Here is a 52,641-nt window from a genome sequence, read left to right on the forward strand (position 1 = left end):
CACCGCGCACCCCTACACCCACGATCCGGCGGCGGCCAGCTATGGCATGGAGGCGGCGGAGGTGCTGGGCATCGACCCGGCCCGGGTGTTCAAGACCCTGATGGTCGACGTCGACGGCCGGCTCGCCGTCGGCGTGGTGCCGGTGAGCGGCAACCTGGACCTCAAGGCCCTCGCGGCGGCCCTCGGCGGGAAGAAGGCTGCCATGGCTGACCCGGCGACCGCAGAGCGCCGCACCGGATATGTGCTCGGCGGCATCTCCCCGCTGGGCCAGCGGCAGGCCTCCCCTACCGTGCTGGACGAGAGCGCCCTGGCCCTCGAGACCATCCTGGTCTCCGGCGGCCGGCGCGGACTGGACCTGGAGCTCAGCCCGCAGGACCTGATTCGGCTAACCGGCGCCCGCACGGCCCGGATCGGCACCGGCCGCTGACGGCCGGGCGTTCCGCCTAGTCCACCGGGGTGGCCCGCGGGGCCAACCGCTGTCCCAGCCAGGCCGTCACCAGGGCTTCCCAGCGTTCCGGGTCCACGTTCCATTCCTTGGTGTGCCGCGCGGTGGTGAACGATTCGAACGTGACCATCTCCGGGTTCTTCTCGGCCAGCACCGCAGAGGGGCCGTACGGAACATACTCGTCGTCCACCGAGTGGATGATGAGCGTGGGCGTCCGCAGCTCCACGGCGCGGGACACCCAGTCCATCGCCTTGAGGTCCACCGGCGCGGCCAGCCCGGTGAGGCGCCGGCCCAGCGGATGGCTCATCATCAGCTGCCCGTAGCGACCGATGCCCGAGGGAATCCGGTTCAGCTGGGCGTGGTGGGCCAGCACATCCACCCAGTTGATCACCGGAGCGTCCAGCACCATGGCCCGGATCAGGTGGTGGTAGCGGGAGAGATCCGCGGTCTGCAGGCTGATGGCGCCGCCCATGGACCAGCCAAAGAGCACCACCTCGCGGGCGCCGTGCTCCAGGGCGTAGCCGATGGCCGCCTCGACGTCGCGCCACTCGGTCCAGCCCAGACCGTAGCGGCCGTCCGGGGCGGAGGGGGCCTGGCCGTCGTTGCGGTAGGTGATCAGCAGGCTGGTCAGGCCCAGGTCGCGGGCAACGCGGACGGCCCGCAGGCCCTCCTGCCGTGAGGCGCCGCGGCCGTGGACCATGATCGCCCACACGTCCGACGACGGCGCCGATTCCCTTGACGGCGCCCCGGAACCGGGAGCGGCGTGGGCTTCACCTGCGGCGGGCGAGAAGGATGCGTCGGGATCTTCTCCGGCAGCAGGGGCTGCGGTGGGAGCGCCGGACGGGGCGTCGACGGCTGGGGCGGGGCGGACCAGCCACGCCGGCGCCGTGCCGCCGTCGACCTCGATCTCGACGTCTTCCGCGGGCAGGCCCAGCGCCGCGGGATCCGGATGCACGGCGCCGCTCCAATAGGCGCGCCGGACCTGGCTGAGGTCGCCGCCGTAGACGGCCTCCACCTCGCGCAGTACGGTCTGTTCCGCCGGGGAGTAGGAGACGATCCGGCCGATCCGGGCGTGACCGCGGCCGCCGTCGAAGAACAGCCCATAGACGCCGTCCACCACGGCGTCCGGGGTGGCCTTGAGGATCACCTGCGGCTGCCCGCTGCCGTCGCGGATCACGGCCAGGACCTCCTGGTCCTCCTCCCGCACCCGGACGGGGGTGACCACGCGGCGGGCGAAGTACACCGCCAGCGCCGACGAGCCGGCGGCCAGCAGTCCGGCAGCGGCTCCGCCGCCGGCAATCCCGGCTGCCGCCCACTTCGCGTTGCGGGTCAGGGACGCGGCCGGCGCGGGGGCAGCCGCCACCGGGACGGGCAGGACGCGGCGGCTGGTGCCGCGGCGGAATGCTCCGCCGGAGAAACGCTGCATGGCGCGCGACGCCGGAGGCGGACTCTGCCAGGCGAGGGCGGCTGACATCGGTACCGGCACCGGACGCCGGGAGGGACGCGGAAGGGAGACCATGCCATCATTCTCACCCACCCGGCACGCCAGTCCGGCATCGGGCGCGGGACCCGCCCCGATGCTTACCGCGGGGACTAGGCTGGGGGCATGAGCGACCCGATTGTCATCCTGACAGAAGAGCCCCTGAACGCGGACGACCGCGTCAACATCGAGACCCTGGTCGCCGACGGCGACATGCCGCTGGTGGTCCTGGTCCCGGCCAACACCGAACGGCACCTGCTGGTGGACTTCCTGGAGAACCTCTCCATGCTGGAGTTCGCGAAGGCATTCCGCGAGCTCTCCGGCAAGCAGCCGGATCCGGAGCACGAGCGCACGGCCGCCGCGGAGACCCTCGCGGCCTCGCTGACCGCCCTGGGCGGCATCGGCGGCGGCGTGACCGGAGAGGTAGTCGAAGGCAAGCCGGTGGACGCGTTGGTTGCCAAGGCACGGGAGCTCAACGCCGGCCAGGCCGTGGTCATCACCCGCCCGCACGCGGTGGCGGACACCTTCCACACCGATTGGGCCAACGAGGCGCAGGACAAGCTGGGCCTGCCGGTGCTGCACCTGTACGCCGGCTCGGGATTTATCGGGGACTCCTAAGCGTTATGGATGCCATGAGTATCTTTGGCAACAAACCCAAGAATTCACCCGTCCCCTCCCCCGTCACCGACGCCGAACCCGACACGGAGCAGACTGCCGGCACCGGCGTGCGGCCGGTGGTCAAGTCCGAGGATGAGTGGCGCCAGGAACTGAGCCCGGCCGAATACCAGGTGCTCCGTCAGTCCGGCACCGAACGGCCCTACACCGGCGAGTACTGGGACACCCACACCCAGGGCGTCTACAAGTGCCGCGCCTGCGGCACCGAGCTCTTCACCAGCGCCGAGAAGTTCGACTCGCACTGCGGCTGGCCCTCCTTCTGGGCACCGCTCGCGGAGGGCAACGTCCGCTACATCCGTGACCGTACCCTGGGCATGGAGCGCATCGAGGTCCGGTGCGCCGCCTGCGATTCGCACCTCGGCCATGTCTTTGAGGGCGAGGGCTACGGCACCCCCACGGACCAGCGATACTGCATCAACTCCGTGTCGCTGACCCTGGTCCCGGCCGAGGACTAGCCAAGGGCGCGGACAGCTTGAGCTGGAAGACTGGGGCAGCCACGATTGCCCCAGTCTTTCTTATGCTCGCGCTAATTTTGCGTTAGGAATGCTGCTTGCTTGCTACGCTCGCCGTAGATTCCCGAGCAACCAGAAAGGCCGCCGACGTGACCGCTACCGCCCTCACCGTTTCCGCCCCGATCACCGCCGAGTCCCCGGACTGGCAGCGCCTGAAGTCCGCCGCCACCGCCCTCCAGGCCCTGCAGATCAAGGACGGTTCGGTCCCCGAGGCCGCGGACCACGCCGCCGCCGCGGACCACGTCGCCACCATCACGGACGCCGTCGCCGCACTGGCCCCGGCCTTCCCGCACGACGCCGCCTACCTGGACCTGCTCGTCACGGATTTCCGCCGCTGGGCCGACGGCGGGTTCGGCGTCCCGGACTTCCTGGACTCGCTGCAGGCCTTCCAGCCGCAGCAGCACCGGGTCAACGGACTCCAGCACCTGGTGGTCTTCCCGATGTACACCCAGAACGGCAGCACCAACCGGCTGGTCGAAGCCGTCCTGACCGAGGTCATCTGGCCGGAATTCATCGACGGCCTCGAGGCGGGCGAGTACTCCAACAAGCTCTTCGTGCCGATCCGCTTCCTCGACTTCACCCCCGGCTACGACACCAACTCCGCGGTGCTCTTCCCGGAAACCGTCGCCGTCCGCGAGACCCCCACCTTCACCTGGGGCGCCATCTTCGCCGACCGTGAGGCCGCCCGCTTCCGCCGGGTGCTGCGCGCCGCCGCGGAGATCACCTCTTTGGAGCTGCCGGCCGACGCCGCGGCCCTGCTCGAGGACCAGGAGCTGACCCAGGAAACCTTCGTGATGTGGGACCTGATCCACGACCGCACCCACATGCGCGGCGACCTGCCCTTCGACCCGTTCATGATCAAGCAGCGCATGCCCTTCTTCCTCTACTCCCTGGAGGAACTCCGCTGCGACCTGACCGCCTTCCGCGAATCCGTGAAGATCGAAAAGGACGAGGACGCCGATCCGGAGGCCCGCCGGCACGCCAAGCTGGTGCAGTACGCCGTGATCTTCGACCGCATCTTCCGCTTCGCCATCACCGGCAGCCGGGTCCGCAACTACGACGGCCTCGGCGGCCAGCTGCTCTTCGCCTGGATGCACCAGCACCGTGTCCTGCACTGGACCGACAGCAAGCTCAGCATCGACTGGGACGAGGCCGCCGACGTCGTCGTCGAACTCGGCGCCCGGATCGAGGAACTCTACTGGCGCTCCATCGACCGTCCCAAGACCGCCCACTGGCTGGCCGCATATGAGCTCATCTCCTCGACCGTCACGCCCAACCCGGCCTCGGTCTGGGCGAAAGGCCCGGAGGCGCTCCCCCTGGACGGCCCGCCGCGCGGCCTGACCGACCAGGTCCTGGACGATGAGTTCCCGCTCTCGATGTTCTACGAGGCGCTGGAGAAGAAGATGCGCACCGTCATCGAGTCCACCGCGGGCATCACCGGCACCTCCGAAACCGCCGCATGAGCGCTGACGTGCTGAACGTCCTGGTCGCGGGCGGCAGCGGCGCCTCCGGCATCGCCGTCGCCCGCGCCCTCCGCGGCGCCGGGCACGCGGTCTTCACCGTCGGCTCCGACGCCGCCCGGATCACGGCCGCCGCGGCCGCCGCCGGGGAGGGCGTAGTTCCGCTGACCTGCGACCTGGCCGACCCGGCCGCCGTCGCCGCCCTGCGCGAGGACCTCGCCGGGCGGGGCGTCCGGCTCGACGGCGTCATCCACCTGGTGGGCGGCTGGCGCGGCGCCAAGGGCATCGCGGACCAGCCGGATGAGGACTGGGACTTCCTGGAACGGAACGCCGTGACCACGCTCCGCAACGTCAGCCGCGCCTTCTACGACGACCTCGCCGCCTCCGGCACCGGCCGGCTGGCGATGGTCTCGTCCACCACCGCGGCCGCCCCGACCGCGGGCGCGGCCAGCTACGCCGCGGCCAAGGCCGCCGCCGAGGCCTGGACCCTGGCCGTGGCCGACGGCTTCCGGCGGGACCAGTCCGGCCACAAGGAACACCCGGTGGAACAGCACAGCGCCGCGGCGGTCTTCGTGGTCAAGTCGCTGGTTGACGACGACATGCGCGCCGCGGCGCCGGAGCGGAAATTCCCGGGCTACACGGACGTCGCCGACCTGGGCGCCGCCGTCGTCCGGCTCTTCGACACCCCTGCCGGGGAACTCAACGGCCGGCGCCTGCCGCTTAGCCGCTGAACCGGCACCTGCCTACACTGAAAGCGTGAACGAAACGATGACCAGCGCGGTCCACACCCCCGAACAAGCACCCACGATCGCCCGGCTGCACAACCCCGCGGTCCGCGGCTTCGCCTCCGACAACTACTCCGGCGTGCACCCCGAGGTGCTGGCCGCCCTGGCCGCCGCCAACGAGGGCCACCAGGTCTCCTACGGCGAGGACGACTACACCGCCCGCCTCCAGCAGCTGATGGAGGAACACTTCGGCACCGGCATCGAGTGCTTCCCGGTCTTCAACGGCACCGGCGCGAACGTGCTCTCCCTGCAGTCGCTGCTGCCCCGCTGGGGTGCGGTCATCTGCGCTTCCACCGCCCACATCAACATGGACGAGAACGGCGCCCCGGAGCGGATCGGCGGCATCAAGCTGCTGCAGGTCCCGACGCCGGACGGCAAACTGACCCCTGCGTTGATCGACCAGGAGGCCTGGGGCTGGGGCGATGAGCACCGCGCCCAGCCGCTGGCCGTCTCCATCACCCAGACCACCGAACTGGGCACCTGCTACACCCCGGAGGAAGTCCGGGCCATCGCCGAGCACGTGCACGCCAAGGGCATGAAACTGCACATGGACGGCGCCCGGCTGGCCAACGCCGCCGCCCACCTGGGCGTGCCGCTGCGCGCCTTCACCCGCGACGCCGGCGTCGACATCCTCTCCTTCGGCGGCACCAAGAACGGCCTGCTGTTCGGCGAGGTGGTGGTGGCCCTCAACCCCGAGGCCGCCCACGGCCTGATCTACCTGCGCAAGATGAACATGCAGCTCGCCTCCAAGATGCGGTTCATGTCCGCGCAGTTCATTGCCCTGCTGGAGGGCGACCTGTGGCTGCGATCCGCCTCGCACGCCAACGCCATGGCGGCCCGGCTGCGCGCCGGCGTCGAGTCCGTCCCCGGTGTCGAGCTGAGCCAGAAGACCGAGTCCAACGGCGTCTTCGCCATCCTGCCTCCCGGCGTGGCGGACCGGCTCCGCGCCTCGTTCCGGTTCTACGACTGGGACGAAGCGCGGCGCGAGGTGCGCTGGATGTGCTCCTTCGACACGACCGAGGACGACGTCGATGCCTTTGTCGCCGCCATCCGGCACGAACTCGCGGACCACTAGGCGTCCCTCCGCTCCGGCCCGGCGGCGAGCCTGCCCGGCCGGGGCGGACCCCGTGCTTACCCTGTCCCTGTGACTGCACTCGACCAGGCGCCGGCGGATTTCCTCTTCGCCCTGGGCACCCTCCGCGAAGCCCGCTGCCGCAGCGAATTGCGTCTCGACGAGATCCCCGCCCCCGCCCGGCTGGCCCCCTTCGCCGTCGCCCTCGGCGCCGAGGTAGTGGGACCCGGCGACGGGGCACCGGTCCACGGCCCCGCGGCTGCGGCGCTGCCACCGGCCGCCGGGAGCGACGACGTCGAACTCGCCACCGGGCGCTTCATCCTCCTGCACGACCCGGACGGTTCCGAGGTCTGGGACGGCGAATTCCGGATCGTCACCTACATCCGCGCCCAGCTCGAACCCGACATGGGCAACGACGAAATGCTCGGCTCCGTGGCCTGGACGTGGTTGGTCGAGGCGCTGGAAAACCACCGGGCCCCGTACCGCTCCGCCGGCGGGACCGCCACCCGCGTCCTCTCGGAAAGCTTCGGCACGCTGGCGGACCGTCCCGGCACCATCGACATCGAGCTGCGGGCCTCCTGGACCCCGGAGGGACGGGACATCGGCGCCCACCTGGAGGCCTGGGCCGACATGGTCTGCACCTTCGCCGGACTGCCGCCGCTTCCCGAGGGCGTGGCCGTGCTCCCGCGCCGGCGCCCCCGGCTCGCCTGAGCACCCCTCCGGCGCCCCTGGGAGCACCGTTTACGCCCCTTGCCGGACCCTGCCGCGGTGTCCCGTCAAGCGGCTTTCGGCCTGCTCAGCGGGGTTATCGGTAAACTGGAGTTACCATGACCGCTCAGATACCGGACTCCAGCCCCGCAGACACGGCTGACGCACCAGCCGCCGCCCCCACCGCCGCCGCCACAGCGGGCGGCACGCCGGAGCCCGGAGGAGCCGAGCACATCACCGTCGAGGGCTTCGACAGCCTGGTTCCCGCGGTCATCGACCTGGACGCCCCGCGCGACGGCGTCCCCCTCGTGATCGAAACGCAGGCCGGCCTGGAACGGTGCGCAGCGGCCCTCGCCGCCGGCCACGGCCCCGCCGGCGTCGACGCCGAACGGGCCTCCGGCTTCCGCTACGGCCAGCGGGCCTTCCTGGTCCAGATCCGCCGCGAGGGGGCCGGAACCTGGCTGATCGACCCGGAACCCTTCCGCGACCTGACCATCATCAACGACGCGCTCCGCGGCGTGGAATGGATCCTGCACGCGGCAAGCCAGGACCTCCCCTGCCTCTCCGAGCTGGGCATGTGGCCGGACAAACTCTTCGACACCGAACTCGCCGCCCGGCTGGCCGGACTTCCCCGGGTGGGCCTGGCCGCCGTGATCGAACAGCTCCTGGGCTTCGGCCTGGCGAAGGAACACTCCGCCGCAGACTGGTCCACCCGGCCGCTGCCCGAGCCCTGGCTGCGCTACGCCGCCCTCGACGTCGAGGTCCTCACCGAGCTCCGTGAGGAACTGATCGAACTGCTGACCGCGGACGGCAAGCTGGAGTACGCCGAGCAGGAGTTCACCGCGATCCTTGAGGCCGGACAGGCGCCGCCGCGGGTGGACCCGTGGCGCAAGACCTCCGGCCTGCACCAGATCCGCGACCGCCGGCAACTCGCAGCGGTCCGCGAACTCTGGCTCGAACGTGACTCCCTGGCCCAGAAGCGCGACGTCGCCCCCGGCCGGCTGATCCCCGATTCCTCCCTGGTGGCCGCGGCCAAGGCGATGCCCACCACGGTCCCGCAGCTGCTGGGCACCAAGGGCTTCCACGGCCGTGCCGCCCAGCGCGAGGCCCCGCGCTGGCTCCGCTGCATCAGCACCGCCCGCAACCTTGAGGACCTGCCTCCGCTGCACCTGCCCACCAACGCTCCCCCGCCGCCGCGCGTCTGGGCCGATCGTGACCCCGAGGCCGCGGCACGCCTGGCCACCGCACGTCCCCGGCTCCAGGCGCTGGCCGAGGAACTGAACCTGCCGGTGGAGAACCTGCTCACCCCCGACTTCCTGCGCCGCGTGGCCTGGCGCCCGCCGGCCGAGGTCAGCGAGGAGGGCATCGCCGAGGAGTTGCAGAACCTCGGCGCCCGCCAGTGGCAGATCGAGCTCACCGCCGGGCTGATCGCGGACTCGTTCCTCAACCCGCAGCCGCTGCCGCCCAAGGAACCCAAGCCGGTCACGCCGCCCGCCGTCTGACGGTATGGAGACACTCCGACGTCATTGAACGCTCCGACATCGTTGAACAGGCTCCTTGCTTGTGATGTTACTCACGAGTAACATTGCTAGCGATGCCGCCAGGGCCGTCCTGCGCACCAGCCGTCACCGGCCGCGGGGACGGGCCCGGCACCCCTGTCTCAATGAGGAGTTACACGTGAGCCAAGACAGCCCCAGCGGAGCCCGCAGCAGCGGCACCCCCCGCTCCGCCCACCGCGCCGTGCGCGACGTCGTCTTCGTCGACGGCGTGCGCACCCCGTTCGGCCGCGCCGGCGAGAAAGGCATCTACGCCGGGACCCGCGCCGATGACCTGGTGGTCAAGTGCATCCGCGAGCTGATGCGCCGCAACCCCTCCCTCCCGGCCGGGCGGATCGACGAGGTTGCCATCGCCGCGACCACGCAGACCGGTGACCAGGGCCTGACGATCGGCCGCACCGCGGCCCTGCTTGCCGGCCTGCCCCGCACCGTTCCCGGCTTCGCCATCGACCGCATGTGCGCGGGCGCCATGACCGCCGTGACCACCACGGCCAGCGGCATCGGCTTCGGCGCCTATGACGTCGTCATCGCCGGCGGCGTCGAGCACATGGGCAACCACCCGATGGGCGCCGGCGCGGACCCGAACCCGCGGTTCATGTCCGAGCGGATCGTGGACCCCGCCGCCCTGAACATGGGCAACACGGCCGAGAACCTGCACGACCGGTTCCCCGCCATCACCAAGGAGCGCACCGACGCCTACGCCGTCGCCTCCCAGGACAAGCTCGCGGCGGCCTACGCCAAGGAGCAGATCCAGCCGGACCTGGTCCCCGTGGCCACCATGAAGCCGGGCCAGGGCTGGACCGTGAACTCCGTGGACGAGCCTCCCCGCCCCGGCACAACGGTCGAGGACCTCGCCGGGCTGCGCACGCCGTTCCGCGCGCACGGCCGGGTCACCGCCGGCAATGCCGCCGGCCTCAATGACGGCGCCACCGCCGCACTGCTGGCCTCCGCCGACGCCGCCGAGGAACTGGGCCTGCCGGTCAAGATGCGCCTGGTCAGCTACGCCTTTGCCGGCGTCGAACCCGAGGTCATGGGCATCGGCCCGGTCCCGGCCACCGAAAAGGCGCTGAAGAACGCCGGCCTCGGCATCGAGGACATCGGCCTGTTCGAGATCAACGAGGCCTTCGCCGTGCAGGTGCTCAGCTTCCTGGACCACTTCGGGATCGCCGACGACGACCCCCGGGTCAACCGATACGGCGGCGCGATCGCCGTCGGCCACCCGCTGGCCTCCTCGGGCGTGCGCCTGATGAACCAGCTGGCCCGACAGTTCGAAGAGGACCCGTTCGTCCGCTACGGCATGACCACCATGTGCATCGGCCTCGGCATGGGCGCCACCGTCATCTGGGAGAACCCGCACCACGCCGACTACGGCACCGAGACCACCACCACGGGCGACACCGCCACCGAGACGGGAGCAGCAGTATGAGCGCCGCCGATTTCCAGAAACTAGCCACCCTGTTTCCGAACGAGACGGTGACCCACTCCTACGTCCAGGACATCGAGCTTCCAGCCGTGAACGGCACCAGCCCGGGCACGTTCGCGCTGGTCACCCTGGACAACGGCCTGGACCACTCCAAGCCCACCACCCTGGGCCCGAACACCCTGGTGGAGCTGGGCACCGTCCTCGAAGGCCTGCGCGAGCGGGCCGCCCGCGGCGAGATCGTCGGCGTCGGCGTCACCGGCAAGCCGTACTTCCTGGTCGCCGGCGCGGACCTGTCCACGGTCAAATCGGTCAGCGGCCGCGAGCAGGGCCTCTGGATGGCCCAGCTGGGCCACGAGGTCTACTCCACCCTGGCGAACCTGGGCGTGCCGAGCTTCGCGTTCATCAACGGCCTGGCCCTGGGCGGCGGGCTGGAGATCGCGCTGCAGTCCACCTACCGCACGGTGTCCACCGGCGCGGGCGCCCTGGCGCTGCCGGAGGCGTTCATCGGCCTGGTTCCGGGCTGGGGCGGCGTGTACATCCTGCCGCGGCTGATCGGGCCGGAGAACGCCGTCAAGGTGATGATCGAGAACCCGCTGAGCAACAACCGCACCCTGACCGGCCCGCAGGCCTTCGACCTCGGCGTCGCGGACGCGATCTTCGAACCGGCCGACTTCGTGGAGCAGTCCGTGGCCTGGGCCGCGAAGGTGATCGCCGGCGTCGAAACCCCGGCACGCGCCTCCGCCGTCGACCCCGCGGATCCCGCGGTCGCCGAGCGCTGGGCCGGCGCGGTCGCCGCGGGGCGGGCGTTCGTGGAGGCCAAGACCTCCAACGCCTCCCCCGCCCCGGCCAAGGTCCTGGACGTCCTCGAGGCCAACCGCACCATGACCCAGGCCGAGTCGGCCGAGCTGGAGTGCGAGACCCTCGCCGACCTGATGCAGACAGACGAGTTCCGCTCCACCGTGTACGCCTTCCTGGACCTGGTGCAGCGCCGGGCCAAGCGGCCCGCAGGCGCCCCGGACCGCAAGCTTGCCCGGCCGGTGACCAAGGTCGGCGTCGTCGGCGCGGGCCTGATGGCCGGCCAGCTGGCGCTGCTGTTCGCCCGCCAGCTCAAGGTCCCCGTAGTGATGACGGACATCGACCAGGCCCGCGTGGACAAGGGCGTCACCTACGTCCACGGCGAGGTGGACAAGCTGCTGGCGAAGAAACGGATCAGCCCCGACGCCGCGAACCGCACCAAGGCACTGGTCAGCGGTTCGGTGTCCAAGGAAGCCTTCGCCGACGCCGACTTCGTGATCGAGGCTGTCTTCGAAGAACTCAACGTCAAGAAGCAGGTGTTCAAGGAGGTCGAGGCGATCGTCTCGCCCGAGTGCATCCTGGCCACCAACACCTCCTCGCTCTCGGTCACCGCCATGGCGGAGGACCTGGAGCACCCGGAACGCCTGGTGGGCTTCCACTTCTTCAACCCGGTGGCCGTGATGCCGCTGCTGGAGATCGTCCGGGCGCCGAAGACCGACGACGCCGTCCTGGCCACCGCGTTCGTCCTCGCCAAGGGACTCAAGAAGTCCGCCGTCCTCGTCAAGGACGCCGCGGCGTTCGTGGTCAACCGGATCCTGCTGCGGCTCATGGGCGAGGTCACGGCCGCGTTCGACGAGGGCACCCCGGCCGATGTCGCGGACAACGCCCTGCGCCCGATGGGCCTGCCGATGACGCCGTTCGTCCTCGGCGCCATGGTGGGACTGCCGGTCGCGCAGCACGTCCAGGAATCCCTGCACGCGGCCTTCGGCGACCGCTTCCCGGTCTCGAAGAACCTGCAGGCCCTGATCGACAACGGCGTGACCTCCGTCTGGGACCCCGCCTCCGTGAAGGCCGGCTCCCCCCGCATCCCCGAGGAAACGCTGGCGCTGATGAGCTTCGGCGACTCGCCCTCGACCGGCGAGGACGTGCTGCGCCGGGTGCAGGACGCCTTGGCCGAGGAGATCGGGCTGATGCTCTCCGAGGGCGTCGTGGCCGGGCCGGAGGACATCGACCTCTGCATGATCCTGGGTGCCGGCTGGCCGATGTTCCTGGGCGGCATCACCCCCTATCTGGACCGGGTGGGCGCCTCGGAGCGGGTCAACGGGAAGAAGTTCCTGCCCGCGGGCGTGGCCTCGGAGCCGGCCGCGTAGGCTGCCGGATCACCCGGCAACCAAACGCCGCCGTTCCCTGCCTTTCCGGGCAGGGAGCGGCGGCGCTTTGCCTTCGGACCCTACCGTTGCAGCAGCTGGCGGCCTAGCACTCGCACACCATGAGCAGGTTGCCGTCCGGGTCGCGGAAGGTGAACCACCGGCCGTCCGTGATGTCCATGACTTCCCCGCCGAGGCCGGTCAGGTGGCGGTGGGCGGCGTCGATGTCGCCGGTGTTCAGGTGGAAGGCCGGCGCCCGGAACACCGCGTCCGGGGAGAAGATTTTGCTGTCCAGGACCAGCCCGGCGCCGGTCATCGGCAGCAGGTAGAGGTGGCCGAAGAGAATCTCACCGTCCGCCGGTACGCCCAAGAGGCCGCAGTACCAGTCCCTCGCGGCCGCGATGTCGCTGACGGGGACGAAGACGGCGCCGATCTCGGCGCGGACAGGATTCATGGGCGGCGGACCTCCGGTTGATTGATGCGCCTCTCCTCGGGACGGGAGAGGGATAGGAAACTGCCCCGCACTCTACCGGGAGGGGCGGACCGCACCGCGGAAGCCCGTACGGTGCGCCGGAACGTTCGGCACCACCGGGACCGCCCTACTTGCTCCCGCCCTGGGCCGGCGCCGACGACTGCCCGCCCGCGCCGGTTCCACTGCCGCCGGCGGTGCCGGTGGTCCCGCCGGTGCCCGTCTGTCCGCCGCGGCGGCCCTGGCCCGGCGTCGTGCTACCGGCGCCTCCGCCGTTCTGGGATCCGGCGTTGCCGCCGTTCTGGAAGGTTCCGAAGGTGGCCCGCTGGGAGCGGTTGCCGGCGTCGATCTGTTTCTGCACGGCCGAGCCCGCGAACATGCCGCCGGCCACGAGGGCGACGCAGACGAGGATCTTGGTGGACCGGCCCATGACGTAGCGGCTGCGCGGGACGAACGGCTCATCCGCGGCGTCCGTGAGGTCCGGGGAAACCGCCGGAAGCGCCTCGGTCCCGGTAGCCGGCGCGGAAGTAGCCGGCGCGGCAGTGGCAGGAGCTTCGGCGGGCAGCGCGTCCGTGGCCGGGTGCGGACCTCCCCAGGACCCGGTCTCCGCAGTCACCGGCAGCGCCTGGGTGCCGGCCGCTTCGGCGGCCGTGCCCCCAAGGTCGGCCCCGCCGTCGTTCTCCCCAACGGTCCCGCGGCGGCGGCGTGCGCCCTCGGCGCCGGCAAATACGTTCTTCATGGCTGTCCTATTCGTAGCGGAGGGCGTCGATGGGCCGCAGCTTCGCGGCCTTGTTGGCGGGATAGACACCAAAGACCAGGCCGATCACGGCGGAGACGGCCAGCGAGAGCCACACCGTCCATGGCTGGACCTCGGGCTGCACACCGAGCACCGGGAAGGCGCTGCCGGCGAACCCGATCACGATCCCGGCCACACCGCCGATCACGGAGATGATCAGCGACTCGATCAGGAACTGGGCGACGATGCTGCCGCGGGAGGCGCCGATCGCCTTGCGGATGCCGATCTCCCGCGTCCGTTCGGTGACGGTGACCAGCATGATGTTCATGACGCCGATGCCGCCCACCAGCAGGCTGATCGCCGCCACGGCGCCCAGCAGGATGGTCAGGGTCTGGGTGGTGTTGGTGGCGGTGGTAAGGATCTGTGCCTGGTTCCGGATCTGGTAATCGCGGTTGGTCGCATCCACGCCGTGCCGGGCGTCCAGGATCATCTGCAGTTCGTTCTGCGCCTGGTTCATCACATCCGCGGACGCCGCCTGGACCGTGATCGAGGCAAGCGTCGGCGCGTAGCCGGTGAACTTGCTCTGCGCCGTCGAGAGCGGGACCACCACGATGTCATCGGGATCGTTCAGGCCGGAGGAGCCCTTGGCGGTGAGCACCCCGGACACGGTGAAGTTCTGCCCGTTGAGCTGGATGGTCTGGCCGACGGCGGAGGCGGTGGAGGCGCCGAAGAGGTCCGAGGCCACCGTGGCGCCGATCACCGCGACCGGAGCGGCCCCCTGCTGGTCCGCGTCGGTGAAGAGGCTGCCGGCGGCCACCGTGCTGTTGCTGATGGTGAAGTAGGGCGCCGTGGTGCCGAGGAAGCTCGCCACAGAGTGCGTGGCGTTGTTGTACGTCCCGGTCACCCCCTGTGCCTGCACGATCGGCGCGGTGCGGGCGACGTCGGGCGCCAGCACCGGGTCCGTCAGCGCCTTCTCGTCGTCCAGGGTGAGGTTGGTGCTCCTGGTCCGGGTGCCGCTGACCGCGGTGCCGGCCCCGGCCCGTCCGCCCACCGACGTGGAGCGGCTGACGGTCAGCACGTTGGTGCCGAGTTTGCCGATCTGCGCCTTGATGGCGTTGCTGGTGCCGGCGCCGACGGCGAGCAGGACGATCACCGCGGCGATGCCGATGAGGATGCCCAGCGTGGTGAGCACCGAGCGCAGCTTGTTGGCCGCGACGCCGGCCAGGGCGAAGCGCGCGGACTCCAGGAGGCTCACTGCGCCGCCGCCAGGGCGGGGACGCGGAGCGGACGCTGCCGGACGTCGGAAATGATCCGCCCGTCCTGCATCCGGACCACGCGGCCGGCGCGCTCCGCCACGTCCATCTCGTGGGTGATCATGACGATGGTGCGGCCGGCCGCGTGCAGCCGTTCGAACAGGTCCAGGATCTCGTCGGAGGACCGGGAATCGAGGGCGCCGGTGGGTTCGTCGGCGAGGAGCAGCACGGGGTTGGTGACCAGCGCCCGGGCGATCGCCACGCGCTGCTGCTGGCCGCCGGAAAGCTGGGAGGGTTTGTGGTCGGCGCGGCTGGCGAGGCCGACGGCGTCGAGCATCGCCAGCGCCCGGGTGTGCCGTTCCTGCCGGCCGACGCCCGCGTAGGCGAGCGGCATGGCCACGTTGTCCGCGGCTTTGGTGCGGGAGATGAGGTTGAAGTTCTGGAAGACGAAACCGATCTTGCGGTTGCGGATCTGCGCCTGCTGGTACTCGTCCAGGTCAGCGGTGCGGATGCCGTCGAGGAAGTAGCCGCCCGAGGTGGGGGCGTCCAGGCAGCCGATGATGTTCATCATGGTGGATTTGCCGGACCCGGAGGCGCCGATGATGGCCACGAAGTCACCGCGCTCGATTCCGATGCTGACGCCGTCCAGGGCCCGGACCTCGGCCTCTCCCCTGCCATAGACCTTGCTGACGTTGGTCAGCTCGATGACCGCCGCCATGGCCTACTGGCCGCCGTTCCGGCTGCCGCCGCCGCGGGTGCCGCCGCCGAACCCGGCCCCGCCAAAGCCGGCGCCGCCCTGCTGGGTGGTCCCGGTGCCGCTGTCCAGGGTATTGGAGATGGCGGGCAGCTCGATCTGGTCGCCCTCGGAGAGCCCGGTCAGGATCTGGGTCCTGCCGTTGGCGGTGATTCCGGTGGTGACCTTGGTGGGGGTGGTGACGCCGTTCCGGGTGACGTTAACGGTCTGCCGGTCGCCGCTGGTGGTCACCGCGAGGCTCGGGACCAGGAGCGCGTTGTCCGCGACGGCGGTGGTGACGGTGATGTTGGCGCTCTGGCCCAGGCGCAGGCCCGCGGGCGGGTTGGCGATGGACACGGTCACCGGGTAGGTTACGACGCCGTTGGTGGTGCTGGAGGTCTGCGCGATGGAGACCACCTTGCCGGTCACCGGTGCGGCGGTGGCCGGCTGGGCGTTGCCTTGGGCGTTCAGGGCCGGGAAGACGAACTGGGCGGTCTGCTCCGGCTTCATGGCGGCGATGTCCGACTCGGAGAACCCGGCCACCACCTGGAGGTGCGTGGTGTCGCTGATGGTGACCAAGCCCGCGGAGGAGCCGCCGCTGGCCGCGGTGGTGCTGCTGCCGGCGGAGGCGGCGGACCCGCCCGACGTCCCGCCGCTGCTTGCGCCGCTTCCGGTGGACCCCGCCGCCGCGGAGCCCGAGCCGCCGGAGGACCCGGCGAGGGCGCCCACCGTCGCGTTGACGGCGGTGACCGTGCCGGCAGCCGGGGCGTTGACGTTGCAGGAGGCCAGGTTGGCCTGCGCGGTCTCCACAGCCACCTGGGCACTTGTGATGTTGGTACCGCCGGCGGAGGCCGCGGAGTTCTGGGCGTTACCCAGCGCGGTGGAGGCGGTGGCGAGCTGCTGCTTGTCCTTGAGCTGGGTGGAGGAGGACTGGTTCTGCGCGTTGGTGAGCGCCTGCTGATCCTTGGCGAGCTGGTTCTGGGCCGCGACGACGGGGTCCGTCCAGTTGGCCGGTTTGGGGTTGGGCACCGGCTGCGTCTGGGCCGCGGTGACGGCGGCGTTGTCCGCGTCCACGGCCTTCTGCGCCGCCGCCACGGCCGCGGCCTGCTGGGCGGCGTCCAGGTTGGCGGACTGCTGGGCGTTGACGAGGCTCTGGTTCGCCGAGGACACCTGCCCGGCGGCACTGACCTCCTGCTGGTTGGCCTGCGCGGTGACGGAGGCGAGCTGGGCCTCGGCGGTCTTGAGCGCGTTCTGGGCGTTGGTGGGATCGATGGTCAGCAACTGCTGGCCCGCGGCGACCTGTTGGCCGGCGGCGGCGCTGACGGAGATGATGGCGCCGGTGCAGTTCTGGGCGTTGACCACGGTGGTGGTGGCGGAGGTGACGTTGCCCGAGGCGGTGGCCACCGAGGAGATGCCGGCCTTGGTCACCGCAACCGTCCGCACCGAGGCGGCCGGGGTGGTGGACCCTGCGGCCGTGACGGAGAGGTAGGTGCCCGCTCCGAGCGCCAGAATCAGGGCGCCCAGGGCAGAGTTGATGACAAGGGTTTTTGAGGTCATGGCTGGACGGTATCGGCCGTGGCTGGGGGAATACCGGGAAAAGGGTTGGAGATCGCCAGCGATCAGGGCGCGGGCCGCCGCCACGTCTCCCGGAGCCTCCCGCCGTCGAGTTCCAGGACCCGGTGTGCGACCGCCCGTGCGTAGGCGGCGTCGTGCGTGACCAGCAGGACTCCCGTGCCGCGTGCGGCCGCGTCCGTGACGGCGGCATGCAGCCGGTCCAGGCCGTGCCGGTCGAGGCCGACGGTGGGTTCGTCGAGCGCCAGCAGGGCCGGGCGGCGGGCAATCACGGTGGCCAGGGCCAGGAGCCGCTGCCGGGACGAGGGCAGCTCGGCGGGGTGCGCGGCGGCGGCGCCGGCCAGGCCGACGGCGGTGAGGGCGTCCATGGCGCGCGCCGTGGGGTCTCCGTCCGGGCCGGCCAGCCGGCGCAGGCCGAAGCCAACCTCGCGCAGCACGGTCCGTTCGAACAGCTGGTCCCGGGGCTGCTGGAAGAGCAGGCCCACCGAGTCCGCCACCCGGCCGGCCGGGACCCCGGCGATGGGATCGCCGAGGACCCTGACCTCACCCTGTCGCGGCCGCAGGAGCCCGTTGGCCAGCCGCAGCAGGGTGGACTTCCCGGCGCCGTTGGGGCCGGTCACGGCGACGATCTCGCCGGGCACGACCGCGAGGTCGAGCCCGCGCAGCAGCGGAGGGGTGCCGGCATCGTCCGCCTGCTCACTGCCGAGCCGGGGCGGGGTGGCCCGGAGCCGGGACAGCAGGCGCCTCGAACGCGCCGGGCCGGTGCCGCCGGGCGCGTAGCCGAAGCCGACGTCCCGCAACTCCAGGACGGGGGCGGCGGCAGGGTCGACCGGCGCCGGGTGCCGGACTCCCCCGGCCGCGTCGCCCGCCAGGACCCCGGCGTCCCGGAGCACCTGCCCCGGGATGTCGTAGGGCTCCCCGGCCGCCACGGCCGTTCCATCCGCCAGGACCAGCCAGTGGGCGGCGCTGCGGGCGAGCCCGTCGGCGGCCTGTCCGAGCACGACGACGGCGGTCCCGGCCGCCCGGAGGTCGCCCACCAGGCGCGCGATGCCCTGGGCCCCGGCCGGGTCCAGCGAGGCGAGCGGTTCGTCCAGGATCAGCACCTCGGGCTCGCCGATCACGGCGCAGGCGACGGCCAGGCGTCGCAGTTCGCCGCCGGAGAGCCGTTCCGGGTTCCGTTCCAGCAGGCCGCCGAGTCCGGTCCGTTCGGCCGTGAGGGCCACCCGCCGGAGCATCTCGGGGCGGGGCACACCGCGGTTCTCCAGGCCGAAGGCAAGTTCCTCCGCCACGGTGTGGCGGACGGTGGAGAGCATGGTCGCGGCGTCCTGCGGCACGTAGCCCACCCGGACGGACCAGGCGGCGGGGTCGATCCGGGGGTCGCCGTCCTCGCCGGTGAATTCCAGGCGTTCCCCGCCGAGCGCCAGGCCGCCGCGGAGGGTGCCCGCGGAGCCGGCGCGGAGCCAGCCGGCTAGGATCTTGCCGAGGGTGGTCTTGCCGCTGCCGGAGCCGCCGAGGACGGCGGTGAGGGTGCCCGGCCGCAGGGTGAGGTCGACGTCGCGCAGCGCCGGAGCGTTGTCGCCGTGATAGCTGAAGCCACGGATCTCGGCGGCAAGGAGGCTCATGCTCCAGCCCCCAGCAAGCCAATAGCCAACCAGCCGCCGGCAAGCCGGACCGCAACGGCCGCGGCCGCGATCAGCAGGGCACAGGCGCGGAACACCCGCTGCCCGACCGGGTCCTCGAGTTCCCGGTAGCTGGTCCGCGGGCCCGGGTTGCCGAAGCCGCGCGCGTCCAGGGCCTGGGCACGGAGGCCGGCGTCGTCCACGAGGGCCAGGACCAGCGGGACAGCCTGCAGCCGGGCGGCAACCAGCCGGGAGAGGAAGCCGCCGGAGACCACCAGGCCGCGGGCTTCCTGGGCCTGCCGGATGCGTTCCAACCGGGCGGCCATCCCGGGCGCCAGCGTCAGGGCGGAGGCGAGCACGAAGCTGAACTGTGGCGGGATCCGCCGGGCGGCGAGGGCGGCCAGCAGGTCGGGCACGCTGACGGTGAAGGAAAACAGCAGCAGCACCAGCACCGAGGCGGTGGTGCGGGTGGCCAGCTCGAGGGCGAAGGCAAGACCTTCGGTGGTGACCCGGGCCGGTCCCCACTCGGCCAGGACTGTGCGTCCCTCGGGAAAGAAGAGCCCGTGCAGCACCAGCAGGGAGAGCAGGAGCGGGGCGAGGATCACCGCCGCCGAGCCGAGCACCCGTCCGGCCACGCCGGCCCCCGCGGCCAGCAGCGCCGCACCGGCGGCGACCGCCAGGGACAGCGGCCAACTGCCGGCCGCCGTCGTCACGACGGCGGTGCAGGCCGCCGCCGTGAGCGCGGTGAGCGGGTGCAGCCGCACCCTAGGCGTCGGGCGCGGCCGGGGCCTTGCCGGCCAGGACCCGGAAGCGGCGGACGAAGGGGAACTGGAAGGTGGTGCGGCGCGGCAGGGCGTAGGCCAGGAGGGCGGCGATGGTGAAGACGATCGCCTTGTCCATCGGGTCCGAGATCAGGGCCTGCTTGGTGATGGCGGCCAGCAGGGTGTCCCCCATGACCCGGAAGGCGCTGACCAGGGCGCCGGTGCCCAGGCCGGCGGTGCCGCCGTAGACGAAGGCCGCGATGGGCGCGGAGACGACGCCGGCGAGGATGCCGGTGACGAACCCGGCCACGGGCGCAAGGTAGAAGCGGCGGAACAGCCCGGCGCGGGCGGCCATGCCGGCGAGGAAGCCGATCAGCGCGGCGCCGGCGGCGAACGGCAGGACGGTGGGGTTAAAGAAGGACCAGATGATGCTGCCCAGGACGCCGGTGGCGGCGCCCGCGGCCGGTCCGGCGAGGACCGCGACCAGGACGGTACCCACCGCGTCGATGTAGAACGGTAGCCCGGTGGTGCCGATCAGCTGGCCGAGGACGACGTTGAGCACGATCGCCACCGGCATCAGCACCAGGGTGGAGGTGGGCAGGGTCGGCAGGACGGCCACGAGCAGCAGCACGGCGCCGAGCAGGAAGCCGCCCAGGGCCACGAGGGCGGAGGCGCTGGTGGGGCCGTCGGCCAGTTCCACGGGCTGGGTCAGGACCAAGTAGACGTAGGTGGCGGCGATGGCCACGGCGCCGACGATCTCCAGCAGCAGGCGACGGCGGCCGCGGGGTTCACCGTCGCGGGGTCTGGTCGCGGGGAGAGTCAGGGGCTGCTGTGACATGGGGATCCTTCGGCTGGGGTCGGCAAAGTCCGCCTGATGTCACCTCGGCGCAGCTACCATCTTAGCCTTTTCGGACCCTGGTGACCGGCCCGGGGTTCGGGCTGGGATCCGGCCCGGGGTTCGGCATCGGTTCCGGGCCCAGGGTGCGGGCCAGCGCCCCGACCGAGCCGACCAGCTCGGCGAAGCAGGCATCGGGGTCGTTGCCGGAGACAATCCGGGCGTTCGGCGGCAGCCCCCAGAGTCCGCGGAAGTCCGCCACCGTGGTTCCCATCAGCAGCGGCGAGTCCGTTTCGACGTCGACCGTCGCCAGCCGGGTGCTGAATGGGGTCCGCCCGGCGGCGGCGCAGGCGGCGAACGCGTCGTGCACGTGCGCCACGTAGCCCTGGTCGTAGAGCCGGTGGAACTCCATGTAGAACCGGAGTGCGTCCGAAAGGCAGGCCACCAGCGGATTCGCGGCGGTGCTGCGCAGGCCCTCGGGCTGCTCCGGCAGCACCAGCTCCGGCGCTGGCAGCCCGGCGGCCTCCCCCAGCCGCCGCAGGTGTTCGGGCCGCATCTCGATCCGTTCCGTGGTTTCCAGTGCGCAGACAATCGGCAGCTTGTCCTCGGGCAGGCCACGATAGGCCGCGTAGACCTCCTTGGCCGCGTGCGGGTCCACGTGGGTGTTCCACTCCGCTGTCGGCGTCGTGTTGCCCTGGTAGTAGAAGCTGCCGCCCATGATCACGAGGGTCTTCAGCAGCCGCGGCAGCTCCGGTTCCCGGCGCAGGGCCAGGGCGAAGTTGGTCAGCGGACCGGTGATCAGGCCGGTGAGCTCGCCGGGATGGGCGCGGGCCTCCTCGATCCAGAGGTCGACGGCGTGCCGGTCCGAGATGGGCCGGGCCGGGGCGGGGAGCTCGGCGTAGCCGATCCCCTGCGGCCCGTGGGTTTCCTCGGTGGTGACCAGAGGGACCTGCAGCGGGACCTCTGCGCCGGTAGCCACCTCGATCCCGCTGCGGCCGCAGAGTTCCAGCAGCGAGAGGGTGTTCAGCGCCACCTGCCGGGCACCCACGTTCCCGGCGGTGCAGGTGATGGCGTGCACCTCCACCTCGGGGCGGGAGAGCAGGTAGACGATGGCGAGGGCGTCGTCGATCCCGGTGTCGACGTCCATCAGGATGCGGGGACCGGCGGCCGGGGCGCCGGGGACGGGCTCGCTCAGAACAGGGCAACCTTCGGCGTGCGCGGGAAGATCTCGTCCAGCTCGGCCCGTTCGGCGGCGTCAGGGACCCAGGCGACGGCCGCGGCGTTCTGCCGGACCTGTTCGGGGCGGGTGGCGCCGGCGATGACGCTGCTGACCGAGGGCTGGGCGGCGAGCCAGGAGAATGCGACCTGGATCTCGGTGAGGTCCCGTTCCGCGGCGAAGGCGGAGAACCGGCCCAGCTGGTCCCAGTCGGCGTCGTTGACCAGGTTGGTGCGGGTGTGGCTCAGGCGCGAGCCCTCGGGGGCCTGGCCCTTGGCGTACTTGCCGGTCAGCAGGCCGTTGGCCAGCGGGAAGTAGGGCAGGACGCCCAGGCCGTAGGCCTCCGCGGCGGGGGTGACTTCCTGTTCGGCACGGCGGTCCAGCAGGTTGTAGTGGTTCTGGCTGGAAATGAAGCGGGCGCCGCCGCGGGCGCGGGCCACGTATTCGGCCTCGGCGATCTGCCAGCCGGCGCGGTTGGAGTGGCCGATGTAGCGGACCTTGCCGCTGGTCACGAGCTCGTTGAGCGCTTCGAGGGTCTCCTCGATGGGGGTGTGCGGGTCCGGGGTGTGGAACTGGTAGAGGTCGATCCAGTCGGTGCCGAGCCGGCGCAGGGAGGCCTCCACGGCGCGGATGATGTACCGGCGGGAGCCGCGGGCGCCGAAGTCGTTGCCGTTGGCGCCGTTCATGTCGAGGCCGAACTTGGTGCCGATGACGGCGTCGTCGCGACGGCCGGCGAGGGCCTTGCCCAGCATGGTTTCGCTCAGGCCCGGTTCGCGGCCGTAGACGTCGGCGACGTCGAAGAAGGTGATGCCGGCGTCGAGCGCGGCGTGGACGACGGCGTCTGTTCCCTCCTGCGTCTCGGTGGCGGTGCCGGCCCGGCCCAGGTTGTTGCAGCCGAGGCCTACGGCGGAGACGGTCAGTCCGGAATTTCCTACGCGTCGGTAATCAGTCATGGAATTCAGCCTATAACGGCCTACCCGGCGGGGAGTTCCAATCCGTGCTCGTCCATGGCGTCCTGCAGCTGGGCCAGGGTGCGCGGGCAGATGCCCGGCATGCCGGCGAGCTGGCGGCGGCCCAGCGGGACCAGGTGTTCCAGCGTCTCCACCCCGGCGTGCGCCAGGGAGCGGCGGGCCGGAGCGGCCAGTCCCGCGGGGAGAGGGGTGCTGCCGGGTCGTGGGGATTTGCGCGTCATTGCGTGTCCTTCCAGTCGCTGCCCCCAATTCCAGGTGAGCCGGGTCCGGCTCCGTGCAGGTGCCGCCGGCTACAGCGAGAAGCTGGAGGACGGCTTGGCGGAGTGTTTCAGTTTATAGTCCGTGGAGCCATAAGGCGCCGCCCCGATGCTGAGTTTGGTGAAGTCCAGGGCCTCGCCGCGGATGCAGACCTTGATCGCGTTGACCGTTTTGGCCACGTCCGGGGTCAGGCAGAAGATGTTCAGCTTGGCGTCCGAGAACTCGGACCGGTCCACCACGCCCAGGCCGCGCCAGGCCAGGTGGCTGATCAGCGCGTCCTTGGCCTTCTCCTCGAGGTAGCGGTCCCGGCTGGTGCCCTCCTTGGTCTTGAGGGCGTACTGGGCCACCACCCAGGACTGCTCCTCCTCGGGGATCTCGGCGTAGCCGTCCTCGGCGCATTGGGCGGCGAAGGCCTCCATGAGGGATTCGCCGGCGTCCGGGTCGGCGACCTCGGTCTCCTCGGTCTTGCTCTGGTGTCCTACCACGCCGTGGTTCATCACGAACTCGGAGTATTCCTCGTCGATCCAGGCCTCCCGGAAGTGCAGGACCCCTTCCTCGTCGCGCTTGTAGACGCGGATGATGCCGCTCATGCTGTGTGTCCTTTGGTGGTTCGGTCAGAGGATCGGCAGGCTGCCGGTGCTGGGGTGTTCCTGGCCGGGCAGCGGGCGCGCGAACGGCACCTTCGTGCCGAGGACCTGGGCCACGACGTCGTGCGTGATCTGCTGGGCGGTCAGGCCGACGCGTTCGAGTACCTGGCTGCGGGTGCCGTGGTCCAGGAATTCGACCGGCAGGCCAACCTCGTTCAGGGCGGTGTCGACGCCGGCGGCGCGCATCTCCTGGCGGATCCGGGAGCCGACGCCGCCGGCCCGGACGCCGTCCTCGATGCAGATGACCAAGCGGTGGTGGGAGGCGAGGGCGATCACCGAGGCGGGCACGGGCAGCACCCAGCGCGGGTCGATGACGGTGGAGCTGATGCCCTGCGCCCCGAGCCGGCCGGCGACGTCGAGGGCCAGCTCGGACATGGCGCCGACGCTGACGATCAGCACGTCGTTGTCAGTGGAGCCGGCGGGCCGGCGGGCGAGCACGTCCACGCCGTCGGCCAGGCGTTCGAGCGCCTCGACCTCGGCGCCGACGCTGCCCTTGGAGTAGCGCAGCACGGTGGGGGCGTCCTCGATGGCGACGGCCTCCCGGAGTTCTTCCTTCAGCCGGGTGGCGTCGCGCGGGGCGGCCAGGTGCAGGCCGGGGACGATCTGAACCATCGCCATGTCCCACATCCCGTGGTGGCTGGCGCCGTCGGGCCCGGTGACGCCGGCGCGGTCCAGGACCACGGTGACGCCGGCCTTGTGCAGGGCCACGTCCATCAGCAGCTGGTCGAAGGCGCGGTTGAGGAAGGTGGCGTAGACGGCCACCACGGGGTGCAGGCCGCCGAAGGCCATGCCCGCGGCGGAGGTGAGGGCGTGCTGTTCGGCGATGCCGACGTCGAACACGCGCTCCGGGTGCCGCGCGGCGAACTTGTGCAGGCCCACGGGGATCAGCATGGCGCCGGTGATACCCACGATGTCCTCGCGCTCGTCCGCGATGTCGGCGATCTCGTCGGCGAAGACGGAGGTCCAGGACTTGGCGCCGCCGGCCTCGGTGGGTTCGCCGGTTTCCGGGTCGATGATGCCGACGGCGTGGAACTGGTCCGCCTCATGGGCGCGGGCCGGGGCGTAGCCGTGGCCTTTCTCGGTCATGGCGTGCACGATCACGGGCCCGGCGTAGTTCTTGGCCGTGGAGAGGGCGTTTTCCATCGCCTGGAGGTTGTGGCCGTCCACGGGGCCGATGTACTTCATGCCGAGGTCCTCGAACATGCCCTGCGGGGCCCACCAGTCCTTGATGCCCTTCTTCATGGCGTGGAGGCTCTTGTAGGTGAACTGGCCCACCGGGCCACCGCTCTGCAGCCGCTTCTTCCACCAGTCCAGGGCACCCTCGTAGGCGGGGGCGGCACGGAGTGAGTCGATGGTGGGGCGCAGCGAGGCGAGGTAGTCGGCGAGGCCGCCGACGGTCGGGGCATAGGACCGGCCGTTGTCGTTGACGACGATCACCACGCGGCGCTTCTTGTCCGCGGCGATGTTGTTCAGGGCCTCCCAGGCCATGCCGCCGGTGAGGGCGCCGTCGCCGACGACGGCGATCACGTACCGGTCGCCGTCGCCGGTAAGCCGGCGGGCGCGGGAGATGCCGTCCGCCCAGGACAGCGAGGAGGAGGCGTGGGAGCTTTCGACGATGTCGTGCTCGGACTCGCCGCGGTCCGGGTAGCCGGAGAGGCCGCCCTGCTGGCGGAGGGTGCTGAAGTCCTGCCGTCCGGTGAGGAGTTTGTGCACGTAGGACTGGTGTCCGGTGTCGAAGACGATGCTGTCGCGCGGCGAGTCGAAGATGCGGTGCACGGCGATGGTGAGTTCGACGACGCCGAGGTTCGGCCCGAGGTGACCGCCCGTCTGGGACACATTGCCGATCAGAAATTCCCTGACCTCGGCGGCCAGCTGGTCCAGCTGCGCCTGGGACAACGTGTTCAGGTCCTGCGGACTCCGGATGCTCTCCAAGATTCCCAACGGCCCTCCTTGCGGGTAGTAGACATGCCTTACAACTCTAACGCCTCGGCGTGTCCGCCGGTTTCGCACCCCGGGCCGCCAGCCGCGCGTACCGCTCCCCGCCGGGCCAGGGAACGCCGAAGCCCCGGCCCGTCTGTGACGGTCCGGGGCTTCGGGTGGCCTCGCCGGGAAGGCTCGGCCGGTGGTGCTAGCTGGCCGAAACGATCTCGGCGATCCCGTGGTAAACCCGGCGGAAAAGCGTTGCCGGGTTTACCACGGGGCCCTACGCCGAGATCTGGCGCAGCACGTACTGCAGGATGCCGCCGTTGCGGTAGTAGTCGGCTTCACCCGGGGTATCGATGCGCAGGACCGCATCGAAGCTCGTGGTGGTGTCGTCTTCTGCCGTGGCGGTGACCTTGAGGGTCTTCGGCGTGGTGCCCTCGTTGAGGGCGGTGACGCCCTCGACGGAGAAGGACTCGGTGCCGGTCAGGCCCAGGCTGGCGGCGTTCTGGCCGGCCGGGTACTGCAGCGGCAGGACGCCCATGCCGATCAGGTTGGAGCGGTGGATGCGCTCGTAGCTTTCGGCGATGACGGCCTTGACGCCCAGCAGCGCGGTGCCCTTGGCGGCCCAGTCACGGGACGAACCGGAGCCGTACTCCTTGCCGGCCAGGACCACCAGCGGGGTGCCCGCGGCCTGGTAGTTCTGGGCGGCGTCGTACACGGCGGCCTGCGGGCCGTCTGCCTGCGTGAAGTCGCGGGTGAAGCCACCCTCGACGCCGTCGAGCAGCTGGTTCTTGATCCGGATGTTGGCGAAGGTGCCGCGGATCATGACCTCGTGGTTGCCACGGCGCGAACCGTAGGAGTTGAAGTCCTTGCGCTCCACGCCGTGCTCCAGCAGGTACTTACCGGCCGGGGTGTCCGACTTGAAGGAACCGGCCGGGGAGATGTGGTCGGTGGTCACCGAGTCGCCGAGCTTGAGCAGCACGCGGGCTCCGCTGATGTCCTGAACCGGCTCCGGCTGGGCCTTCATGCCCTCGAAGTACGGGGGCTTCCGGACGTAGGTGGAGTCCTGGTCCCAGGCGAAGGTGTCGCCGGCGGGGGTGTCGAGGGCCTTCCAGCGCTCGTCGCCTTCGAAGACACCCTCGTAACCGCGGGCGAACATGCCCTTGTCGATCGAGGAGTCGATGGTCTCCTGGACCTCGGACGGGTTCGGCCAGATGTCCTTGAGGAAGACGTCGTTGCCGGCTTCGTCCTGGCCCAGCGGGTCGCTCTCGAAGTCGAAGTCCATGGTGCCGGCCAGGGCGTAGGCGATGACCAGCGGCGGGGAGGCCAGGTAGTTCATCTTCACGTCCGGGTTGATCCGGCCTTCGAAGTTGCGGTTACCGGAGAGCACGGCGGTGACCGAGAGGTCGTTGGCCTGAATGGCCTCGGAGATCTCGGCGTCCAGCGGGCCGGAGTTGCCGATGCAGGTCGCGCAGCCGTAGCCGACGATGTAGAAGCCGAGCTTCTCCAGGTACGGGGTGAGGCCCGACTTGTTGTAGTAGTCGGTGACGACCTTTGAGCCCGGGGCGACGGAGGTCTTGACCCACGGCTTGGCGGTAAGGCCCTTTTCGACGGCGTTGCGGGCCAGCAGTGCGGCGGCCAGCATCACGGACGGGTTGGACGTGTTGGTGCAGGAGGTGATCGAGGCGATCGACACCGCGCCGTGGTCCAGTTCGAACTCGCGGCCGTCGGCGGTCTTGACCGCCACGGTCTTGGACGGGCGGCCGTTGGCCTTCGGTCCGTGCGAGTGCGGGGCCTCCTCGGTGAGGTGGCTGGCGTTGGCGGTGAACGACGGCGCGTCGGAGGCCGGGAAGCTCTCATCGATCGCTTCGTCCAGGCTGCCGTCGGCCAGGTCGACCTTGACGTAGTTGCGCAGATCCTCGCGGAACTGGGCCTTGGACTCGGAGAGGATGATGCGGTCCTGAGGGCGCTTCGGGCCGGAGATCGACGGGACAACCGTCGACAGGTCCAGCTCGAGGTACTCGGAGAACTTGATCTCGCGGGACGGGTCGTGCCAGAGGCCCTGTTCCTTGGCGTAGGCCTCGACCAGGGCGACGTTCTCGTCCGAGCGGCCGGTGAGGCGCAGGTAGTCAAGGGTGACGTCGTCGATCGGGAACATCGCGGCGGTGGAACCGAACTCGGGGCTCATGTTGCCGATCGTGGCGCGGTTGGCCAGCGGCACGGCCGCGACACCCTCGCCGTAGAACTCGACGAACTTGCCGACCACGCCGTGCTGGCGCAGCATCTCGGTGATGGTGAGCACCACGTCGGTGGCGGTGGCGCCGGCCGGGATGGAGCCGGTCAGCTTGAAGCCGACGACGCGCGGGATCAGCATGGAGACGGGCTGGCCGAGCATGGCCGCCTCGGCCTCGATGCCGCCGACGCCCCAGCCGAGCACGCCCAGGCCGTTGACCATGGTGGTGTGGGAGTCGGTGCCGACGCAGGTGTCCGGGTAGGCGCGCAGGGTTCCGTCAACCTCGCGGGTCATGACGGTGCGGGCCAGGTATTCGATGTTGACCTGGTGCACGATGCCGGTTCCCGGCGGGACGACCTTGAAGTCGTCGAACGCGGTCTGGCCCCACCGGAGGAACTGGTACCGCTCGCCGTTGCGCTGGTACTCGATCTCCATGTTGCGCTCCAGTGCGCCGGAGTTGCCGAAGGCGTCGATCTGCACGGAGTGGTCGATGACCAGTTCGGCCGGTGCCAGCGGGTTCACCCGGGTGGGGTCGCCGCCGAGGTCCTTGACGGCCTCGCGCATGGTGGCGAGGTCGACAACGCAGGGCACGCCGGTGAAGTCCTGCATGATCACGCGCGCCGGCGTGAACTGGATTTCAGTGTCGGGCTCGGCGTTGGGATCCCAGCCGGCCAGGGCGCGGACGTGGTCGGCCGTGATGTTGGCGCCGTCCTCGGTCCTCAACAGGTTCTCAAGCAACACCTTGAGGCTGAACGGAAGGCTGTCTGCGCCTTCGACGGAGTTCAACCGGAAAATCTCGTATTCGGTACCGGCTACATTAAGTTTGCCTTTTGCACCGAAGCTGTCCACAATGCTCATCGCAGGACTCCTCTCGCAACTGTTTCATCTTTGTCGCGCCGCAGACCCCTAAGCTAGTTAGGCAAGCCTAACCAAGCGCTTCGTGGGGTGCTGAGCCCGCGCGACGTCGGACTACTCCGCCCATCCTAGTGGCCCGGGCCCCCGGGAGTCAGCAACGCCACCGTCTCCAGGTGGTGCGTATGCGGGTAGAGGTCGAACCCGCGCAGGGACTTCAGTGCCCAGCCCCGCTGCTGGAAGTAGCCGACGTCGCGGGCGAACGACGCCGGGTCGCAGGAGACGTAGGCGATGGCGCGCGGCGCGGAGTCCACGAGCTGGCTGACCACGGCCTTGCCGGCGCCGGCCCGGGGCGGGTCCAGGATCAGTGCGTCGAAGCTGCGCGGCTTCTGCCGCAGCACCCGTTCGACCTTGCCCTGGACAATTTCCACCTGCGGGGCGTGGTGCAGGTTCTTGCGGGCGTCCCGGCTGGTGCCGGGCGAGCCTTCCACGGACAGCACGGAGCCGGTGACCCCGACGGCGTCGGCCAGCGCGGCGGTGAAGAGCCCGGCGCCGGCGTACAGGTCGGCCACCGCCGAGCCGGGGGCGAGGTAGCCGCCGTCGTGCAGGGCCTCCTTGACCGCGCCCACCAGGGTCTCCGGGGCGTGGCGGTGGATCTGCCAGAAACCGTCGCCGGTGACGCGGAAGTCATGGCCGGCGGCGGTTTCCTGCACCCAGGTACGGCCGCGCAGCTGGGTGACCTCACCGGTGGCGGGGTCCAGCCGGGCGACGGAGACCCTCTCCGGCAGGCGGGCCGCGATGGCGGCGACCCGCTGCGGGCGGGTGCCGGGGGCGGGAACCAGCAGCACCAGCGGCCGGGAGCCATTGGCCGGGGCCGCGACCTCGATCCGTTCGATGCCCTGCAGGTCCTGGTCCCAGAGGCGCAGGTCATTGATGCCGTCCACGGCCAGCGGCATCTCGCGGACCGCCAGGACGGCATCGGAGCGGTAGGCATGCATGCCCAGCTGGCCGGACGGGGTCATCGCGAAGCCGGTGCGGGTGCGCCAGCCGAGGCCCGGCGCCGCCGAGGACCCGTCCTCCCCCACCGCCTCGACGTGGCCGGCGCCCGGGAGGCCGGCCAGGGCGTGGGCGTCGATGCCCGCGAGGCGGTGCAGCTGCTCGGCCAGGACCTCGGCCTTCATCCGGCGCTGCCGGGCCAGGGAGATGTGGCCCAGTTCGGCGCCACCCACCGGCGGGTGGCCGTGGGCCCAGGCGCGGCGCGCGTCGGCGGCGTGCCAGAAGTGTTCCACCCGGTCCTCGGAGGCCTCGAGCACCTCGATGACGTCGCCGCGCCAGAACTTGGCACCCTCGGCGTCGTCGGTGAGCCTGATGCGGACCTTCTCCCCCGGGATGCCGTGCCGGACGAAGATGACCCGGCCCTCGTGCCGGGCCACGGCGTGGCCGCCGTGGGCCACCCGGCCGACGTCGACGACCAGTTCGGTGGCGGCGGGGGTCCGGGGGTCGGTGCTCATTGAATATCCTGCAGTCTCTTGGCTTCTTCGGACGATTTCAGCTGCCACGGCACGCTGGCGACCATCACTCCGGGTTCGAAGTGCAGCCGGGTCTTGATCCGCAGGGCGGTCTGGTTGTGCACCAGCTGCTCCCACCACTTGCCCACCACGTACTCGGGGATGTACACCACGATCAGGTCCCGGGGTGAGTCCCGGCGCATGTTCTTGATGTATTCCATGATGGGCGTGACCGTTTCCCGGAACGGGCTGGCCAGGACCGTGATGGGCACCGGGATGTCCAGCTTTTCCCAGTCCGCGAGGGTCTGCTCGGTCTCCTCGGGGCTGATGTCCACGGTGATGGCGTCCAGCCGGGACGGCCGGGACGCGCGGGCGTAGGCCAGGGCGCGGAGCACGGGCTTGCGGACGTGGGAGACCAGCAGCACGGCGTGGACACGGGTGGGCAGGGCGCGCGGCGAGGAGTCCTCGTCCACGGCGAGTTCCTTGGCGACGTTGTCGTAGTGCGCCCGGATGCTCCACATGATCAGGAACAGGATGAACATGGCCAGCAGGGCGATCCAGGCGCCCTGCTCGAACTTGGTGATCAGCACGATCACCAGCACCAGGCCGGTCATGCCGAAGCCGATGGTGTTGATGGTGCGGGACTTGAGCATCCGCAGCTTTGCGGCCGGGTCCTTGGCGAGCTTCAGCTCCCGGCCCCAGTGCCGGATCATGCCGAGCTGGCTGAGGGTGAAGGAGATGAAGACGCCCACGATGTAGAGCTGGATCAGCTTGGTGACGTCGGCGTTGAAGGAGATGATCAGCACCAGCGCGCCGGCGGCGAGGGCCAGCACGCCGTTGCTGAAGGCCAGCCGGTCGCCGCGGGTGCGCAGCTGGCGGGGCAGGTAGCCGTCCTGGGCCAGGATGGAGCCGAGCACCGGGAAGCCGTTGAACGCCGTGTTGGAGGCGAAGACGAGGATGACGCCGGTGGCGGCCACCACGATGTAGAACGGGATGGAGCCGGCGCCGAAGACCGTCTGCGCGATCTGGCTGATGGCCGGGTTCTGGATGTAGCCCTCGTCCACGGGCTGGCCGTTGAGCAGGAACTCCTTGGCAGGGTCCTGCACGATGTGCACCTTGGTGGCGTTGGCCAGGTAGATGATGCCGGCCAGCATGGACGCTGCGATGACACCGAGGAGCAGCAGCGTGGTGGCGGCGTTCTTGCTCTTGGGCTTCTTGAAGTTGGGCACGCCGTTGCTGATCGCCTCGACGCCGGTGAGGGCGGCGGCGCCGGAGGAGAAGGCCCGCAGCAGCAGGAACGCGCCGGTCAGGCCCACCAGGCCCTCGTCGAAGCCGGCCGCCGGGACGATCTCGAACTCGGCCGACGGCGCCTGGCCCAGCTGGCCGGTGACGGCCTGGAAGACGCCGACGGCGGTCATGCCGAGGATGGAGGCCATGAAGATGTAAGTGGGGACGGCGAAGACGCTGCCGGCCTCTCGGATGCCGCGCAGGTTCACCAGGGCAAGGATCACGACGCCGATGGTGGCGATCGCGGCCTGCTGGCCGTGCAGCGAGGGCACGGCCGTGGTCAGGTACGCCGCGGCCGAGGACATGGACACCGCCACGGTCAGGACGTAGTCCACCAGCAGGGCCGAGGCGACGGTCAGGCCGGCGTATTTGCCGAGGTTCTCGTTGGCGATCTCGTAGTCGCCGCCGCCGGAGGGGTAGGCGTGGACGTTCTGCCGGTAGGAGGCGACCACCGTCAGCAGCACCACCATCACCGCCAGACCCACCCACGGCGAGAACGCCACCGCGCTGACGCCGGCCAGGGCCAGGGTCAGCAGGATTTCGTCCGGGGCGTACGCCACCGAGGACAGCGCGTCCGAGGCGAAGATCGGAAGCGCGATCCGCTTCGGCAGCAGGGTGTGGGCCAGACGGTCGTTGCGGAAGGGACGCCCCACCAGCACCCGCTTCACGGCATTGAAAATTGTCAGCACCAGACAAAGTTAGTCTGATTCGCACCCGATGTCATGGCGGCCGGGGCGCGGCTGCCGGGCCCCGGTGGCCGGTAGAGTTTACGCAGCAACGTGAGACAGACGCTTTAGGAGGCACATGTGGCGCACTTCGTGATCATGGGTTGCGGCCGGGTGGGTGCCACCCTGGCGCACACCCTTGAGGACGCCGGCCACTCGGTCGCCATCATCGACCAGGACGACCGCGCCTTCCGGAGGCTCCGCACCGGCTTCACCGGCCGCAAGGTCACCGGCGTCGGCTTTGACCGCGAAACGCTCAAGCGCGCCGGCGTCGAGGAGGCCTACGCCTTCGCCGCCGTCTCCAGCGGTGACAACTCCAACATCCTGGCCACCCGCGTCGCCCGGGAGACCTTCCACGTCCCGCACGTGGTGGCCCGCATCTACGACCCGGGCCGGGCCGAGATCTACCAGCGCCTGGGCATCCCCACGGTCGCGGCCGTGCGCTGGAGCGCGGACCAGGTGCTGCGCCGGATCCTGCCCGAGCAGCACCTCGCCGGTGACTTCCGCGACCCCTCCGGCCGGCTGGTGCTGGCCGAGGTGGACCTCGACGCCGGCTGGGTCGGCCACCCGCTGACCGCCATCGAGAAGGCCGCGGACATCCGCATCGCTTACCTCACCCGATTCGGCGAGGGGATGCTCCCGGCGCCCGGCATGTCGTTGCAGGACGGCGACACCGTCCACGCCATGCTCAGCGTGGACCGCACCTCCGAGGTGGCCCACATCCTCGCCAAATCCCCCGCCAAGGAGTCCTAAGTGAAGGTCGTCATCGTCGGTGCCGGCAGCGTCGGTTCCTCGATTGCCCGCGAATTGCTCTCGCACAAGCACGAAATCCTGCTGATCGACCTGAAGCCGGAGGTGATCGGCCGCAGCGGCCTGCGCGGCGCGCATTGGCTGGTGGGCGACGCCTGCGAGCTGAGCACGCTCAAGGACGCCCGGCTGGAGGATGCCGACGTTGTCGTCTCCGCCACCGGCGACGACAAGGTCAATCTGGTGGTCTCGCTGCTGGCCAAGACCGAATTCGGCGTGGGCCGCACGGTGGGCCGGGTGAACAACCCGAAGAACGACTGGATGTTCGACGATTCCTGGGGCGTCGACGTCGCGGTCAACACCCCGCAGCTCATGACGGCGCTGGTGGAGGAGGCCGTGGAGATCGGCGACCTGGTCCGCTTGCTGACGCTGCAGACGGGTGTCTCGTCGCTGGTGGAATTCACCGTGCCGCACGATTCGCACGTGATCGGCCTAACGGTGGGCGCCATCGAATGGCCCGAGGACGCGACCCTCGTGGCGATCCTCCGCGACCAGGCCCCCATCACCCCCAGCCGGGACGACGTGATCGACGGTGGCGACGAGCTGTTCTTCGTCACCACCATCGCCGCCGAGGACGAGCTGCGGGCCCTGCTCTCGGCCCCGGAAACCGGCGACGGCGACTCGGACACTGCGGCGGATACCGCCGGGTCCGGCGATGACTACGACGGCCGCTCCGGCCAGCCCTCGCACAGCCACGCCATCGAGGACGACGGCTTCGACGGCTAAGGCCCCGACCGCCCGACGGCCCGCGTGCCGCCGCCGGGCCGACCCACCTGACTGACAGCTGAGGCCGTTATGAGCGTTCATAACGGCCTCAGCTGCGAGCTAGATGGGTTCGACGGGATGCTCGGCGTCGGCTGCCGGCGCGGCGGGCCGGGTCAGGAGCCAGGCCACCCAGAGGCCCAGGATGTACAGCGGGGCGCCCATCAGCAGCCGGGTGGTGGCGAGGGCGGCGAGGCCCTGCTCCCCCATGTAGTACAGCGGCACCTGGACCAGCAGGCGCAGGGCCAGGACCGTGATGATCACCCAGGTCCCGATCCGGTAAGCCTTCACGCGGGCCGGGTCCTTGCGCCAGTGCAGTCCCTCGTTGCGGATGAAGCCGAACAGCAGCCCGGCGATCGGCCAGCGGACGGCGATCGAGATGCTCATCGCTACGATGTAGCCCAGGTTGGTGAAGAAGCCCAGGACGTAGAAGTCCTCGGCCTTGCCGGTGGTGTTGGCAAGCCAGGCGGAGAGGCCGACGCCGGCGATGCCGGCCAGCGCCTGGGTCAGCGGCTTGCGCTGGACCAGCCGGGCGACGGTGAAAGCGGCGGCGACGGCGAGGGCGCCCACCAGCGCCGGGGTCAGCTCACGGGACACCGTGAAGGCGATCAGGAAGACCAGGCCGGGCAGGATGCTCTCGGCCAGGCCCTGGACGCCGCCGGCGCTTTTCAGCACGTCGATGTTGCCGTTGCTGGTGCGGTGCAGGCCCGCCTTCGCGGCGTAGTCCTCCGCGAGCTGGGCCACGGTCGGTTGGGTGCCCGCGGGCTGCGCCTCGCCGGGCCGGGTGGAGCCGGACTGGGATTCGCGGGGGCGGGGGTCCTGGAACGGGGAGCTCTCGGGCATGGTCAGTGTTCCTCCAGGCGGGACAGGATTTCGTAGCGCGGGTTGAACATGGTGGGCAGGCCGTCGCGGACGGTGACCATCCCCTCCAGCTTCAGCTCCAGTCCGGCGTGGACACCCGGGATGCGGCGGCGCCCCAGCCACACCACGCGGAGGCGGTCCGCGGCCACCTGACGGCGGCGGCGGGCGGTGGGCGGTGCGGCGTCCGCCGGGACTCGGCGGGGCCTCGCCGCGGGGGCGTCGTGGTCCGTGATGATCGCGGTGAATGCCGCGACCTCGCCCGCGGGGGCGTAGGTGACGGATTCGATGAAGCCGCGGCAGAGGACGCGGCCGCGCTCGGGCAGGCCGCGGACCGGGACGGCGTCGGAGGACAGGCCTCCGGGGGCGTCACCCAATCTGGGTGGTCTCCGGTCCGCGTTCGGGCTGGTCCAGGGTGGGGCGTCCGGCCGTGCCGGGGACCGTGGCGCTGGTGTCCTTTGGCAGGCGCAGCTGCAGCAGGTCGCGCGGCGGCATCGGGTTGTCTCCGCGCACCACCACGATCCTGCGGAAGAGGTCCTCCAGGTCACGGGAGGCTTCCCGGTCCAGGGCCGCTTCGCCGCCGAGCACACCGCGCAGGAACCAGCGGGGGCCGTCGACGCCGATGAAGCGGGCCACCCGGTAGCCCTCGCTGCCGTCGCCGGCGGGGAGCTTCGCGACGAGTTCGATGCCGAAGTGGCCCTCGATCTCCTCCACCTGGCCGCCCTGGCTTCCCACGGACTGGCCGATCTGCTCGCGGATCTCGTCCCACAGTCCTTCGGACCGGGGAGCCGCGAAAGCCTGCAGCTGCAGGCTGGAGCCCTCGAGGTCCATGGTCACGGCGACGACGCGCTGGGTGGCCTCCTCGACCTCGAGCCGCAACTGCAGGTTCTCCCGCGGTGCGATCAGCAGGGCGCCGAGGTCCACGTAGCCGTCCTGGTTCTCAATCTCCGAGACGTCGTACGGGCCGGACCCGCGGACGGCCGTGTCCGCGGCCTCGTCGGCGCCGGTCTCCGGGGCCTCGACGGCCTCGCTCGGCTGTTCCTGCTTGGCTTTCCTGCCACGCCCAAAAACCATGGGGTTGTCTCCTTCGTTGTGTTCCGGCGCTGCTCGTCCGGGGCGGCCCGGGTGTGCCGGCCTGACGGACCGGGCGGTGTAGCTGGGGCCGGTCAGGCCTGCGTCGCGCCGAACCCGCCGGTGGAACCGAAACCGCCGGTGCCGCGGACCGAATCGCTGAGCTCCTGGACCGGAACGAACTCCGCGTGCTCCACACGCTGGATGACCATTTGGGCAATTCTATCGCCGCGCCGGAGCTCGATGGACTCGGAGCGGTCCGTGTTCAACAGGGTTACCGCAATTTCCCCGCGGTAGCCGGCGTCGACGGTGCCGGGGGCGTTCACCACGGTCAGTCCGTGCTTGGTGGCGAGGCCCGAGCGCGGGTGAATCAGCGCAACGTAGCCGACAGGAAGGGCGATGGCGACGCCGGTGTGCACCAGTTTCCGCTCGCCGGGTTCCAGGATGACGTCCTCGCGGGCGCGCAGGTCCGCGCCTGCGTCGCCGGGGTGCGCGTACGACGGCGGTTCCAGCCCGTCGTCGAGCATCTTCAACTGGACCGCCAGGGTGGGACCAGGGACGGCGTGCGCGGGGGTTGTTTCTTCAGTCACAGTCCCCCACTGTAACGCCCGCGGAAAGGTTCGGCCTACCGCGGCGCCGGGCGGGAGGATGCCTTCGGTGCCCGGGCATCGGGGCCCTCCCGTGACGTCCCGCCAAGGTGAAATAGCCCGGGAAAAGTGGAAAGCTGGCCTCATGCCCGAATCCAGCGCCGCTGTGCCTGCCTCCAACCAGACCCCCGACGAATCCACCGTCCTGTTCAGCGAAAAGCTGTGGCCGAGCTTCTGGATCTGGCTGGTGGCGGCAGGACTGTCGGCGGCCGGCATCCTGGTGTTCGCCCCGATCAGCATGACCGCGGGCATCACCGCGGCGGTGGTGCTCTTCGTGATCCTGGCCGTGCTGCTGATTGTCTCCACCCCGTCGCTCCAGGTCACCGCGGGGACCCTGCGAGTGGGCCGGGCGACGATCGAGCGCCGCTTCGTCGGTGCCGTGGAGGCCTTCGAGGGCGGGGAGGCGACGGCGGAACGCGGCCCCCGGCTCAACGGGCTGGCCTTCATGTGCATCCGCGGCTGGATCGATCCGGTGGTGCGGATCGAGATCACCGACCCGATGGACCGGACGCCGTACTGGCTGGCCTCGACCCGCCGTCCCGCCGAGTTCGTCGCCGCGCTCAAGCGCTAAGCCCCTGAACCGCTGAACCGCTGACGTCTTAACCGCTAATCCGCCGCCGGGGCGCTTCGAGGGCCCGCCTCAGCCCTCGCACTCCACGCAGTACTTCAGGCCGTCCTTTTCCCGGGCGATCTGGGAGCGGTGCCGGACCAGGAAACAGGACGCGCAGGTGAATTCGTCCGCCTGGGCGGGCATCACCCGGACCAGCAACTCCTCGCCGGAGAGGTCCGCGCCGGGGAGCTCGTATCCCTCGGCAAGATCGGTCTCGTCCTCGTCCACCACCGCGGAGGGCTTGTCGGTCCGCCGGGTCTTCAGTTCCTCGATCGAGTCCTCGTTGAGGTCCTCTTCGCTCTTCCGCGGCGCGTCGTAGTCTGTCGCCATTACTTTTCGCTCACACTCCGCACTTGTTGGGGTTGTCGCCGTCGCCGTCCGCCGGGGTCTTTCTCTTCCCCGCCCGGTCCGGGTCCGGTTCACCGGCGTCAACGCCGGACGGGTGTTTTTTGTGCCCGGCGTCGGGTCATTCTTGCCTACGCGGGTTCAGCACGCCAGAGTCTGGCGGACGCCGTCGGGACGTGATGGCCCGGGCGTTCACCCAATGCCCGCCAGAGACGCCCTCGAAGGTCGGAAAATGCCGGAAATTCGCGGCGCGCCCTCCCTCTTCACCGCTTTTAGTGCCCGGCAGTGGCAGAGTTTCGAGTGTTAGCAATGCCAGGGTGGAGGATTTGTATGCAGGATCTACGGCTTGTAGGCGTCCACGACGATGGAGAGCATCTCCTGTTCAGTGGCGCCGGCGGCGAGATGTTCCAGCTGCCGATCGATGAAACGCTTCGGGCTGCCGTGAACCGGCCCTCGAAGACTGCCCCGGGCCCGGCGCCGGAGCCCATTGCCATGTCCCCACGGGACATCCAGGCCCGAATCCGGAGCGGCGCGACTGCCGCGGAGGTCGCCGAGCTTTCGGGCCTGCCGCTGGCCAAGGTTGAACGCTACGAAGGCCCAGTGCTGGCCGAGCGCGAATACGTCGCCCAGCAGGCGCGCCGGATCGAGGTTGCGTCCCCCACGGCGGGCCACGAGGGTTACCGCTCACATTTCGGCGACCAGCCCGCCACCCTGGAGGAAATGGTCAGCCACCGGCTGCGCGCCTACGGCGTCGCTCCGGAGACCGTGGAGTGGGATTCCTGGCGGCGCTCCGACGGCCTGTGGAACGTGGTGGCGGCGTTTTCGCTGCCGGCCGGCGGCCACACCGCCATCGGCGAGGAGCCACCCGCCACGTGGACGTTCAGCCCGGCGCTGAAGTCCCTGCAGAACGCCAACCGCTGGGCGCAGCAGCTCAGCGAACTCGAGCCGATGGACGGGCCCGTCCCGTCCCGCCGGCTCTCGGCCGTTTCCGACCGGCCCTTCGACTTCGAGACCGACGCCGAGGCCGCCGCGCGCACGGCGACGGCCCAGCTCAGCATCGTCCCCGCCGACAGGTCACTGCCCGGGGATACCCGACAGGACCGGGATAACGACGGGCTGCTGGACATGCTACGCTCCCGCCGCGGGCACCGGATCGGGGTGGACGAGGATGCTGATGACGCGCTGGCGCTCATGCTGAGCCAGGGCGTCCCGGCGGCCCACCCCCGGCCCTCCGAGGTTCCCGCCCCTGGCGATGCCTCCGACAGTGAAAGCGACACCGACGCCGGGTCCGACGCCGGTACCTCCGATGACGCCGACCTTCACAACCCCAACGGCACGGGCACCACCGGCGCGGCCGAAGCTGGCGATGCCGACACGACCGCGGAGCCGGAGAAGCCTTCCACTCCGGCGGCAGCCAAGGCCGAACCGCATTCCATCCCCGGGCCGGACGCCTTCACCCGCCGCCGCGATGCCCGGCCCTCGATGCTCTCCCGGCTGACGCTGGCGCCGCGGCACGACGCCGCAGACGCCGGCGACGCGTTGCGGCTGCACGACGGGGTCAGCACCGAAACCCGGGAAATCACGATCGCGGCCTCCCAGCTGCGCCCGGTGCGCGGCACCGGCCAGGGGCCGACGTCGAGCCCTGGACTGGACGAACTGCTGGGCGGCGGAACCTCGCGGCGCGCGGCACGGCCGGAGTCCCCCGAGCAGCCCCGGACCCCGGACGGCATCTTCCCCGCCGGCAACCGGAACCCGGAACTGTCGCGGTCTGAGGCGCGGGCCGAGCGTGCCGCTGAGACGCCCGAACGCCAGCCTGCCAAACCCAAGCGCTCCAGCGTCCCCAGCTGGGACGACATCGTTTTCGGCACCCGCAGCGAGTAGCCTCCGAGCGATCGAATTGTCGCCGGCCCCGATGGACTGTTAGCGGCGGGCCTTGCTGCCGGTCTTGCCGGCGGCGCTGAAGCACAGCAGCGGGACTTCCCGCTCGGCCTTGGTCAGTGAGCCGTGCTGGCCCACCACCTCGAGCGCCCGTGCGGGCACCCGCCGGGTGTCGTAGAGCGCCAGGGTGTCGCGGGCGGCAATCATCACGTCCCCGATCCGGGGGCCAACGGCGTCGCGCACGTCCCCAAACAGCCCCGCCGCGATGGCCTCCTCGCGGGTGAAGGCCCAGATCCGTTCGCCGAACCGCGCCCGCCAGGCCGCCAGCAGCCGGCCGCGGCCGGCCTCCCCCGCGTCCTCTTCCAGGTAGAGGTGGACCATCCGGGGTTCGCCTGCGGTGTGCCGGACCCCCTCGATCAGGGCGGGTTCGGCGGAGTAGTCCAGGCGCCGGGACTCCGGCACGTCCACCATGCCGTGGTCGCCCGTGACCAGCACGGTGGTTCCCGGCGGGAGTGTCGAGTTCAGCCGGCTGACGGTCGCGTCGAGCTCCTCCAGCTGGTGTTCCCACTGGGCCGACGCGGCACCGTAGCGGTGGCCGGCCTTGTCCAGCTCGTGCACGTAGAAGTACATCAGCGCGCTCTCCGCCCCGGCCATCGCCTCGGCCGCGGCGGCGGTGCGGGCGTGCGCGGTGGTGCCGGCGATGAACCGCCCTCCGCGCAGGGCCGCCTGGGTCATGGCGGAGTCGCTGAAGCGGGGCAGGGCGACGGTGCTGACGTCGGCGTGCCCCGAGGCGCGTTCGAAGACGGTGGGCAGCGGCTGCCAGCGTCGCGGATCGACGCCGTCGTCCCAGTTGCTGAGCATGTTGACCACGCGGTCCTGGTCCGGGTCCACGACGTCGTAGCCCACCATGCCGTGCTGGCCGGCGGAGCGGCCGGTGCCGAAGCTGGCCAGCGACGCCGCAGTGGTGGACGGGAAGGCGGCATCGACGCCGGCGGGGACCTCACCCTGCCCGGACTGGAGCACCGAGCGGAGGAACGGCGTGTGGGCGGCGCGCTGCTTCAGCAGCTGCCGGCCCAGGCCGTCGGCCAGGACCACGCACACCCGCCGCGCCGGGGGCAACGACAGCCGGTTCTCGAAGCCGGGCACGCCGATGCTGGCCGCCGCACTGCTGAAGACCTCGGCGATGGACTTCCTGCCGTAGGCCGGCGGCGAGGGCAGGGCCGGGCCATCGGTCACGCCGGGGCCGCCCGGCCCCGGCACGGAACCGGCGGTGCTGTCGGCGCCCATCTCAGCGCTGATGGCCGCGGCTCAGGCGGTTGGCGAAGACGCCGGCGCGGGAGCGCGGCGGCAGGGTGGAGACGCCGTGGCCGGCCGGGGCGCCGGATCCGGTGTTTACGGCGCGCAGGGCGCGGGCGAAGAGCTTGGCGTCCTGGACCGCCTGGAGGCCGTCCGCCTCGGCGCTGATCCGCAGGACGATGTCCTCCTGGGCGATCGTGCCGCTGTAGCCGTGGTCCGCCTCGCACTGGGGGTCCCCGCAGCTGGCCGGGCCCATGTCCAGCCGCTGGCCGCCGGACCAGGCGATGGAGAGCGTGAGTTCGCGGACCGGGTCCGAGGGCTTGTAGTCCTGCGGCTGGGCGTAAATGTAGCTGAGCACCACGGAGCGGATCTGGGCCACCGGGACGGACTCGGTGGAGACCTGGGCGACCATCTGCTCGCCGGCCTCGTCCAGCTGCTGGTCGTCCACGTGGGTGATCACCAGCATGTCCTCGGTGAGCACCAGCACCGTGATGTGGCGGCGGACCTCGGCCCGGTCGAAGTGGGTTTCGAGGTGCACCAGGTGGGAGACGCAGTCCCGGCCGTCGAGGGCGTCGGCCACCACGTCGGCGACCAGCCGCGGGTAGAAGCCGGCCTGCTCCAGCGCATCCGTGAGGCTCTGTCCCTGCGCGCTGTGGTCGTGCAGGCCGGCGTGCGGCGCACCGTGGCGGGCGGAGAGGGAAGCCTGTGGCTGGGATGCTGGGGGCTGGGAGGTCATGGGTTCCATTTTCACAGATCGGCTAGTCACTTGCTAACCGCGGCGCCCCGATGTGGACAAGACCGCAGGCACCTGAGCCTCAGGCCCGCATGGCGCGCCGGGCCGTGTCGGTGCGCTGGGCTGCGTTGGCGATCCGCACGTCGGCGGCGAGGATCACCGCCCCCTCGGTGCCGGCGAGGACCGGGTTGAACTCCACGAGGGCGATCTCCGGGTGGTTGTCCTTGAGCCGGGTCAGCCGCGCGGCGAGGTCCTCCAGCGCGGCGACGTCGACGGCGGGCAGCCCCTGGTAGCCGAAGAGTTTCCGCGAGGCCCGGGGCGAGCGGATGAAGTCGTGCACGTCCGAGCCGGAGAGCGGCGGAACGCGGTGCGCCCAATCATCCAGCAGGTTCACGGCGTCCCCGGCGAGGCCGAAGGAGACCACCGGTCCCAGCAGCGGGTCCTCGATGGCCCGGAAGGTGCACGCCTGGCCCACCGGCGCCATGGTCTGAACCTCCAGGGAGGGCGAGCCGTAGCGCTGCAGGGACCGTCGCATCTGGGCGATGTTGGCCCGCAGCGAGTCGGCGTCCTGTATATCCAGCCGCACCCCGCCCAGGTCCAGGCGGTGCCGGAGCGCCGGGTCGGTGGTCTTGATCGCCACCGGCCAGCCGAGCCTCTCCGCCGCGGCGACGGCGTCGTCGTCGGTCTCGAAACCCGCCGAGGGAAGCACGTGGATGCCGTAGTGGCCCAGCAGCCGGTCCGCGGCGGCCGGGTCCAGCCGGACCAGCTGCTCGCCGCCGACGGGGCGCAACAGTTCTTCGAGGTCGTGGTGCGCGGCGTCGGGGTCGCAGCCCTCGGGTTCGACGAAGAGGCCCTGGTCCCAGACCTTCCACTGGGCGTAGCGGACGACGGCGGCCAGGGCGGCGACGGCGGCGCCCGGGTTCGAGTAGCAGGGCACGGGCGGGGCCTCGCCGGCGTCGCCGACCATGCCCTCGACGTAGATGGACGGGTCCAGGATGCCGGTGAACGCGGCCACCACGGGTTTCCCGGCGGCGGCCGAGCATTCGGCCAGCACGGCGCCGATCTTCTCCACGGTCAGGCCCCGGGCGGGCAGCAGCGCGACAACGACGGCGTGCACGTTCTCCAGCGTCAGGGTCTCCTGCAGGCTGCGGCGCAGGGCGGGGAGGGCGCGGGACATGCCGGTGTCCAGGTCGACGTCGGCGACGATCCGCTCGACGCCGAGCCCGGCGGCCTCGGCACTGTCCGAGACCACCTTGCCGAGAGCCCGGGAGTTACTGAAGACGGCCACGCCGGGACCCTGGGGCAGCGGCTGGCTGGAGACGATCTGCGCGACGTCCATGAGTTCCTCGATGGTCCCCACCCGGATCACGCCGGCCTGGCGCATCATGGCATCGAGCGCCTCCGGGGGCGCCTGCGTAATCCGGACGGAGTGGCCCGGCGGCAGGTTCAGGCCCATCGCGTCGGACTTGGCGACGATCACGGGTTTGGTGCGGGCCAGCCGGCGGGCCAGGCGGGAGAACTTACGCGGGTTGCCGATCGATTCGAGGTAGAGACCGACGGCGGTGGTGTCCGCGTCGTCCTCCCAGTACTGCATCAGGTCGTTGCCGGAGACGTCGGCGCGGTTGCCGGCGGAGAGGAAGGTGGAGATCCCCACCCGGCGGCGGCTGGACGCGGCGTAGAGCGAGACGCCGATCGCCGCGGACTGGCTGAACAGTCCCAGGCCGCCGCGGCGGGCCAGCGAGGGGGCCATCGAGGCGTTGAGGGAGACGGCGGGGTTGGTGTTGACGATCCCGAGCGACGCCGGGCCGATCACCCGCATGCCGTTGGCCCGGGCCTGGCGGACCAGTTCCCGCTGCCGCGCCAGGCCGCGTTCGCCGTCGTCGGCGTAGCCGGCGGTGGCCACCACGATGCCCTTGACCCCGGCCTCGCCGCACTCCTGCACCACCTTGGGGACCTCGTCGTAGGGCACGGCGATGATAGCGAGCTTCACCGGGCCCGGCACCTCGGAGAGCCGGGCGAAGGAGAGCATGCCGGCCAGTTCCAGCGCCTCGGGGTTGATCGCATAGACCGGACCGGTGAAGCCGCCCTCGATGATGTGTTCAAGCAGCTGGTAGCCCACGGTCCCCCAGCGGCGGCTGGCGCCGATCACGGCGACCGAGTCGGGGGCCAGCAGCTCCTGGATGCTGCGGGCCTCGGCGCGGTGCTCGCGGGATTCCATCACGGCGCGGGACTTGTCCGTGGGGTCGATGTTGAATTCGAGGCTGACGACGCCGTCGTCGAAGTGCCGCTTGACGTCGTAGCCGGCGTCGGAGAAGACCATCAGCATCTTGCGGTTCTCCGGCAGCACCTCGGCACTGAACTTGCGGATGCCGTTTTCCCGGGCGGCGGCGGCGAGGTGTTCGAGCAGGATGGAGCCGATGCCGCGGCCCTGGTGGGCGTCGGCGATGTTGAAGGCCACCTCCGCCTCGGCCGGGTCATCGAGCCGGTCGTAGCGGCCGATGCCGATGATGTCGCCGCCGATGGTGATCACCAGCGCCACCCGGTCCTTGTAATCGACCTCGGTGAAGCGCTTGAGTTCCTTGCTGGAGAGCTTGGACTTGAACGCGAAGAAGCGCATGTAGATGGACTTCTGCGACTGGCCGACGTGGAAGGCCTGCACGGCGTCGGAGTCGGCGGCGTGGATGGGCCGCAGGTGGGCAGTGCCGCCGTCGCGCAGCACGACATCGGCTTCCCAATGTTCCGGATATACGCCGTCCACGGGCTGATCCACCATAGGCTTAGCCTAGCCATAAACTTACGCAGCACCCGTTGAGCACCACGCAGAAGGACCCACCAGCCCCATGGCACGCCGCCAAACCACGCCCCCGGCAGGGGAAGCCCAGGATTATCACGAGAACATCGTCGACATCGATGTCACCTCCGAGATGGAAGGGTCCTTCCTGGAGTACGCCTACTCGGTGATCTACTCCCGGGCGCTCCCGGACGCCCGCGACGGCCTGAAGCCGGTGCAGCGGCGCATCCTCTACATGATGAGCGAGATGGGCCTGCGACCGGACCGCGGCCACGTCAAGAGCGCCCGCGTGGTGGGCGAGGTGATGGGCAAGCTGCACCCGCACGGCGACACCGCCATCTACGACGCGATGGTCCGCATGGCGCAGGATTTCTCCCTGCGGCTGCCCCTGATCGACGGGCACGGCAACTTCGGCTCTCTCGACGACGGTCCGGCCGCGCCCCGTTACACGGAGGCCCGGCTCGCGGCGGCGGCGCTGACCCTGACAGACCACCTGGACGAGGATGTCGTCGACTTCGTCCCGAACTACGACAACCAGCTCACCCAGCCGGACGTGCTGCCCGCGGCGTTCCCGAACCTGCTGGTCAACGGCGCCACCGGCATCGCCGTCGGCATGGCCACCAACATGGCCCCGCACAACCTCGGCGAGGTCATCGCGGCGGCACGGCACCTGATCGCGCACCCGGACGCCACGCTGGAGGACGTGATGAAGTTCGTCCCCGGCCCGGACCTGCCCACGGGCGGCCGGATCGTGGGCCTGGACGGCATCCGGGACGCCTACGCCACCGGCCGCGGCTCATTCAAGACCCGGGCGAAGGTCGACGTCGAGCAGCTCTCGGCCCGCCGCACCGGCCTGGTGGTCACCGAACTGCCGTATATGGTGGGCCCGGAAAAGGTGATCGAGAAGATTAAGGACGCCGTCAACGGCAAGAAGCTGTCGGGCATCAGCGACATCGTGGACCTCACCGACCGCAAGCACGGGCTGCGCCTGGTGATCGAGCTGAAGAACGGCTTCAACCCCAACGCCGTGCTGCAGCAGCTGTACCGCTACACGCCGATGGAGGACTCCTTCGGCATCAACAACGTCACCCTGGTGGACGGCCAGCCGCAGACCCTGGGCCTGCTTGAACTGCTCAGCGTCTACGTCACCCACCGCATCACCGTGGTCCGGCGGCGCACCGCGTTCCGGCTGGCGAAGAAGCAGGACCGGCTGCACCTGGTGGAGGGCCTGCTGATCGCGATCGTCGACATCGACGAGGTCATCCAGATCATCCGCTCCTCGGACGAGGCGGCCGCGGCCCGGACCCGGCTGATGTCCATCTACGACCTCTCCGAGATCCAGGCCAACTACATCCTGGAGCTGCGGCTGCGGCAGCTGACCAAGTACTCCCGGATCGAACTGGAGAAGGAACAGGACGAGCTGCGGCGCGAGATCGCCGAACTGCAGGCCATCCTGGACTCCCCGGAACTGCTGCGCGGCCTCGTCTCCGACGAGCTCGCGGAAATCGCGGAGAAGTACGGGACGCCGCGCCGGACGGTGCTGCTCGAATCCGAGGCCGTCTCCCCCACCCTGGCCGCCGCGGCCGCCGCCCCGGTCAAGGGCAAGGCCGCGCCGCTGGCCCTGGAGATCGCGGACGACCCGTGCTGGGCCATCCTCACAGCCTCCGGCCAGATCGCCCGGACCGCCAACCAGGACAGCCTGGCGGAGGCCGGACCGCGGGCCAAGCACGACGTCTTCCGCTCCGTGGTGAAGACCTCGGCCCGCGGTGAGATCGCCGCCATCACCTCGCAGGGCCGGATGCTGCGGCTGCAGGTGGTGGACATGCCCGTGCTGCCGCCCACCAACGGCACCCCGAACATGGCCGGCGGCGTCCCCGCCAAGGACTTCATCACCCTGCTCAAGGGTGAGACGCTGGTGGCCTTCGCGCCGCTGGACCGGGTCCTGGCCATCGGCACCGCACAGGGCGTGGTCAAGCGCGTCCAGCCGGACTACCCCCTGAACCGCGAGGACTGGGAGGTCATCGCGCTCAAGGACAAGGACACCGTGGTGGGCGTTGAGGCGGCCGACGGCGACGACGTCGACCTGGTCTTCATCACCCGACAGGCCCAGTTGCTCCGCTTCGGCGCCTCCTCGGTCCGTCCGCAGGGCCGGACCGCCGGCGGCATGGCCGGGATTAAGCTGGCCGCCGGGGACCGGGTGCTGCACTTCGGCACCGCCCGCGCCGATGACGAGGCCGCCGTCGTGGTCACCATCGCCGGAACCGAGGGGGCCCTGCCGGGCACCGCCCCGGGCGCCGCGAAGGTGACAGCACTCTCCGAATACCCTTCCAAGGGCCGCGGCACCGGCGGAGTCCGGGCGCACCGGTTCCTCAAGGGCGAGGACACGCTCCTGCTGGCCTGGGCCGGGCACGGTCCGGCCAAAGCGTCGTCCCTGGCCGGCGTGGCGCGCTCCCTGCCGGTGGAGCACGGCCGCCGTGACGGCTCCGGCATTCCGCTGTCCCAGGCCGTCGACGCCATCGGGCCGAGCATGGCCGGGGCCGAGGCTCCCGCCGGCGCCGCCCCGGCGCCCGCGGAGGGCTGACCCGCCCGGTCGCGGGAGCGGCTCTGAGCCACCTGGGGGACGGGCCGAGTCCCCTAGACTGCTGGCATGCCTATCGTCCCGGACGCAAAAGACTGGACCTGGGTGCTCGGCACCCCCTGCCCCGAGTGCGGCTTCCACGCCTCCGCCTGGACCCCGGCGATGGCGCCGGACCACATTACGGCCATGTTGCCCCGCTGGCGGGCCGTCCTCCGGCGACCGAACGTGGCCGTGCGGCCGGAGGATGACACCTGGTCGCCGCTGGAGTATGCCTGCCACGTCCGCGACGTCTTTGAGCTCTTCAACCAGCGCCTCCACCTCATGCTCAGCCAGGACGACGCCCGCTTCGAGGACTGGGACCAGGACCGGACCGCGGTCGAGCTGGATTACGCCGGAGCCCAGCCGGCCACGGTGAGCGACGAGCTGACGGCCCGCGGCCAGGAAATCGCGGCGTCCTTCGCCCGCGTCCCGGAGAGCGACTGGGGCCGGAAGGGCACCCGCAGCAACGGCTCGGAGTTCACGGTGCTGACCTTTTCGCAGTACTTCCTGCACGACGTCGTCCATCATCTCCACGACGTGGCCGGCTAGCGCGGCCTGACCGCCCGGCGTTCAGGCCGGGATGTCCCGGCGGCGGAAGCCGACGACGGCGGCCCCGGCCAGGACTGCAATGGTCGCCACCGAGACCAGCACCGAGTCCCAGGCGATGCCCGTGCGCAGCGGGTCGTGGTCGATGTACTGGTAGAACGGAGAGAGTTTCTGCAGCCGGTCGAAGACGTCCACCAGCGGGGCCAGCGCGTTCACGATGTACGCAAGAACCGCCAGGGCGGCCGGAATGCCGCGGCTCAGCCCGGTCCGGCCCGTGGCGGCTGAGAGGGCCAGCGCGAGGGTGCCGAAGACGACGCCGAGCAGGGCCAGGTGCAGCATGGTGGCCGCCACCTTGTCCGCGGGCAGGTCCAGCTCCACCAGCCGGCCCTCGAGCACCAGTGCGGCTCCGGTCACGGCCGCCAGCAGGAAGGTGCCCGCCGCCATCGCGAGGAACTTCTCCAGCACCACGCGCCAGCGGCCCACCGGGTTGGACAGCAACAGGTCCATGGTGTGCCGGTCCTCCTCGCCGCCGATCGCGCCGGCGCCGGTCCCGACGGCGTAGATCAGGACGGCGATCGGCCCCATGAAGGACAGCAGCTCGATCTGGATGTAGCCGGTGGGCGTGGACATATCCGCGCCGGTGGTGGCGAACATGGAGCGGAAGGCCTCGGGCATTTGGTCGATGAAGTCGCTCATGGACGGCTGGGCCCTGATCGAGGGCCAGACGGCGGCGTACATCGCCACGATCAGGGCCAGCGAAACGGACCAGGCGGCGAGGCCCCGGGCCTGGTCGCGGAGGGTCTTCAGCAGCACGTTAGGACGCACGGGAGTCCTCCCCGTCGTCGCCGGCCTCGACGGGTTCCCCTGTGCCCGCGCCGGCCGCTGTCCCCGCACCGGCGGCTGTCCTGGTCCCCGTGCCGGTGCCGCCGTTGCCGTAGTAGCTCAGGAAGGTCTCCTCCAAGGGCGCCTCGGAGCACTCGAAATCCTCCACCCGGCGGGCGCTGATGCGCTTCAGCAGCGCGTCCAGGGCCGCCTGCGGTGCGTTGCAGCTCAGTGCCCGCTCCTCCACCACAATGTCCCGCACGCCGGGCAGCCCGGCGAAGTCGGCGGCGGAGACGTCGTCGCCGAAGCGGGCCCGCACCCGGTGCAGGGAGCGGGCCGCGAGATCCTGCAGGCGTTCGACGGCCACCAGGCGCCCGGCCCGGACGACGCCGATCCGGTCCGCGACCCGTTCCACCTCGCCGAGGACATGTGAGGAGAATAGGGCGGAGCCGCCCTCGGCCGTGTGTTCGCGCAGGATCTCGTGGAAGACCTGCTGGACGAGCGGGTCGATGCCGCTGGTGGGCTCGTCCAGGATCAGCAGCCGCGGCCGGGACATGACGGCGAGCACCACCGCCAGTTTCTGCCGGTTGCCGCGGGAAAGCGTGCGGGCCGGTTTACCGAGGTCCAGCCCCAGGCTGGCCGCCAGCTTAGCGGCCAGCCCGGCGTCGTCCCGGTGACGCAGCCGGGCGCAGTAAGCAACGTGCTGGTGGCCGGTGAGCCGGTCATAGAGCGCCGGTTCGCCGGGGACGTAACCCACCCTCCGGTGTGCCTCCACCGGCTGGCGCCAGGCGTCCAGGCCCAACACGCGCGCGGTCCCGGCCGTGGGGCGCAGCAGCCCCATCAGCAACCGGATGGTGGTGGTCTTGCCGGCGCCGTTGGGTCCCAGGTAGCCGAAGACCTCGCCGGGTTCGATGCCGAAGCTGACGCCCTCCAGCGCCGTGTTCCGGCCGAATCTCTTCGTGAGGCCGTCCAGCCGGACCAGGGCTTCCGCGCACATGCGACGAGTGTCTCCGGCGTTCCCCGTCCCGGCCAGAGTCCTAGGACCCGCCGGCAGGGCTCACATGCCGGAGTTGAGGTTCAGGATGTTCCCCTCGCTGTCCAGGAACCAGGCCGCGGAGTTGCCGTCCGGCAGGGTCGCGATGCCGTTCTCGGTTTTCAGGCCCGGGAAGTCGTAGTCCTCGAAGACCACGCCCTTTCCGCGCAGTTCCTCGACGGCGGCCGGCAGGTCCGGCACCATCCAGCCCATCTGCGTGTTCTTCGCAGTCCCGGCGTTCGGCGTGAGGTACAGCATGAATCTGCTCCCGGAGCCGCAGGTGTACTGCAGGTTGTCCTGGGCATCCTGGTTGTCAGGTTCGAGCCCGAGCTTGTCGCGGTAGAAAGCGCGGGCGCGGGCGATATCCGCGGCCGGCAACACGGCGCCGACCGGCTGGTCTTTGAGCATGGTGATATCCCTTTCCAGGCCCTTCCCCCACTTAGGATTTTACGCCTCCGCGGGGCTCAGAGCTCCTTGTCCCAGGCCATGCTGCGGTTGACGGCCCGGTAGCCGAGGGCGGTGTAGAGCGCCAGGGCGCCGGTGGGGTTTTCGGAGTCGACGTCGAGCGAGGCCTTGTCCATGCCCGCCGTGGTGAAGCGGCGCATCGCCTCGGCCAGCAGCGCCCGGGCGATGCCCCGGCCGCGGTAGTCCCGGCGGACCCCGAGCAGGTCCGTGTACCCCTCGGTGAAGCCGCGTTCGACGGCGATGTCCGGGTCGTGGCTGGCCAGCTGGTAGCCGGCGACCCGGCCGTTGTCGGCGTCCAGGACCACGCAGCTCAGGTCCGGCCGGGCCAACGGGTCGTTCACGACAAAGCCCCAGGCCTCCTCGTCCCGCGGTTCGCTGCCCCAGTGGTCGCGGAAGGCGTCGTTGTGGGCCTGCCGCACCTCCTCGTGCAGCGCGGGACCGAAGTCGGCCAGCTCGAGCCCGCCGTCGAGGCGGTAAGCGGGCAGTGGGTCCGTCAGGGGGCGGTGCATCTCGTTGTAGTAGCGGACCACCCGATAGCCATGCCGTTCGAAGAGCCGGGCCTCGCGGGCATGTGCTTCCTCGGAGTGGAGGCGGAGCCTGGGGGTTGCCGGTTCCACGTTTGCTTCGGCGTCGTCGGCAAAGCGCCGCCGGGTCCGCTCCTCCAGCCAGGCCAGGACGCCGCCGCCCACCCCGCTGCCCTGCCATGCGGGATCCACGCAGCCGAACCCGACGGCCTTCCCGCCGTCGGTGTTCTTCGTCAGCCGACCGTAGGCGCGCGCGGTTCCCTGCCCGTCGAAACCAAGGATGGTGTTCGCGGCGACCGGGTTCTGCCGGGAGGACAGGATCTGCGCCAGGTCCTCGCGGCGTTCGTACCAGACGGGGTGTTCGACGGCGGCGGTCCGGGCGATCAGCGCCGCCCAGGCGTCCAGGTCGCCGGGCCCCGCGGGGCGCCAGGACAGCCGGCCATCCAGGGCCTGGCGGGGGTCGCTGTCGTCACGGCTCATCATCGGGTCAGGCTATCCGACCCTCGGGTCCGGCTCCAGCAGTGGGCGGCTCCCGGCTCCCTCCCAGGGTACTGGTCATAGAGTAAGTAGCCTGACGATCTGCGCGGTGCACGGCCGCGGGAGCTGTGGCCGGGTGTTCCTCCGGCCGGGATGGGAGCACGTGATGGAGTCGTTGCCGCTGTGGGCCTTGGCCTTGATCTTCGCCGGGGCCGCCGCCGTGATTTGGGTGGCCGGCATCCAGTTGTCCAAACAGACGGATGTGCTCGATGCCCGATTTCGGCTGGGCTCGGCCCTGGGCGGGTTGATCCTGTTGGCGCTGGCCACGAACCTGCCGGAGATCGCCATTACCGTCAGCGCCGCACTGGCCGGGAATGTGGGCGTGGCGGTGGGCAACATCCTGGGTGGCATCGCCATCCAGACGGTGGTCCTGGTCGTCCTCGACGTCGTCGGGACCAAGGGCGGCAAGCCGCTGAGTTACCGCGCCGCGTCCCTGACCCTGGTCATCGAGGCCATCACGGTGGTGGGTGTGCTGGGCGTGGTCATCGCCGGGAGCCAGATGCCTCCGGGGCTGGTCCTGTTCCGGCTCACCCCGGCCGCGGTGCTGATCGCCGTGATCTGGCTGCTGGGCCTGCTCCTGGTGCAGCGGTCGCAGAAGTCGCTGCCCTGGCACGCCCATGGTCAGGCCCCCGATGGGCAGTCCGCGCCCAAGGGCCACGCGAAGGCCTCGGCGCAGAATTCGTCGCAGACGTCGGGACGGTCCGACGCCGCGTCGTCCCGGAATAAGACCGGCACCGGCAAGGCGCTGGGGATCTTCCTGGTCGCGGCGGCCGCCACGCTGGGATCCGGCGTGCTGCTGGAGCGCAGCGGCGACGCGATCGCCGGTCAGATCGGCCTCTCCGGCGTTCTCTTCGGCGCCACGCTCCTGGCCCTGGCCACCTCCCTGCCGGAAATATCCACCGGCCTGGCCTCGGTCCGGCAGGGTGACTTCCAACTGGCGGTCAGCGACATCTTCGGCGGCAACGCTTTCCTGCCGGTGCTGTTCCTCGTGGCCGTCCTGATCTCGGGTACGCCGGTACTCCCCCAGGCCCACGCCTCGGACATCTATCTGACGGCGCTGGCCATCCTGCTGACGCTGGTCTACATGCTGGGGCTGCTGTTCCGGCCGGCGAGCCGGGTGCTGGGCATGGGTGTGGACTCGCTGGTGGTGCTGGTGCTGTACATGGTCGGCGTGGCAGGGCTCTTCGCGGTCGCCTCCTCGGGCTGAGCACCTGGCCCGGCCCAATGACGGGCGTCAGGCCCTGCCGGAGACGGGCGTCAGGCCCGGCCGCTCACTCCGGCCGGTTCCCGCACAGCGGCGTTTTCGTCCAGGTCCAGCCGCGCGTCGGCGGGATCGACGTCGTCCGGGTTGTGGGTGACCAGGACAACCGTCCGGTCCGCCAGCCCGCGCCGCAGTTCGGCCAGCAGGGCGCGGCCGGCCTCCGCGTCCAGGTGGGCGGTGGGCTCGTCGAGCAGGATGATGTCCGCCCCAGTCAGCAGGGTGCGGGCCACGGCCAGGCGCTGGCGTTCGCCGCCGCTGAGGAAGGCACCGCCCGGGCCGACGGGGGTGTCCAGTCCACGTTCCAGGCGGGCCAGCAGCGGCGTCAGGCCGACGGCGGACACCGCGTCCCTCAGGCGGCGCTCCACGTCTACCCTGTCAGGCGATCCGTCAGGTGCGCCCTCGGCCGCGCCGTCGCCGGGGCGGGGTCCCCCGGGCAGTCCGAGCATCAGGTTGCCGCGGATGGTCGAGTCGAACAGGTGGGCCTCCTGCGGGCACCAGGCGGTGCGGCCGGTCAGCCTCAGTTCGCCGTCGGCGGCCGGGAGGAACCCGAGCAGGACGGCCAGCAGTGTCGACTTCCCGGAGCCGGATCCGCCCGTGACGGCGAGCCAGCGGCCGGGTTCCGCCGTCGCGGTCAGGCCCTCGAACACCGACGGGCCGCCGGGCCAGGCAGCGGCAAGGTCCACGGCCGCCAGGCCAGGACGGCCGTCCTGCCGCGGCGCCAGCGCAATCAGGCCGCCGTCGGGACCGCCGGCGCCGTACGAGCCCCGGTCCGCTGCCAGGAGGCCCGACTCCCCGATCCGCCGCAGCACCGTGCGAAGCGCGGGGTACTGACGGACCGCCGTCGTCATCGCCGCATAGGGTTCGATCAGCGCCAGTTGGAGCAGCACCACCACCGCCACCACGGCCGGCTGCGCGGACCCGGCGAGGGCCTGCGGGGCGGCGAGCACGGCGCAGCCCAGCGCGGCGGATCCGCCGGCCAGGACCGTCAGGGCGTGTCCCAGCCCCTCGGCAACGGCGGAGCGCCGGACCGCATCCGTGGCGGCCTGGTCATCGCGCCGGATGGCGGCCAGCACGGGACCGCCGACGCCGTTGGCCTGGAGTTCGGCGCGCGCGTCCAGGGCGGCGGCCACCCGGCGCAGCACGCCCGAGCGCTGGCGCTGCT

Annotated in this window: 47 protein-coding genes; 17 read left to right on the forward strand and 30 right to left on the reverse strand. The window is 70.9% G+C overall.

What is annotated here, in order from left to right:
• A partial coding sequence (ybaK, locus tag AB0305_RS10880; protein WP_366172935.1) for a Cys-tRNA(Pro) deacylase occupies window positions 1-427 on the forward strand: 427 nt, incomplete at its 5' end.
• Window positions 428-443: 16 nt separating this feature from the next.
• Here ybaK and AB0305_RS10885 read toward each other — a convergent pair.
• On the reverse strand, window positions 444-1,964 hold the full coding sequence (locus tag AB0305_RS10885; RefSeq protein WP_364137694.1) for an alpha/beta fold hydrolase: 1,521 nt from the start codon (window positions 1,962-1,964) through the stop codon (window positions 444-446).
• 87 nt (window positions 1,965-2,051) lie between these two features.
• On the opposite strand from AB0305_RS10885, the gene AB0305_RS10890 reads away from it, so the two are divergent.
• From AB0305_RS10890 to AB0305_RS10930, 9 genes are all read left to right on the forward strand, one after another.
• Window positions 2,052-2,543 (forward strand): hypothetical protein, encoded by a 492-nt coding sequence (locus AB0305_RS10890; RefSeq protein ID WP_290258084.1) that lies wholly within the window; start codon window positions 2,052-2,054, stop codon window positions 2,541-2,543.
• A gap of 14 nt (window positions 2,544-2,557) precedes the next feature.
• Complete coding sequence (gene msrB, locus AB0305_RS10895) at window positions 2,558-3,055, forward strand: peptide-methionine (R)-S-oxide reductase MsrB (protein WP_364137696.1); 498 nt, start codon at window positions 2,558-2,560, stop codon at window positions 3,053-3,055.
• A gap of 146 nt (window positions 3,056-3,201) precedes the next feature.
• On the forward strand, window positions 3,202-4,575 hold the full coding sequence (locus tag AB0305_RS10900; RefSeq protein WP_364137698.1) for a DUF6421 family protein: 1,374 nt from the start codon (window positions 3,202-3,204) through the stop codon (window positions 4,573-4,575).
• A complete protein-coding gene (locus AB0305_RS10905; RefSeq protein ID WP_364137700.1) occupies window positions 4,572-5,303 on the forward strand; it encodes an SDR family NAD(P)-dependent oxidoreductase in 732 nt (243 codons plus the stop codon). Before AB0305_RS10900 ends, AB0305_RS10905 begins: the two co-directional genes overlap by 4 nt.
• Window positions 5,304-5,340: 37 nt before the next feature.
• Entirely contained in the window at window positions 5,341-6,432 is a 1,092-nt protein-coding gene (locus AB0305_RS10910; protein ID WP_364137960.1) for a low specificity L-threonine aldolase, read from the forward strand.
• A gap of 69 nt (window positions 6,433-6,501) precedes the next feature.
• On the forward strand, window positions 6,502-7,140 hold the full coding sequence (locus AB0305_RS10915) for a DUF3000 domain-containing protein (RefSeq protein ID WP_364137702.1): 639 nt from the start codon (window positions 6,502-6,504) through the stop codon (window positions 7,138-7,140).
• Between the two features lie 116 nt (window positions 7,141-7,256).
• Window positions 7,257-8,639: an HRDC domain-containing protein gene (locus AB0305_RS10920; RefSeq protein ID WP_364137704.1), complete on the forward strand. Its 1,383-nt coding sequence runs from the start codon at window positions 7,257-7,259 to the stop codon at window positions 8,637-8,639.
• A gap of 238 nt (window positions 8,640-8,877) precedes the next feature.
• Window positions 8,878-10,119: an acetyl-CoA C-acyltransferase gene (locus tag AB0305_RS10925; protein ID WP_364137962.1), complete on the forward strand. Its 1,242-nt coding sequence runs from the start codon at window positions 8,878-8,880 to the stop codon at window positions 10,117-10,119.
• On the forward strand, window positions 10,116-12,281 hold the full coding sequence (locus AB0305_RS10930; RefSeq protein ID WP_364137706.1) for a 3-hydroxyacyl-CoA dehydrogenase NAD-binding domain-containing protein: 2,166 nt from the start codon (window positions 10,116-10,118) through the stop codon (window positions 12,279-12,281). Before AB0305_RS10925 ends, AB0305_RS10930 begins: the two co-directional genes overlap by 4 nt.
• Before the next feature lie 103 nt (window positions 12,282-12,384).
• On the opposite strand, the gene AB0305_RS10935 is transcribed toward AB0305_RS10930, so the two are convergent.
• The 16 genes from AB0305_RS10935 to AB0305_RS11010 all read right to left on the reverse strand — a co-directional run bounded on the left by AB0305_RS10935 (window position 12,385) and on the right by AB0305_RS11010 (window position 31,840).
• Window positions 12,385-12,732 (reverse strand): VOC family protein, encoded by a 348-nt coding sequence (locus AB0305_RS10935; RefSeq protein WP_364137708.1) that lies wholly within the window; start codon window positions 12,730-12,732, stop codon window positions 12,385-12,387.
• Window positions 12,733-12,877: 145 nt separating this feature from the next.
• Window positions 12,878-13,486 (reverse strand): hypothetical protein, encoded by a 609-nt coding sequence (locus AB0305_RS10940; RefSeq protein WP_364137710.1) that lies wholly within the window; start codon window positions 13,484-13,486, stop codon window positions 12,878-12,880.
• Between the two features lie 7 nt (window positions 13,487-13,493).
• On the reverse strand, window positions 13,494-14,738 hold the full coding sequence (locus tag AB0305_RS10945) for an ABC transporter permease (RefSeq protein ID WP_364137712.1): 1,245 nt from the start codon (window positions 14,736-14,738) through the stop codon (window positions 13,494-13,496).
• On the reverse strand, window positions 14,735-15,454 hold the full coding sequence (locus AB0305_RS10950; RefSeq protein WP_290258096.1) for an ABC transporter ATP-binding protein: 720 nt from the start codon (window positions 15,452-15,454) through the stop codon (window positions 14,735-14,737). Before AB0305_RS10950 ends, AB0305_RS10945 begins: the two co-directional genes overlap by 4 nt.
• Before the next feature lie 3 nt (window positions 15,455-15,457).
• Window positions 15,458-17,026 carry an HlyD family efflux transporter periplasmic adaptor subunit gene (locus tag AB0305_RS10955; protein ID WP_364137714.1) on the reverse strand — a complete coding sequence of 523 codons (1,569 nt, stop codon included), beginning with the start codon at window positions 17,024-17,026 and terminating at the stop codon, window positions 15,458-15,460.
• Window positions 17,027-17,088: 62 nt separating this feature from the next.
• Entirely contained in the window at window positions 17,089-18,663 is a 1,575-nt protein-coding gene (locus tag AB0305_RS10960) for an ABC transporter ATP-binding protein (RefSeq protein WP_364137716.1), read from the reverse strand.
• Complete coding sequence (locus tag AB0305_RS10965; RefSeq protein WP_364137718.1) at window positions 18,660-19,424, reverse strand: energy-coupling factor transporter transmembrane component T; 765 nt, start codon at window positions 19,422-19,424, stop codon at window positions 18,660-18,662. Before AB0305_RS10965 ends, AB0305_RS10960 begins: the two co-directional genes overlap by 4 nt.
• Window position 19,425: 1 nt before the next feature.
• Complete coding sequence (locus tag AB0305_RS10970) at window positions 19,426-20,259, reverse strand: ECF transporter S component (RefSeq protein WP_364137720.1); 834 nt, start codon at window positions 20,257-20,259, stop codon at window positions 19,426-19,428.
• A 61-nt stretch (window positions 20,260-20,320) separates the two neighbouring features.
• Window positions 20,321-21,403, reverse strand: coding sequence for a nucleoside hydrolase (locus AB0305_RS10975; protein WP_364137722.1), 1,083 nt, complete (start codon window positions 21,401-21,403; stop codon window positions 20,321-20,323).
• A 44-nt stretch (window positions 21,404-21,447) separates the two neighbouring features.
• Window positions 21,448-22,425, reverse strand: coding sequence for an aldo/keto reductase (locus tag AB0305_RS10980; RefSeq protein WP_364137724.1), 978 nt, complete (start codon window positions 22,423-22,425; stop codon window positions 21,448-21,450).
• Between the two features lie 20 nt (window positions 22,426-22,445).
• On the reverse strand, window positions 22,446-22,664 hold the full coding sequence (locus AB0305_RS10985) for a hypothetical protein (protein ID WP_290258105.1): 219 nt from the start codon (window positions 22,662-22,664) through the stop codon (window positions 22,446-22,448).
• Between the two features lie 69 nt (window positions 22,665-22,733).
• Complete coding sequence (locus AB0305_RS10990) at window positions 22,734-23,291, reverse strand: hypothetical protein (RefSeq protein ID WP_364137726.1); 558 nt, start codon at window positions 23,289-23,291, stop codon at window positions 22,734-22,736.
• A gap of 24 nt (window positions 23,292-23,315) precedes the next feature.
• Window positions 23,316-25,289, reverse strand: coding sequence for a 1-deoxy-D-xylulose-5-phosphate synthase (dxs, locus tag AB0305_RS10995; protein WP_364137728.1), 1,974 nt, complete (start codon window positions 25,287-25,289; stop codon window positions 23,316-23,318).
• A 262-nt stretch (window positions 25,290-25,551) separates the two neighbouring features.
• Window positions 25,552-28,362, reverse strand: coding sequence for an aconitate hydratase (locus AB0305_RS11000; RefSeq protein WP_364137730.1), 2,811 nt, complete (start codon window positions 28,360-28,362; stop codon window positions 25,552-25,554).
• A 125-nt stretch (window positions 28,363-28,487) separates the two neighbouring features.
• A complete protein-coding gene (locus tag AB0305_RS11005; protein ID WP_364137732.1) occupies window positions 28,488-29,867 on the reverse strand; it encodes a TRAM domain-containing protein in 1,380 nt (459 codons plus the stop codon).
• Window positions 29,864-31,840, reverse strand: a complete 1,977-nt coding sequence (locus AB0305_RS11010; RefSeq protein WP_364137734.1) for an APC family permease — start codon at window positions 31,838-31,840, stop codon at window positions 29,864-29,866. Before AB0305_RS11010 ends, AB0305_RS11005 begins: the two co-directional genes overlap by 4 nt.
• Before the next feature lie 117 nt (window positions 31,841-31,957).
• Here AB0305_RS11010 and AB0305_RS11015 point away from each other — a divergent pair, with 117 nt between their 5' ends.
• A complete protein-coding gene (locus AB0305_RS11015; protein WP_364137736.1) occupies window positions 31,958-32,629 on the forward strand; it encodes a TrkA family potassium uptake protein in 672 nt (223 codons plus the stop codon).
• Window positions 32,630-33,409 carry a TrkA family potassium uptake protein gene (locus AB0305_RS11020; RefSeq protein WP_364137738.1) on the forward strand — a complete coding sequence of 260 codons (780 nt, stop codon included), beginning with the start codon at window positions 32,630-32,632 and terminating at the stop codon, window positions 33,407-33,409.
• Between the two features lie 99 nt (window positions 33,410-33,508).
• Here AB0305_RS11020 and AB0305_RS11025 read toward each other — a convergent pair whose 3' ends face one another.
• The 4 genes from AB0305_RS11025 to dut form a co-directional block, all read right to left on the reverse strand.
• A complete protein-coding gene (locus AB0305_RS11025; RefSeq protein ID WP_364137740.1) occupies window positions 33,509-34,288 on the reverse strand; it encodes a DUF3159 domain-containing protein in 780 nt (259 codons plus the stop codon).
• Between the two features lie 2 nt (window positions 34,289-34,290).
• A complete protein-coding gene (locus AB0305_RS11030; RefSeq protein ID WP_290258114.1) occupies window positions 34,291-34,680 on the reverse strand; it encodes a hypothetical protein in 390 nt (129 codons plus the stop codon).
• Window positions 34,673-35,377, reverse strand: a complete 705-nt coding sequence (locus tag AB0305_RS11035) for a DUF3710 domain-containing protein (RefSeq protein WP_364137742.1) — start codon at window positions 35,375-35,377, stop codon at window positions 34,673-34,675. The genes AB0305_RS11030 and AB0305_RS11035 overlap by 8 nt, the downstream gene beginning before the upstream one ends.
• Window positions 35,378-35,469: 92 nt before the next feature.
• Window positions 35,470-35,964: a dUTP diphosphatase gene (gene dut, locus AB0305_RS11040; RefSeq protein WP_364137744.1), complete on the reverse strand. Its 495-nt coding sequence runs from the start codon at window positions 35,962-35,964 to the stop codon at window positions 35,470-35,472.
• Window positions 35,965-36,106: 142 nt separating this feature from the next.
• Here dut and AB0305_RS11045 point away from each other — a divergent pair, with 142 nt between their 5' ends.
• Window positions 36,107-36,592 carry a DUF3093 domain-containing protein gene (locus tag AB0305_RS11045; protein WP_364137746.1) on the forward strand — a complete coding sequence of 162 codons (486 nt, stop codon included), beginning with the start codon at window positions 36,107-36,109 and terminating at the stop codon, window positions 36,590-36,592.
• Between the two features lie 69 nt (window positions 36,593-36,661).
• Here AB0305_RS11045 and AB0305_RS11050 read toward each other — a convergent pair whose 3' ends face one another.
• The gene (locus AB0305_RS11050) at window positions 36,662-36,961 is read right to left on the reverse strand and encodes a DUF4193 domain-containing protein (RefSeq protein WP_364137748.1); all 300 of its coding nucleotides are present in this window, start codon (window positions 36,959-36,961) and stop codon (window positions 36,662-36,664) included.
• Between the two features lie 345 nt (window positions 36,962-37,306).
• On the opposite strand from AB0305_RS11050, the gene sepH reads away from it, so the two are divergent.
• Window positions 37,307-38,857, forward strand: coding sequence for a septation protein SepH (sepH, locus tag AB0305_RS11055; protein ID WP_364137750.1), 1,551 nt, complete (start codon window positions 37,307-37,309; stop codon window positions 38,855-38,857).
• Between the two features lie 39 nt (window positions 38,858-38,896).
• Here the strand turns inward: sepH and AB0305_RS11060 are convergent, their stop codons facing one another.
• The 3 genes from AB0305_RS11060 to AB0305_RS11070 form a co-directional block, all read right to left on the reverse strand.
• On the reverse strand, window positions 38,897-40,141 hold the full coding sequence (locus tag AB0305_RS11060; RefSeq protein WP_364137752.1) for a nucleotide pyrophosphatase/phosphodiesterase family protein: 1,245 nt from the start codon (window positions 40,139-40,141) through the stop codon (window positions 38,897-38,899).
• Window position 40,142: 1 nt separating this feature from the next.
• Complete coding sequence (locus tag AB0305_RS11065; protein WP_290258122.1) at window positions 40,143-40,886, reverse strand: DUF5998 family protein; 744 nt, start codon at window positions 40,884-40,886, stop codon at window positions 40,143-40,145.
• A gap of 79 nt (window positions 40,887-40,965) precedes the next feature.
• A complete protein-coding gene (locus tag AB0305_RS11070; RefSeq protein WP_364137754.1) occupies window positions 40,966-43,656 on the reverse strand; it encodes a GNAT family N-acetyltransferase in 2,691 nt (896 codons plus the stop codon).
• 67 nt (window positions 43,657-43,723) lie between these two features.
• Between AB0305_RS11070 and AB0305_RS11075 the strand changes: the two genes are divergently transcribed.
• Together AB0305_RS11075 and AB0305_RS11080 are read left to right on the forward strand one after the other, a co-directional pair.
• Complete coding sequence (locus AB0305_RS11075; RefSeq protein ID WP_364137756.1) at window positions 43,724-46,255, forward strand: DNA topoisomerase IV subunit A; 2,532 nt, start codon at window positions 43,724-43,726, stop codon at window positions 46,253-46,255.
• A gap of 66 nt (window positions 46,256-46,321) precedes the next feature.
• Complete coding sequence (locus tag AB0305_RS11080; protein ID WP_364137758.1) at window positions 46,322-46,840, forward strand: DinB family protein; 519 nt, start codon at window positions 46,322-46,324, stop codon at window positions 46,838-46,840.
• Window positions 46,841-46,861: 21 nt separating this feature from the next.
• Here the strand turns inward: AB0305_RS11080 and AB0305_RS11085 are convergent, their stop codons facing one another.
• The 4 genes from AB0305_RS11085 to AB0305_RS11100 are packed head-to-tail and all read right to left on the reverse strand — an operon-like array spanning window position 46,862 to window position 50,164.
• The gene (locus AB0305_RS11085; protein ID WP_364137760.1) at window positions 46,862-47,662 is read right to left on the reverse strand and encodes an ABC transporter permease subunit; all 801 of its coding nucleotides are present in this window, start codon (window positions 47,660-47,662) and stop codon (window positions 46,862-46,864) included.
• On the reverse strand, window positions 47,652-48,656 hold the full coding sequence (locus tag AB0305_RS11090) for an ABC transporter ATP-binding protein (protein ID WP_364137762.1): 1,005 nt from the start codon (window positions 48,654-48,656) through the stop codon (window positions 47,652-47,654). Before AB0305_RS11090 ends, AB0305_RS11085 begins: the two co-directional genes overlap by 11 nt.
• Before the next feature lie 60 nt (window positions 48,657-48,716).
• On the reverse strand, window positions 48,717-49,100 hold the full coding sequence (locus AB0305_RS11095) for a VOC family protein (RefSeq protein ID WP_364137764.1): 384 nt from the start codon (window positions 49,098-49,100) through the stop codon (window positions 48,717-48,719).
• A 56-nt stretch (window positions 49,101-49,156) separates the two neighbouring features.
• On the reverse strand, window positions 49,157-50,164 hold the full coding sequence (locus AB0305_RS11100; RefSeq protein WP_364137766.1) for a GNAT family N-acetyltransferase: 1,008 nt from the start codon (window positions 50,162-50,164) through the stop codon (window positions 49,157-49,159).
• A gap of 160 nt (window positions 50,165-50,324) precedes the next feature.
• Between AB0305_RS11100 and AB0305_RS11105 the strand changes: the two genes are divergently transcribed.
• Window positions 50,325-51,425 (forward strand): sodium:calcium antiporter, encoded by a 1,101-nt coding sequence (locus tag AB0305_RS11105; protein ID WP_364137768.1) that lies wholly within the window; start codon window positions 50,325-50,327, stop codon window positions 51,423-51,425.
• 50 nt (window positions 51,426-51,475) lie between these two features.
• Here the strand turns inward: AB0305_RS11105 and AB0305_RS11110 are convergent.
• A partial coding sequence (locus AB0305_RS11110) for an ATP-binding cassette domain-containing protein (RefSeq protein ID WP_366172952.1) occupies window positions 51,476-52,641 on the reverse strand: 1,166 nt, incomplete at its 5' end.

The organism is Arthrobacter sp. NPDC080086, assembly GCF_040702285.1.

What these genes read in the sequence shown, in the direction of transcription:
- AB0305_RS10885 (WP_364137694.1), bottom strand. Translation starts at nt 1,964, where the DNA reads ATGGTCTCCCTTCCGCGTCCCTCCCGGCGTCCGGTGCCGGTACCGATG.
- AB0305_RS10890 (WP_290258084.1), top strand. Translation starts at nt 2,052, where the DNA reads ATGAGCGACCCGATTGTCATCCTGACAGAAGAGCCCCTGAACGCGGAC.
- msrB (WP_364137696.1), top strand. Translation starts at nt 2,558, where the DNA reads ATGAGTATCTTTGGCAACAAACCCAAGAATTCACCCGTCCCCTCCCCC.
- AB0305_RS10905 (WP_364137700.1), top strand. Translation starts at nt 4,572, where the DNA reads ATGAGCGCTGACGTGCTGAACGTCCTGGTCGCGGGCGGCAGCGGCGCC.
- AB0305_RS10910 (WP_364137960.1), top strand. Translation starts at nt 5,341, where the DNA reads ATGACCAGCGCGGTCCACACCCCCGAACAAGCACCCACGATCGCCCGG.
- AB0305_RS10920 (WP_364137704.1), top strand. Translation starts at nt 7,257, where the DNA reads ATGACCGCTCAGATACCGGACTCCAGCCCCGCAGACACGGCTGACGCA.
- AB0305_RS10930 (WP_364137706.1), top strand. Translation starts at nt 10,116, where the DNA reads ATGAGCGCCGCCGATTTCCAGAAACTAGCCACCCTGTTTCCGAACGAG.
- AB0305_RS10935 (WP_364137708.1), bottom strand. Translation starts at nt 12,732, where the DNA reads ATGAATCCTGTCCGCGCCGAGATCGGCGCCGTCTTCGTCCCCGTCAGC.
- AB0305_RS10940 (WP_364137710.1), bottom strand. Translation starts at nt 13,486, where the DNA reads ATGAAGAACGTATTTGCCGGCGCCGAGGGCGCACGCCGCCGCCGCGGG.
- AB0305_RS10950 (WP_290258096.1), bottom strand. Translation starts at nt 15,454, where the DNA reads ATGGCGGCGGTCATCGAGCTGACCAACGTCAGCAAGGTCTATGGCAGG.
- AB0305_RS10955 (WP_364137714.1), bottom strand. Translation starts at nt 17,026, where the DNA reads ATGACCTCAAAAACCCTTGTCATCAACTCTGCCCTGGGCGCCCTGATT.
- AB0305_RS10960 (WP_364137716.1), bottom strand. Translation starts at nt 18,663, where the DNA reads ATGAGCCTCCTTGCCGCCGAGATCCGTGGCTTCAGCTATCACGGCGAC.
- AB0305_RS10970 (WP_364137720.1), bottom strand. Translation starts at nt 20,259, where the DNA reads ATGTCACAGCAGCCCCTGACTCTCCCCGCGACCAGACCCCGCGACGGT.
- AB0305_RS10975 (WP_364137722.1), bottom strand. Translation starts at nt 21,403, where the DNA reads ATGGACGTCGACACCGGGATCGACGACGCCCTCGCCATCGTCTACCTG.
- AB0305_RS10980 (WP_364137724.1), bottom strand. Translation starts at nt 22,425, where the DNA reads ATGACTGATTACCGACGCGTAGGAAATTCCGGACTGACCGTCTCCGCC.
- AB0305_RS10985 (WP_290258105.1), bottom strand. Translation starts at nt 22,664, where the DNA reads ATGACGCGCAAATCCCCACGACCCGGCAGCACCCCTCTCCCCGCGGGA.
- AB0305_RS10990 (WP_364137726.1), bottom strand. Translation starts at nt 23,291, where the DNA reads ATGAGCGGCATCATCCGCGTCTACAAGCGCGACGAGGAAGGGGTCCTG.
- AB0305_RS11000 (WP_364137730.1), bottom strand. Translation starts at nt 28,362, where the DNA reads ATGAGCATTGTGGACAGCTTCGGTGCAAAAGGCAAACTTAATGTAGCC.
- AB0305_RS11005 (WP_364137732.1), bottom strand. Translation starts at nt 29,867, where the DNA reads ATGAGCACCGACCCCCGGACCCCCGCCGCCACCGAACTGGTCGTCGAC.
- AB0305_RS11025 (WP_364137740.1), bottom strand. Translation starts at nt 34,288, where the DNA reads ATGCCCGAGAGCTCCCCGTTCCAGGACCCCCGCCCCCGCGAATCCCAG.
- AB0305_RS11035 (WP_364137742.1), bottom strand. Translation starts at nt 35,377, where the DNA reads ATGGTTTTTGGGCGTGGCAGGAAAGCCAAGCAGGAACAGCCGAGCGAG.
- AB0305_RS11045 (WP_364137746.1), top strand. Translation starts at nt 36,107, where the DNA reads ATGCCCGAATCCAGCGCCGCTGTGCCTGCCTCCAACCAGACCCCCGAC.
- AB0305_RS11050 (WP_364137748.1), bottom strand. Translation starts at nt 36,961, where the DNA reads ATGGCGACAGACTACGACGCGCCGCGGAAGAGCGAAGAGGACCTCAAC.
- sepH (WP_364137750.1), top strand. Translation starts at nt 37,307, where the DNA reads ATGCAGGATCTACGGCTTGTAGGCGTCCACGACGATGGAGAGCATCTC.
- AB0305_RS11060 (WP_364137752.1), bottom strand. Translation starts at nt 40,141, where the DNA reads ATGGGCGCCGACAGCACCGCCGGTTCCGTGCCGGGGCCGGGCGGCCCC.
- AB0305_RS11065 (WP_290258122.1), bottom strand. Translation starts at nt 40,886, where the DNA reads ATGACCTCCCAGCCCCCAGCATCCCAGCCACAGGCTTCCCTCTCCGCC.
- AB0305_RS11070 (WP_364137754.1), bottom strand. Translation starts at nt 43,656, where the DNA reads ATGGTGGATCAGCCCGTGGACGGCGTATATCCGGAACATTGGGAAGCC.
- AB0305_RS11075 (WP_364137756.1), top strand. Translation starts at nt 43,724, where the DNA reads ATGGCACGCCGCCAAACCACGCCCCCGGCAGGGGAAGCCCAGGATTAT.
- AB0305_RS11080 (WP_364137758.1), top strand. Translation starts at nt 46,322, where the DNA reads ATGCCTATCGTCCCGGACGCAAAAGACTGGACCTGGGTGCTCGGCACC.
- AB0305_RS11090 (WP_364137762.1), bottom strand. Translation starts at nt 48,656, where the DNA reads ATGTGCGCGGAAGCCCTGGTCCGGCTGGACGGCCTCACGAAGAGATTC.
- AB0305_RS11095 (WP_364137764.1), bottom strand. Translation starts at nt 49,100, where the DNA reads ATGCTCAAAGACCAGCCGGTCGGCGCCGTGTTGCCGGCCGCGGATATC.
- AB0305_RS11100 (WP_364137766.1), bottom strand. Translation starts at nt 50,164, where the DNA reads ATGATGAGCCGTGACGACAGCGACCCCCGCCAGGCCCTGGATGGCCGG.
- AB0305_RS11105 (WP_364137768.1), top strand. Translation starts at nt 50,325, where the DNA reads ATGGAGTCGTTGCCGCTGTGGGCCTTGGCCTTGATCTTCGCCGGGGCC.